This window comes from Sphingobacterium kyonggiense (assembly GCF_039536825.1).
Taxonomy (GTDB): domain Bacteria; phylum Bacteroidota; class Bacteroidia; order Sphingobacteriales; family Sphingobacteriaceae; genus Sphingobacterium; species Sphingobacterium kyonggiense.
Genome location: NZ_BAAAZI010000016.1, coordinates 1 through 57,671, shown reverse-complemented (window position 1 = coordinate 57,671; position 57,671 = coordinate 1). Strand labels below are relative to the sequence as shown.

The following is a 57,671-nucleotide window of genomic DNA, read 5'->3' as shown; positions in this document are numbered from 1 at the left end:
GGAGAATCTCCGGATACATACGCTGTTAAATCTTAGAAAGTCTGTATTTAGTAATGTAATGAACTTGCATTTGGGTTACTTCACTAATCAAAGAAAAGGTGATATTATTTCAAAAATTGCATCTGATGTACAGGTTGTTCAATTTTCTGTAACTGGTACCTTGCAGGTTGTTTTTAAGGAGCCACTGCAATTAATTGCCTATTTGGTGATGTTATTTATGATTTCTGTAAAGTTGACTTTGTTTTCTTTATTAGTTATTCCGGTATCAGCATTTTTCATTTCTAAGATTGTTAAAACCCTAAAACATCAAGCCCAAGAAGGTCAGCGAACTTATGCCAATATGATTACCTATTTGGAGGAAGCTTTATCTGGAATCAAAATTATAAAGTCTTTTAATGCAGCAGATTTCATAAAAAGGAAGTTTAATAATGAAAATGACTCCTATGCAACGATAAATCGCCGTATGGTTCGACGTCAGCAAATGGGATCTCCGGTTTCGGAATTACTAGGTGTAATCATGGTAGCCATCATTCTTTTATATGGTGGGCATTTAGTTTTGTCTGGAGAAGGAGATTTGCCAGCATCTGAATTTATTACTTATATCGCCATATTCTCCCAAATTATGCGTCCTGCAAAAGCTTTAACTGATGCTTTTAGCAATATCCATAATGGAATTGCAGCAGGAGAGCGTGTGTTGCAACTTGTGGATGAGCAAAATAAGGTTGCTGATAAGCCTAACGCAAAAGTCATTACCACTTTTAATGATCGAATCCGTTTTGATCAGGTGAAATTTGCTTATGAAGACCATGAGGTATTGAAAGATATTAATTTGGATATTGAAAAGGGTCAAACCCTTGCCTTAGTTGGACCATCTGGGGGTGGGAAGTCTACTTTAGTAGATTTAATTCCACGCTTTATGGACGTCACTGCCGGACAATTGAGTGTTGATGGAGTAGATGTTCGGGATCTTAATCAGGAGTCGCTGAGGGCTTTAATAGGCGTGGTAAATCAAGAGTCAATTTTGTTCAATGATACCATCTTCAATAATATAGCCTTTGCGAATGAGTCTGCAAGTGAAGAGGAAGTTATTCAAGCGGCCAAAATAGCTAATGCTCATGATTTTATTATGAATACAGAACAAGGTTATCAAACCAATATTGGTGATCGTGGTTCTAAATTATCAGGTGGACAAAGACAACGTATCTGTATTGCAAGAGCCGTATTAAAAAATCCACCAATTATGTTGTTGGATGAAGCGACTTCAGCGCTAGATACCGAATCAGAAAGACTTGTTCAAGATTCCTTATATAAGTTAATGCAAAATAGAACGACAGTGGTTATTGCGCACCGCTTGAGTACTATACAAAGTGCGGATAAAATCGTTGTTTTAGAGTCAGGTAGGATAGTAGAAGTGGGGTCTCATATGGAGCTAATCACGAAAAATGGTCTTTATAAGCGTCTGATCGATATGCAGCAATTTGCTGAGGGTTAAGAGCTTAAAAGAATAGCTTTTTAGCGTATGTTTTCCTAAATTTGTATTGTAAGGAGTGAGAAATGGAATCAACACAAAAACTAGCGTTTTTAATCAACGATAAGAACTTATCACACGAGCTAAAAGCGATTGCCCTAAAGGTTCAACAGGAAGAACGAATCAGTTTTGATGAAGGGGTATATCTATATGAACATGCTGAATTAGGATACTTAGGTGTTTTAGCGAATTACATCCGCGAGAAGAAGCATGGTGATATCACTTATTTCAATAGAAATTTTCACATAGAGCCTACTAATGTCTGTGTATACGACTGTAAGTTTTGTTCTTATTCAAGAATGATTAAGAATAAAGACGAAGGTTGGGAGATGGATGTTGATGGTATGATGGATATCGTGAAAAAATACGATGGAGAACCCGTAACGGAAGTTCATATTACAGGTGGTGTTGTTCCTAAGCAAAACTTAGAGTTCTATGCTGAATTCTTTAAGCGTTGTAAAGAACATAGACCTGAACTACACATCAAAGGACTAACCCCAGTAGAATACTATTATATCTTTAAGAAAGCGAAATTAAGCCATTACGATGGTATGAAATATCTGCAATCCTGTGGTTTGGATTCTATGCCTGGAGGAGGAGCAGAGATCTTCCATCCTGAGGTCCGTGAGAAGATTGCCAATGATAAATGTAATGCTGAGCAATGGTTAGACATTCATGAACAAGCGCATAAGCTTGGGATGCATACCAATGCAACTATGCTATATGGGCATATTGAAGAATTCTGGCATCGTGTAGATCACATGGAAAGACTTCGTCAATTGCAAGATAAAACTGGAGGTTTCCAGACTTTTATCCCACTGAAGTTTAGGAATAAGGATAACCAGATGCATAATGTTCCTGAAGTATCCGTAGTCGAAGATTTAAGGAATTATGCCATTGCACGTATTTACATGGATAACTTCCCACATATCAAAGCTTATTGGGCTATGATATCACGTAATACTGCTCAAATGTCTTTAAGCTTTGGCGTAGATGATATTGATGGTACTTTGGATGATACAACCAAAATCTATAGCATGGCAGGAGCGGAGGAACAAAATCCAGCAATGACTACTCGAGAATTGGTTGAATTGATTAAAAATGTCGGAAGACACCCAATTGAACGCGACACACTATACCATGTGGTAACAGATTTTAAAGATGTTGTTTTTGAAGATGCAAATCCTAAAAAACAATACTACGCTTTACCTGTGGTTAATTCATAAGACTAATAAATTGAAGAAAACATTTTATTTTATCCGTCATGGACAGACTGATCTGAACCTTAAAGGAATTGTTCAAGGTAGAGGAGTCAATAGTCCATTGAATGATAATGGAATGAAACAAGCACAGGCATTTTACGATGCCTATAAGGATGTGCCTTTTGATAAGGTTTATGCATCCACCTTATTGCGCACGCATCAAACTGTAGCCCCTTTTACCGAAAAGGGAATTCCAATGGAAATTTTGGAAGGACTGGATGAGATTTCTTGGGGCATTTATGAAGGGCAAGAACAAACACCTGATATCTTATCTGGTTTTGAAAAAGTAGTCAATTCTTGGCGAAATAATGAACTCGATTTGGCTATTGATAATGGTGAATCGCCCAATACTTTAGTCGCTAGACAGAAAGAAGCAGTAGCTCATATGCTTGCTCAACCGAATGAAGAACAAATATTGGTTTGCATGCATGGCAGGGCAATGCGCATTATGCTGTGCCACTTAACGGAAGTGCCTGTATGCAAAATGGATGATTTCCCGCATACCAATACAGCACTTTACAAATTAGAATATCAAAATAACATCTTTACGATTGTAGATTACTACAATACGGAGCATTTAGCAAATCTATAAAATGGAGAAAATTAAAGTTTCTGCAGTTTCATACACCAATACCTTACCCTTTTTGCAAGGTATTAGAAACTCAGAGGTCTTAAACGACATTGAATTAATGCTGGATTATCCGAGCGAATGTGCCCGAAAAGTCCTAGAACATGAAGCTGACTTAGGGATAATCCCTACAGCAGCTTTAAGTAAAATGGAAGAATATTACCTGTTAACAGATTATTGCATTGGTACCAAAGACTATGTTGATTCTGTTTTTATCTTTTCCAGTAAACCTATTGAGGAAATCAATTCCTTATTATTGGATAAGCAATCGCGAACGAGTAATGGATTAGCTAGAATTTTAATCAAGCACTATTGGAAACGTGAGGTGGAAGTTAAAACGGAAGGGGAGGCTGATGCATTTGTCCTTATTGGTGATCGTACTTTTGGAAAGAAAAACAGTATGCCTTATGTTTATGATATGGGGCATTATTGGAAAGAATTGACAGGACTACCCTTTGCTTTTGCTGTATGGGTATCTAATCGACAACTTCCAGAAGATTTTATCCATAAATTCAATGAAGCTTTAAAGGATGGAGTATCTAGACCTGATGATGTTATTCCGGGTCTTCCAGAGTATCCTGACTTTGATTATCATAAGTATCTCAATGAGAGCTTGGATTATCATCTAACTGCAGATAAACGAAAAGCTATTGACCTTTATCTAAAATGGTATAAGGAATTGTAGTGAGGATAATAAAAAAAGGAGCGATATAAAATAACTATATCGCTCCTTTTTTATAGTGATTTTAAATCAACCAATTCCTTATAAGAAAGTAACGAGGATGATAAGCCACCCTATAATCATGAATACTCCTCCAAGTGGGGTAATAGGGCCTAAAAAACATAGATTTACTTTCCACAAATCTTTAAAGCTTAAAAGATAAATACTTCCTGAGAAAAGGATACAACCATATAAAATTCCATAGACGGCCCAACGTTCATAGGAGTCAACAAATTGGAAGTTATATCCAATCAATAGTAAGGTCAAAGCGGCATACATCTGATAGCGTACTCCAACCTCAAAGGAACTAAGTCTGTCCTCAGACAATACTTTTTTTAATGCATGGGCACCAAATGCTCCAAAAACAATGGATAATATGCCTAAGATGGAACCTGATATTAATGCGAGTTGTTTCATAAAATGATTGTAGTCGAGGATTATTTAGCTACTTTGTTAACTTGAGCCATAATTTTCTCTTCAGAAATTACCCCAGTATGCTTCCATACTTCTTTTCCGTTTTTAAATAATCCAATTCGAGGGATTCCGGTAATTTTTAAAGCTTTCATTAATTCTGGATTTGCATCTGCATCTAATCGAACAACCTTAACTTTTTTGGCTTGTTCTTTTTGGATTTTCAAAATAGTAGGTTTTAATGTTTGACATGGACCACACCAAACAGCAGAATAATTCACTAAAACAACATCAGCAGAATTGACCAATTTATTAAATTGATCCATATTCAATCCAGAAGTCTTCTCATTTTCTGAAGAATTTGCTTTTACTTCTTTCACTACAGGTCTATCTGCATTGCGCCAATCCATCATTCCACCACTGTAATCAAAAACTTTAAATCCTTTTTCAGTAAGCAGGGCAGCAGCTTGTTTACTACGACCACCACCTAAGCAATAAACATAGACCGGCTTGTTTTTATCCAACTTAGTGATTGCTGATTCAAATAATGCTTTGTCATTCCAATTGATGTTCTTTGCATTTTTTATATGCCCTTCTTGAAATTCTTTTTCAGTTCGAACATCTAATATTTGATTTTCAGTTTGATCTTTTGCTTTATCTAATTCTTCTGCGGTGATTTTCACCTGGGCTTGCATTTGCAAAGCCATAAAAACAGAACCTAAAAATAAAAATGCTTTTTTCATAATCTTCATTTTTAAACTTATTTACAAATAAGTTTTATCCCTTTCTTAAATACTTCGTTAATATAACGATCGTTTGTCCTTCAATCTTGCCCTCTATTTGTTCGGTATTGTCAGGTACAAGTCGAATATTTTTTACTACAGTACCTAATTTGGCTGATATAGAAGAACCTTTAACATCTAAGGTTTTCACTAAAACCACGGTATCTCCTTCAAATAATCGTGTTCCATTGGAATCTTGATGAAATTCTACGGTTGCTTCACTTTCATGATCTCCCGTTTTTTTAGCCCAGGCAAGCGCATCATCATCTAAGTAGAGAATATCTAAGTTATCAGAAGCCCAGGCTTCATTTCTCAAACGACTTAACATCCGCCAAGCAACGATTTGAACAGGTAAATATGGTGACCACATAGTATCACTAAGTACTTTCCAATGATCAGGATTTATCTGATCTGTTTTTTCAATTTGTCCTTTGCAAACAGAACAGCATAAAATACTGTTATCATAATTGGCATTACTTGTTGGAGGTACTTCATAAACAGATAGGTTTTCGGAGGAACCGCAAAGCTCGCAGATATTACCAGATCTGTCAATTAATTCATCAATTAACATAAATAATTAGGATATATTAAATTTAACCAAATATAGGCATTTTAAATGAGGGCACAGAATGTTACATTCGTTGTAGAATTGCTTATGGCAAAGAATTTGTATAGAGAAAAATCAGTTAACTTAAAACAAGAAAAAGAAATATGAAATGGCAAGGCGGCCGCCGAAGCGGTAATATTGAAGACAGGAGAGGTATGTCTGGTGGACAGAAACTTACCCTAGGTGGAATCGGAGGAGTTATAGTGTTGTTGATCAGTTATTTTATGGGCGGAGACCCTGGAGCTATTCTTGATCAAATGCAAACTCAAGGACCAGGAACTGCAACTGAACAAGGACCAGTCGAGTCTACACCTGAAGAAGATCGTTTGATGGAATTTTCAAGTGTGATTTTAGGCAGTACAGAAGATGTATGGGCTAAAATATTTGAAAATAATGGCAAGAGTTATCCTGCTGCTAAAATGGCTATTTACCGTGAGGGAACTGAAACTGGTGGATGTGGATATGGTCAGAAGGCATTTGGACCATTCTATTGTCCTGGTGACCAAACAGTATACCTGGACTTAAGTTTTAATAAAGAATTGTCTCAACGCTTTGGTGCTAAAGGTGAATTTGCATTGGCATACGTAATAGCACATGAAATTGGACACCACATTCAAAATGTGTTTGGTGTGTTGAATAAAACCAATGCCATGCGTTCAAAAATGAGCGAAAGGGAGTACAATAAAATTTCTGTGATGACAGAGTTACAAGCTGACTTTTATGCTGGTGTTTGGGCGCATTATGCTACTGAAAATTCAGATGTGAAGTTAACCTATGACGATATCATGGAAGGTATGCGAGCAGCAGCAGCAGTGGGAGATGACCATATCCAAGAACAAGCTACTGGTCAGTCTCATCCGGAATCTTTTACCCACGGGACTTCAGAACAACGTGCTTATTGGTTTAAAAAGGGTTATGAAACTGGTGATGTAAATGCCGGAAATACCTTTAACGATCCAAGTTTACAATAAAAAATTACTGGATTAAGAGATTACATCCTCGGATATCGGAATTATCAAATCGTCCGAGGATCTCAAAAGATCCATCATCATGATACTTACCCAAATCCTGGGTAGCTATAAAAGAACAGGAGTGATAATTGGCTAAATCGATGACATTTATTGCTCCTGTTTTTTTATGGTCTATTAAAGTCAAGGGGTCATTGGTATCTCGAATTAACACTTTCATCCAGTTAGGTGTAAAGAAACGACCATCGCCTTTAGAATATCCTTGAGATAAAAGTTCCGTCATTCCGTATTCTGAATGGATTTTAGACACACCAAAACCTCCACCTAATATATCGTGCAATTCCTCACGAATCATTTCTTTTCTTTTACCTTTCATTCCTCCAGTTTCCATGACGATTAATTCTGGAAAAGATAATTTGAATTGTTCGACGAAATCTAAAAGGGCATAAGTGACTCCAAACAATACCGTTTTTATTTCTTGTTCCTTCAATTCCATAAGTCTATCGTAAAGCTCATCATGGTTATATAAGAAATAACCACTTTCTGCTTGTTCAGATCGATTGATTAAATCATCGACCATATAGATTAAGGATGAACCCGATCGTTCCAAATAAGAGGGGAGAAGCGCTAAAATAGCTATGTCTTTTACATCGCCATAGAATTGTTCGAATGCCAATTGAAAACTACGCTCGTACCATTTCAAATCAGCAACTAAGTGCTGACTACTGATCATACCAGTGGTTCCTGAACTGCTAAAAGTAATTTTAGCTTCTAAACCAGAAGTTATGATTTCCTGTGTTTTAAAAAACTGAATTGGCATAAAAGGAATTTGCCTATAATGTTGAACATGATTAATATTTACCTTTAGAATATCTAAATACTGCTTGTATACAGCTACATTTTTTGCTTGATATTGGAAAACTTGTAGTGCTGCTTGATTAAAATCTTCCTCAGATTGGATATTGAATATTTGTTCAGCTAATTCCATGAAGCAAATATACATAATTTGCCTGCAGCTCACTTAGTAGAAATTAACGCGATAATAACTCTAGAATTGATGTTGAATAATACAATGTGAGTGCTAATACTAATTGTGAAAAATCTGAGATTTTCTGAATTAAGTGATCATAACCTTTTCTAGGAAAAGCTACTTAGAATATAAGTATTTCTATAAACCAAAAAGCGGAGATAATTTCAAAAAATTATCTCCGCTTTTTATTCTTTTTATAGTAAATCTTACAACATACCACCACAAACAGGAATTACCTGTCCGGTGATGTATGCAGATAAATCTGAAGCTAAGAATAAACAAGTATTTGCTACATCCTCAGGTTCACCAGCACGTTTTAATGGAATAGCTGCTTCCCATCCTTCAACCACTTTAGGATCTAGGACATCTGTCATCTCCGTACGGATAAAGCCTGGAGCTACTACGTTTGTTCTGATATTTCTTGAACCAAGTTCCTTAGCCAAAGATTTAGAGAAACCAATGATACCTGCTTTAGAAGCTGCGTAGTTCGCTTGGCCTGCATTTCCTTGAACACCTACTACAGAGCTCATATTGATGATGCTTCCTTTACGGTTTTTCATCATTACTTTAGATGCTGCCTTACTAACATTGAAAACTGATTTTAAGTTGATGTTAATAACATCGTCCCAATTCTCTTCGGTCATACGCATTAATAAACCATCTTTAGTAATACCAGCATTATTCACCACGATATCCAAAGTGCCAAAATCTGCAACGATATCATTTATTAATTTATCTGCCTCATCAAATTTGGAAGCGTCAGAACGATAGCCTTTAACTTTTGTTCCAAATTCTTGAAGTTCATTTTCTAAAGCTTGTCCTTTTTCTACCGAAGAAAGATAAGTGAAAGCTACATTTGCGCCTTGCTGTGCAAATACTTCTGCGATTTTTCTACCTATTCCCTTCGATGCCCCAGTTATTAAGGCTGTTTTTCCGGCTAACAATTTCATACGATTAAATTTATGTACCTCTATTTTTAGAATCCACAAAAGTGGAAAATAAACTGCATAATACAAAAAATGTCAGGTAATAGAAAATGTAAAAACTAAATATTTTTGGCTTAATCGAATAGGAAAGCAATAAATTGTGGTGATTATTGATAAAATCTCAATTATTTGAAACGATTTTGACAAATTTATTCGCTTCTCTATTATCTGAATATTAATTTTGTACCACATTTAAAAACCATGGGTAAGAAGACTAAAAAAACGGAAGTAGATGTTGTTTTAATTGGTGGTGGGATCATGAGTGCAACATTAGGAACGTTGATTAATGAATTAAGTCCTGACATAAACATTGAGATCATTGAACGTCTTGATGTAGTAGCTGCAGAAAGCTCCGATGCTTGGAATAATGCTGGAACTGGACACTCTGCACTTTGTGAACTAAACTATACTCCAGAGCAACCTGATGGCTCTGTCAAAATTGATAAAGCAATTAATATTGCTGAACAATATGAAGTCTCTAAGCAATTTTGGTCTTACCTAGTAGAGAAAAACATCATTAAAAATCCAAGTCACTTTATCCGCCGTGTTCCTCACATGTCGGCAGTATTTGGCGAAAGAGATGTACAATTCCTTAAAACGCGTTTTGAGACCCTTACAAAGAACAATTTATTTAAAGGGATGGATTATACAGAAGATAAATCCTTATTAAATGAATGGGTACCATTAATGATGGATGGTCGTGATGCTGCAGAACCTATGGCTGCTACCAAAATGGAAATTGGTACAGATGTGAATTTCGGTGCATTAACAAGAGATTTGATTACTTACTTGGATGGAAAAGATAATATTAAATTATCGCTGAACCAAGAAGTTAAAGATATTGATCGTGAAGATGACGGTCGTTGGGAAGTAGAAGTAAAAGACTTGAAAACAGGAGAGAAAAGAGAAATTTTAGCTCGTTTTGTTTTTATTGGTGCTGGTGGTCACTCTCTATTATTATTAGAAAAATCTGGTATCCCTGAGGCTAAAGGATATGGTGGTTTCCCGGTAGGTGGACAGTGGTTGCGTTGTGTGAATGATGATATTATTAAACAACACCATGCTAAAGTGTATGGTAAAGCATCAGTAGGTGCTCCTCCAATGTCAGTTCCGCATTTGGATACTCGTTATATTGACGGAAAACAAGCTTTATTATTTGGTCCATATGCTGGCTTCTCAACCAAATTCTTGAAAAAGGGATCTTATTTTGACTTACCTGCATCTATAAAATTATCCAACATCAGACCGATGTTGTCTGCAGGATTAGATAATCTTCCATTAACGAAGTACTTGATTACAGAGGTAATGAAAAAGCCTCAAGATAAATTAGATGCGCTGAAGCAATTTATGCCAACTGCTAAGATGGAAGATTGGCAAATTGAAAAAGCAGGTCAACGTGTTCAGGTAATTAAGAAAGATCCTAAGCATGGTGGTATTCTAGAGTTCGGTACTGAGGTTGTATCTTCAGCTGATGGGTCTATTGCTGCGCTTTTAGGTGCATCTCCAGGTGCTTCAACTTCAGTGGCTATTATGATTAATCTATTGAAACGTTGTTTCCCTGAGCGTGCTAAATCGGAGGATTACCGCCGTCGACTTCGTGAAATGATTCCTTCATGGGGACAACGCCTAAATGATAATGAAGAACTGTGTAAGTCAACTCGCGAACGTACTTCGAGAATCTTACAGTTAGATAAATAATCAATAAAAATATTTTGGGGTGCTTATGTGTCCCGCGTATAGCGGGACAAAATAAGGCTGAGATTATACCCTTTTCTGTAGGATGTACAGAATGAACCTGACCCAGGTAATGCTGGCGGAGGAAAACTAAAACATCCATGATCTTGGCATTCCCTTAGCCTATATATTAGAAAATCATGGATGATATCTTTCAGAATATCCTTAATGCTTTAATACAAACTTCTTGGTTAGAACGTTTCTCTGTTGTTTGTGGTATTATTCAAGTTCTGTTATCCAAAAACAATAAGGTGTCCAATTATTTCTTTGGGATATTGGGTATACTGTCTGGAATGTATGTGCTTTTTGGGGCAAAACTATATGCTGAAATTGCTCTTCAGGGATATTATCTTTTGATGAGTATTTATGGCTGGTGGTATTGGTTGCACAATAAGGAAGCTAAAGAACAACCTATTAGTACTTGTAATAAAAGAGACTGGATAATTGTACTTAGTATCGTAATTGGAGGATTTCTTGTTTTCTCGTTTTTATTAAAACAGATAACCGATTCTGATGTACCACTTTGGGATGCATGGGTTACTGCTACGGCATGGGCAGGTATGTGGTTACTTGCCAAACGGAAAATTGAAAATTGGATATTACTCAATATCAGTAACCTATTTGCTATTCCGCTTTTAGCACATAAAAATCTATACCTATTTTCAGCATTGACTGTATTTCTATTTATTGTTGCCATATTTGGTTTTTTCAAATGGAAGAAATTAATGCTAGAAGCAAAAACAACCTAACATGTTTTTATCTGAAAAAAATATTCAAACTATAAAGGACCTGCAAGCTGAAGGAATTAAGCAGAAACAACTCTCAAAAGAACATTTGGAGCTTATTTATACCGAAAACTGGTTCAACCTTTGGGTTCCTAAAAATCTTAATGGTTTGGAAGTAGATTTCCTAGATGGTTTATACTTTATAAAGGATCTTGCTTATGAGGACGGTGGATTAGCTTGGACGGTTACCTTATGTGCAGGAGCAAATATGTTTGCGGGATTTTTAGATCAAGAATTAGCTACTCAAATTTGGCAAAACCCTAAGATCTGCCTTGGTGGTAGTGGTGCTGCATCTGGAAAAGCTAAATGGGATGGCGAAAACTACGAAATCTCAGGTTTTTGGAAATATGCAACAGGTGCTCCACACCTAAATTATTTTACATTAAATGCTGAAATTTGGGAAGGAGAAAAAGCCAAGTTAGATGATAACGGAGAGAAAATCATCCGTTCTTTTCTAGTTCCAAAGGATCAGGTTCTTGTGCATTACGATTGGGATACTTTTGGTTTAGAGTGTACTGCCTCGCATTCCTTTTCTGTAGATCGAATCAAGGTGCCACAAAATTTCTCATTTGAATTAAAGCCTGAGACTAAAACAGTTTCTAGCCCTTTATTTGAAATACCTTTTATGTGTTTTGCAGAACTCACATTAGCTATGAATTATATTGGGATGTTTGATAGATTTTGTGATTTAATCCATCGGAAGCTATTTCAAAAAGCTGGAAATCCAAATACTGAGGAGAAGAGGATTGGAGATACTTTTATGTTTTTGGATCAATTGATTTCAGAACATAAGGAAAGAACCAATTTATTGATTGAATTTGCCTCTGATATATGGGAGCAAGTAAAATCCAACCAAGTTAAAATAGAGGATAGTCTTCTGTCTAAAGTGGCTGAGAAAGCTAGAGACCATGTTAAATGGATACGAATGAAAACAGCAGAACTTCTTCCAATTGGTGGTATATCAGCTGCCCAAAAGGAAGAACAATTAAACATAGTCCTTCGGAATTTACTTACAGCTAGTCAACACAGTTTGTTGAATAGATAATAAAAGAATGGGAGATCAAATATTGAGGTCTCCCATTTTTAATTTGATATTATTGGTCGTATGATAGGTATATCGGCCTTAAATGTATCCAGGTAAGCGCATCTCTTGCATCGACTAGAACCATTTCATTATTTCTTTGCAAAACATAAAAACCTTTCTCATTATAAAACATTGGTCTTAGGAATTCCTTCGATTTCTTAATCTGTATATCTGGACCATAATAGGAGTCCATTTGATATACCGTGAAAGTCAATAAACCTTCGTCGGTAAATTCCACTAAAGGGAATTCGATACCCGGTGAAATACCACCATTTAACAATACAAAGCCAAAAAGACCATGAATTACAGGTGGGTTGTCCTCATTTATGAATACAGGGAATATGGAAACCATCAAATATTCTCGAATTTTATAAACATCACCAATTCCAGTTTGCTTCCTAGTTGAAAAACCATCTCTAGAACCCCAACCAGAGCCATGAACGTAATTGTTAAATGACCGTGCAATAACTTGATCATAAACTAAAGGTTCTGCCTCATTCGTGATACGAATGTTATCCTGAAATTCTGCTGATGATGTCCCAACTGATTTCACTTTTATTTTGTCAAATACAGTTCCGTTGATCCTTACAGGATCTAAAAACACTAAACCATCTGCATCATAATAATATTGGACAAATTTAGTGATGACCTTATTGTTCTCCTCATAATAGAAGTTTATGGTCTTGAGAACTGTATCACGGCTAATTTCAAAAGACTGTGCTCCCTTATGAATCCTAAAAAAATACCTTGGCATTTCAAATATCTTATCCATTGACGCCTTAGTTTCCTTGATTTTATGCTGTTTTAAAGCATTATACTTTTCATTGGAACTAGGAATCAATTTTAAAGTGGATTTTTTTAATGTGCCCAGAAAAAATAAAGTGTCTTTGACAATTTTATTTAAGGCAAAGGTGGTGTCGATATAGACAGCATCTTGGGACATCTTTGCAAATTTGGATTCCTTAGGAAAGTTGATAATGGCAGATCTGTTAAATGCCCTCAGCTGAAAATTAGTTTTCGAAAAACTCGAATAAAGAGGCGAGAAATCTGTCATAAAATCTGCAGATGAGGCCTCATTGATATTTAAGAATCCATAATGTGCTGATTTATTGTGACCATCTTGAACTACGACTTCCCAAAATTTATTCTCTTGAAAATTGCTGACAAGAAGATCTAATTGAGCAGTCTCTGAACCCCAAACATCTTCTACTTCGAAAACCTTAAATTCTTCCCTGTTACAGCTCAAGAAAAGGAAGGATATAAGCGCTATGATATAATATATTTTTTTCATTTTGTGTCGGTTTAATTAAATCTTATCCACAATTTCGGATTTGCCACGCTGACTAAATCATAACTCCTAGCAGCTGTTTGAACCACATAATAACCACCTTCAATAAACCACAGCCTAATGAATTCTTGAACTCTATCAATGTAGTTAGGCCCAGGATTATACCCTGTCATGAGTTCGTAGGGAACAAAATTGATCTTTCCATCATCTTTGTAAAAACTGTTGAACTGTGGTCCAACATATCGTTCTCCAGCATAGTAAATGATATAACTCCCATCCAAATTGGTCAATGTAACACGTGGTACAAATAGAACTCCAACAAAACTTGGCATCTCTTTCAATTCCAAAGCATCGAATACCCCATTAATAGTTAATCCTGTATGAGAAAAATAGGATTTACGGTCCATATGCATTCTCCTTGGTGACTCCTTATCTAAATAGAGCGGTTTAGTTATACTTTCTACTTTAACATTCAATTCCTTATTGATGAGTAGGTTTCCTATGCCTTGCGTTTTTTGAAAATTTAAATTGTTCATTTCCCTTATGGCAAGACCATTTAACTCGATAGGAGTCTGTAATCTTATTCCATTGTCGGTTAACACATAACTTGAATAGTAGAATTTGAATTTCCCATCAACCATATTACTAAATGAAACTACATTAATTATGGGGTTCAAATTGAAGCTAAATACTTCGTTGTTAATGGTGATTTTCTTATAGTAATTGCTGAATTGATTGAAATTTATAATTTGATCTTCCACGGAAAAGGCCTTTTGAACAAAATCATCTCCTTGGTTGTCTTCTGCTTTTACCAATAATAATTCACTCTCATTATGATTTCCACGCAATTTTATCGTGTCGTTTTGGATTTTCAATATTGAAAATTCAAAATCTGATGCTGAGGCGTTTCCATCAGGGTCTGCTATGATGTGTAAATAAGAATAGGTGTCAAAACTCAACGTAGGAAGCTGATCCATCTCTAATCGATAAGAACTTTCAAATTCTTTTTCGCCATATTCTCTATCAACTGTAGCAAATGTTTTTACGCGGTTGTTCTCATCAAATCTGAATTTGAAGGTATAACCATTCCCACCTCTTGGGTAGAGATAACCAATCCAACCATTTTTTGCTTGGGTTAATAGATCCGTGTATTCATTCTTTAGTTGGATTAATCGTTGGTCAGGACGTGTTCCTGAGAACTCTTGTTTCTTACAAGAGTTAAAAGCTAATAATAATATAGCTAAATATAATATTAGGCTGGTTTTCATGGTCTAGAAGAGAAAAAGAGGTTTGAAAGTGCTCGTTGAATTTCACGTTGAAGTTCTTTGAAATTTATTCCAAAGGCATCTTTGAAATATTTTTCAACGATATCCTGTTTTAACTTAAATATTGGTGCTGCATCTGGATATTGATCTTTTATCCAATCATAGGTGTCTTGACCACGAACCAATAAAAAGGCAACTGTTTCAGCAAAATCTTCTTTTGCAGAGGCTTTGGCATAAGGTGTTATTAAGCCTTGTTGATTTGCACCGACTTGATCTGTATTGAACCATGTCGGAGTGTACCAGCGCGTACTAATCCGTTGCCAAGCTACCGGATATACAAATGTTTGATTGAGGATATGTGTGTATTCATGATGAATAATGGTTAACATCTCCGTAAGGGATGCTTCATTATCTAAGATAAACTCATTGACATTGTTAATGGTGACCTTGGTACCTCCCTCAGCAGTACCCAATACTATAGTTCCATCAGTTTGGTACTCAGGACTTCCAATAAGAACAAATTTGGAGATAGGATTATCCTTTAAAAAATTCTTTCCACCTAATTTTTCAAATGGCACCATCCAAGCCTCATATAAGGCTCTTAATACAGGAACTACTTGGCTTTCCGATGGAGGAACTAATGTCCGGTTAAAATTGGTTTCATACGGATTCCATTTGTATTTTACTTCGATATTATAGGGTTTGGTAAAGTTTTCGAAAATAAGTTTATCTAAATTCGTTCTTGTCCAGTTTTCGCCTCCTAAATTTACAATAGGCGCATTTGGTAATACATCTTCTTTTTTACATTGGCAAAATAAAATAGCCGATAAGATTAGGGGTATAATTTTGAATGGTTTCATTTTTCTTGGTTTTTAATGAGTTATATTATCTTGGATTTGGCTGTATTCCTGAAGAAATAACTTCTGGAGGAAGTTGAAACATCCTTTTTAGACTATTGGATTCTAAATAATAAGTTTCTTTTTCATCAAATGAAACGTGCTCCACTACAATATTCTTTCGTACAATATCGAACCAGCGTAAGCCTTCAAAAATGAATTCAACACGTTTGAAATCTAAAACTGTTTTAATGATGTTTTCTCTTAAATCCTGACTTCCGTAATAAACATTTATTTTTGAAGGATGAAGATTGTGCAGCTCAGGGACATAGACCGTGGTGTAATTGTCAAATACAACCTTATGGCTAATGAAGTCGTTTAATAAACCAATAGCCTTATCATATTGTCCCAATTCTGCTAATGCTTCCGCCCAGTTTAACAGTAATTCATCTACCGTAAGAATGGGCAACATATTATATGGAACACCATAGGTTGAGTTTACTGATGAGGTTACGAAATGTTCTTTGAACTTCGGAGTATGTAATACCAGATCTGATCCTCCAAAAAAACTGTAATTATAGATTCCGGAGGTAATATTACCTTTTAGAAATAAATCATTGTAAATTTTAAAGGTCATTCCATAACGGTTACCAGGATAGGTTCTTCCCCAAATTGTAGGAACTTCAACCACTAATAAATTGGATGGATTGTCAGGTCCAGTATACCATTGTTGTTTAGTGAAGTACTCCATTTGAATTAGCGCAGGACTATTTATTGGACGGATATAAATCTTTAAATCATTTCCTAGACTTGCCTCGGCATGTTCAGCAGACTTCTTAAAGTCTTGTTTGAATAAATAGAACCTAGCGGCAAAGGCATGAGCAGCAGATTTTGTAAAATGAAATTTAGGAACCATAAATCGGCTGTCGTCTAGCAAGGGCATGCCTTCAACTATATCTTTCTCAATCATTTCATATACATATTGTACTGTCTTTCTTTCGTATTTTTTCAATACTTCATGTTCGGGAACTGTAACATATGGTATTCCTGGGTCTGTATCTGCACTGCTGGGGTTATAACTCTTAGAAAAGAGGATGATTAACATATGATGGGCATATGCTCTTGCTATTAAGGCTTCGCCTTTTAATGGTCGTGTTTGGGCATTTAAACCTAATCTTTCAATTGCCTGGAGTGCATGGTTAGCTGCAGCAATAGCTTTATAGGCTTGATACCAATAAAAAGTAGGAGAGTCCAAATCTCTAGAATCGATGTCCATGTATTTCCAAGGGTTCATATTCAGCGGATCATTAGATGATCGTCCAGCTCCTTTGTCACCAGCATTATCTGATGCCGCCTCCATAAAAGGAATATAATTTGCCTGCGGATAGGCACTCGTAATTAATTCAGCAATTTTTTCCGGGGTGTCCAATTCTGCTCTTTGGTCTGGAGAAGTCTCCAGAAATTTGGAACAACTACTCAGAAAAAGGGTGAGAATTATAATGATATATAGTTTTCTTTTCATGATTTTTTCTTTTATAAACCAAGTTTTAAGGAGACCGTAAATTGTTTAGGAATCGGTAATGCTACACCACCAGAACCATAGAATTCCGGGTCTTGACCATTTAATTTGGGGTCAGCATACAATAAGAATAAGTTATTTCCAACCAGGTTAAGCGACGCATCTCTGATCTTCCAATTGGCCAATAATTGCTTTGGAAGGTTATAGGCTAGTGTTATTTGTTTTAATCGAACAAAGGCACCGTTAGCTACTCGAGTATTAGAATAGTTGTAGGCATTATAAACTTGGTTGCCAGCAATTCTCGAATCTGTACGTACGGTTGCAATGGATGGTGATAAGTTTTCATAGGGCAATAAGAATCGCTCTAAAAAATCATAGGACATGGCATCAAGCTCCGTATAGAGATTCTTGTAGATTGGATTCATACGAACTCGATTTCCTGCACTATAGGTAAATAGGATAGAGGCACTCAAGTTTTTATAATTAAATTGATTGTAGAAACCGCCATTGAAGGTAGGGTCAACAGGACCTTCATATTGTAAATAATTGGTTTGGACACTTTGAAGGAAAATATTATCCGAAATTTTTCCTTCTTCATTTACATAAATTGGAGTTCCGTTTAATTCATTTAATTTCTGAAAATCAATGGAAAACAAACCTCTGTGCGGATAACCTACCTTTGCGGCACCTACATTGCTTACTAAATTCCAAATATTCGGCTCATTCCTAATAGAAGTAATAATGGTGTTATTGTAAGCATTGGTTAATTGCGTTCTCCAAGACCAATCTTTCCTTTGAAAGACATTCGCTTTTAAGAGAACCTCAATGCCTTTGGAATCCATATTGGCATAATTGGCATATTTGATTGATTCGCCACCAATTCCCGAAATCCGCATTGGACCAATAAGGTCAAATCCTTGTCGGTTGTATAAGTCGACAATAATTTGGAATCGGCGATTATGAAATTGCATATCCAATCCGATATTTGTCTCATATTGTTTTTCCCAAGTTAAATCACGGTTTTCTAGAAATTCAATATTGATAACAGGTTCCTGATCAATTAGGAAAGGTCTGTTTACATTTCCTGATCGTAGAACTAAACTTGCATTACTTGCAGGACCCATACTCGCTGTAAGGCCATATGTACCACGAAGCGTAAGCGTGTTAAAGAAAGATTGTTTTTGGAAAAAAGGCTCCTGATCAATATTCCATGATCCAGATAAGTTCCAAGTTGGTAACCATCTTGCCACTCGACTTCGACCCAATTGGTTCGAACCATCATATCGTAGTGTTCCCGTCATTTGATATTTACCAGCATAGGAGTAGGTGCTATTTCCAGCAAATGCAATATATCGGTCTCTGAAAACCTGCATGTTGTAGTAAGGGAAGCTTCCTTCAACATTCATCTTAATGATGTTAGGGTCAATAAATGGTACTCCACCCTTGTTAAACTGAAAACCATATCCAGTAGATTGTTTAGACATTCGGTCTAAAAACCGTAACTCTTGAATGGCAAAACCAGTAATATAGTGCTTGTTGAATGTCTTATCCCAAGTCAAACTATTACGCTGATAATAACTTTTCAAGTTGTTTTCGTTGGTGATATACATTCCTCCATGTGGCAAAACGGTGATAGGTGGTACATCTGGATTATCAGGATTACGATATAAAAAACGATTTGATTCCGCTATGATATTATTATCATAGCCTGTCACACCATATTTTGTACCTGCGCGATAGGCATTAGCCAAATTTGAACTTTCATAGATCTTATGCTCATTGCCTGTATTCGCATAACGATATGCCCCAATTGCATTAAATTTAAACCCTAATGGAAGTTTATAATTTACCTCACCTTGAACCTTTAGATCCAACATCTTCAGGTCCATATAATTTTTATTTAGTTCATCATGAATGTTAAACGGAGCAAAATTCATGGTCACATATTCCAAGTTTCCTTTTTCGTCGTATGGTGCAATAACTCTGGAAGTATTCATTGCGTAGGAGAATGGATTAATATCAAAATCCCTAGAGACCACACCCGTAACAGGGTTACTATCCTGTCCTAATGTACCCGGAGCTCGTTGATCTCGAATAGAACCTGTGGTTAATAGTCCTACGGAAAGTCGATCACTAAGTTTATAGTTTCCCCGGATATTGGCTGTATAGCGTTGTACAGCATTACTGCTTGCCCAACCATTGTCTTTTAAGAAGGATGTAGAATAGTAATTCTGTACACGTTCGTTACCATTGGAGAAACTTAAAGAGTGTTCCTGCATAAAGGAATTGTTGAAAAGCTCATCAAACCAGTCTGTATTTTGATAAACATATCGCTTTAGAAAAGCTTCTCGACCTTCTGGAGTATTCTCCACCAACGGTGTACCGTCTTCATTCCAAGTGGTCAATGCTCTCGATAAATTACCATAAATACCGGAGTTCTGATTGTTCTTGATTAAGGCATAATCAATTGCACCCTTACGAGCTATTTCTGCATAAATAGACATCTGGTCATAAGAGTTTATGATATCAAACTGAGAATAACTGGGTTTTAAATAAGTGGTATAGTTCCCCACATAATTGACCGCCTGAGTTCCTGCTTTACCCTTTTTAGTCGTAATAATAATCACACCATTCATGGCTCTAGCGCCATATAAAGAAGTCGCAGCTGCATCTTTCAGGATTTCGAAACTTTCTATATCATCGGGGTTAATCCCTGCTACGGAGGATCCTAATAAGGTATTAGCATCACCTGTTGAGAGCTGGTCATTCGAAATATTGACTACATCTTCCAAAGGTATCCCATCGATTACCCATAGGGGTTTATTATCACCAGTAATGGAAGTGGCACCCCGTACACGAATCTTTGGCGCAGCGCCAAATGTACCAGAGACATTCTGTACAGAAACCCCAGAAACTTGTCCCTCTAACATCCTAGAAACATCGGGTACACCAAAACGCTGTGCATCCTCTGCTTTTATCTTTGTACTGGCACCAGTAAATTTCCGACGATCAATCTCTTGGTAACCGGTTACTACCACATCAACAGCCTCAATTTCCTTGGTATCCCGGTCCAAGGTAATGGAGATGGTTTTTCTTCCAGCAATTTTAATTTCCTGGCTTTTGTATCCTAGAAATTTGATCTGTAAGGTGGCATTTGCATTGGCCATAATCGTAAACTTACCATCTTTGTCACTCAGAGTGCTGCGGTTTGTACCTAGTACATGAATAGAAGCCCCTTGTAAAGCAGTTCCACTGGCATCCTTGATAGTTCCTTGAATTTGTATTTCTTGTTTTGTAGATGCGGTAATACTTACTACATCAGCCAAAATGCGGTATTCCAGGTTATTTCCAGGAAGCAGTTTGCCTAAGGTTTCGGTTAATGTGGCATCTTTTACATGAATTTCAGAAACCCGAAACTTCTCAATGACTTGATCTTTATAGAAAAACTGAACAGCTGTTTGCTTACTAATTTCGTTTAATACCTCAAGCAATGCCGCATTTTGCATGTTCAGATTTATCTTTTGAGCCTTGCTATTTGCAAAACATGCTGATAAACCAATAATCATAATCAAGGTTGTTAACTTCATGATTTTTAAGAATTGGATGAAGCGTATTAGCCAATACAGCTTCAACTCTTTACTGAAAAAAAGATTATTCATATATTTGTTTTAATTGGTTAATTTATAAACGGTTAACTTATTTGTTTATATCGAAGAGGTGGGCAAACACCTCTTCGATTATTATTTTTATCCTTAATAGGAAAAACTATTTTCTCCTGATAGTTAGATCCTGATTTTCCAAATTGAATTCTAGATCACTGGTATATGTAATCAAGGAAAGAAATTCCTGTAAAGAGACTTTTCTTGATATTTCACCACTATAGGTATCCTGGTCTTCCAGGATATCCCAACCATGTACCTCGATGCCATACCAATTCTCTAATTCTTCGAGAATATGCTTAAGCTTATCATTTTGAAAATAAAATAGCTGATTCTTCCAGGCAAGATCTTTCTTGAAGTTTGCAGATTGGATTTGAAAGCCATTTTTACCCATTAAACCTTGTTGTGAAGGCTGTAATAAATGTGTAATAGCACCAAATTCTAGTTGTATAGAACCTTCAAATAAGCTGCTGACCATTTTCTCACCATAGGTTCGCACATTGAATTTGGTGCCCAATACTCGGATATTTCCTTTTTCAGTGGCTATAATAAAGGGACGGTTTTTATCAGGACTTACCTCGAAATAAGCTTCCCCATATAGGATAACCTTGCGTTCATTATTGGCAAAGCGACTTGGGAATTTGATGTTCGAGTTGGAATTTAACCAAACTTTTGTGCCATCAGCAAATTGGAAACTATAATATTGGGCTTTGGGAACCGATATGAAATTATAATACAGCTTATCGGAGGAGGGGAGTTGAGCCAATTTATATTTACCGTCATTTATTATTTGACCTTCGCTCGATATGTCAATAGGTTTTTTCAAATTAATTTTTTGACCATTGAACATTCTTAAGATTGCTCCTTCTTGGGCAGCATAAATTTTTGGTTCTTTCTTTTGAAAATGTTCATGTATCTGCATGGCTAGAGAATGCTGATCAGTAGGGCTTCTTTCTCCAAGGAAATTTTGCAGAAAATAAAGAATAATAAGCGTGCAGGCAGCTATCGCTAACTTTACTATAAACCCTTTAATGGCTTGAGGTTTTTTCTCCCTATAATTAATTTTATCCCATTTCTTAGCTGCATCAAACTCCTTCAATAGGTTTAAATCCGATTGTAGTTTTTCAGCATTTAGCATTCTTTTTAAGATATGCTCATGATTCGGATCTTCTGATAGCCAATCATGCAAAATATTCTCCTCCTTTTCTGATAAATCACCAGAAAGAATTTTTGAAATAATTTTAGCAATATAATTGGTCTTTGAGTTCATAACATACATTAGAAAACTTGTATGTTCATTTGGGTGACAGGAAATTAAAAAATTTTATAATTAAATTTATTTATCGCCTTTCGGCTTGCTATCATCTTCTAATGGTCAAAGCATGCCTATTAGACTTTGTATCATAAGAATTTAAATTGCTCATGAACTTAGGATATACTTCAGGAAATTTATGTCCACTTAAGGATAAAGAATGGAGCAAAGAATAAAGTAGAATTCAGGATTGATGTGATTTTGAATGTATTTTAATCCTCTTTTTCGATGAGTTTTCAGTGTGTTAATAGAAATATCTAGTTTCTGAATAATCTCCGCATTGGTTAGCCCTTCAAAATAGCTTAAACGCATAACCTGTTGGCAAACTTTAGGCAATTTGCTAATCAATGTTTCTACCTCCGCTAATAATTCCGTATAGAGGATGGTTTCTTCTATATTTAAAGGATCTTCCTCTTTAAATGTCGTTTTTTCCCAATACCGTTGCTTTATTTGGGTCCTTTTGTGGAGATTTAATATGTAATTTCTGACACTGCTGTATAAAAAAGATTTAATGGCTGATGGATGATTGGAGACCTGATCTTTTTGTTGAAAATAAGAAGTAAAGGCTTCTTGCGCCACATCTTCAGCTAAATTCTTATCACCTGATAGTTGATAGGCATAAAAACAAATAAATCTAAAATATTGATTGTAGAGCAATTTATCCATTCCAAACCTCGATAATTAAATTGATTTAACAATATTAATTAAAATTAATAATATATAAATAAAATTAATATTTAATTATGATTAGTATTTAATCGATTTTATCTATATCTATGGTAAAATTGCTTCTTTGGTAAAATATTAGCATAATTTTATTTAATCCTTTCTAAAAATGTAAACGGAAAATATAAGCTGTGATATTGATTGTAACTAGCAGACAGGCTTCACTACTGCAAAACAATATTGAATTTTAAAGAAGGAAATAAAAGCTGTATTACGTAAAGCTAATTGATTAGCAATCAAACACGCGTTGTGCTTCGTAGATTTTAGGGTCCGAGGAAATAAAGATTAATATTCGTTCTTCTTCATAATCTCTAGGGCTTGAGATAATAAAATCTGGAATTTGATCATTATCCAAGTCCGAAATTAAGAGGATGGAGGTCTGCGTATCATTGTAATCATTTTGAATGATCAAGGTTCGTAGTTTTATACCATTTTTATAGACGGTCAAGGTGTACCATTCGTTACTTCTTTCGTATGCCTCTGTAAATGTACGACCTGTAGCTACCAGTTCATAATTTTGATTTTTCCATTGAAATTTAAGGGGTCTATTGGGTTGGATTACTCGATCTTTTAATGCTAAGGTATCCAATTTATGAGGTGCTAAATTCTTAATATTCACTAATAATAAGCTTGATATTTTAGTATCTATGTATTCCACATCCATGCCTGAGCATGGATCTTCACCTTTTTCTTTAACAGCTAAATCTTGTTTTCCCAATTTGTATTGATCGTTTTCTAAATAGATGCTTAACCAATCTGAATTTACCATTTTGCTGGTTTTGTCATTTTGATCCATATATCTTTGGGCTCCAGGAATTATGGCTTTATTGCTGACAATAATACCCTGTTGAGATTCAGCTTCTTTTTCTAAATCTTGGATAAGTTTTGTTGAATCAGTAACACTATCATCCATTTTTTGACTTGCTTCAGTCTTGCTAATTAAACTGTCTTTTTTATAGGATACCGAATAAACTTCATTACCACGATTACTGTTGTTTTGGTGATTGCAGGAATATAAAAAGGTAAAAAAAGAAAGAATTGCAATATGGAAGCCTTGTCGAATCATAGGATGTTAGTAATGAACTATCGAATATACTTTTTACGGTGCAAAAGTAAAAGAGAATCTTGAATTTTCAAGTTTCTAATTTTTGATAAGATGTTTTTTAGATACGAATTTGTGGGAAGGAGGGAGTCAAATAAAATGGATAATGGTGGATTTTAATCCTCTTCTGAATTAAAATCATCACCATCATACATGAACTCAAAAATGTTTGAGTCAAAATCTGTCATTAATACTTCGTCTTTAATCATAATATTTAATTTTAATCAAATGTAACTGAAGTATTTAATTTGAATATTATCTGAATATTAAGTTTCTGTAAACACGTATCGACTTAACATGAAATTTATTGTACAATAACCTTGTTAGGGTTTAATGCATCTTCTATTTCTATTTGTGGGAATAACACTTTTATGGTTTCTTCGGCCCATTGATTGGAGATATGGTAAAGATCTTGATCCAAATCATGATGATACAAGAAGGGGCCATCGCTAGCTGGACCGTTAAAATATAACGGGAATAAACCGGCAAGTACCGTAGATCTTCCTTTAGAATCTAAATCAATTTTACCTGTATTGTATTCTCCATTGTAAAATTCACGAATCAGATTTCTTTTTAAAAGGCTCTTAAACAAAGGATTGCTTCCGGACCGAATGTTACCTTTATGGATTTTGCAATCAATTAAATAATTGGTTACAATTTCGTTTTCTTTGGATCTTAATAAGAATTGTTCATCCTCAACCGAAATATCTGGTGTCTCTGAAAACAGAAAATTGACATAGCCTTCCTTCATCAGGCAATAAAACTTTTCGGTGTTTTCTTGGATTGGTCCAAAGCCGATCTGATTAAAGTACCATTTCCAATAGGTATCATAGTGAAAATGAGAAGCACTGTTTAACCCTGCTTGAGCATAAAGCTTCCTTATTTGATGATATCCTTCTCTTAAGGCAGCTAAGGCTTCACTCATTATGCTATTTTTCTCACCTTCTCGAGTTATCATCAAGCAATAGATTGCTAAATCCAATGCAAATTCATTATAGGAAGCACTTTTTGACACATTTGAATAGTTCCAAGGATCTAAAAGCGCTTGCAAAGAAAATCTGGTATTCGAAGGTTGAACAGCTATAAAGGCCAAAATTTCTTCTGTAGTGGAGTCTTTAAGATGTGGTAATTGCGAATAGAATGCATATTGAATTTCTTTATTCAAAACAGGAAGGATATCTTCTTCAAAATTGAATTTCACCTTTTTTTCAAGCATTTCCTGAACCCAATCATTTGTCATAAATTGAAGTTGGTATTTATGATCTTTATGAAACTTATTTCTTGGCAAACTTGGAAGGTTCGATCTGGAAAATAAATACATTGTTGGCTCAAGTCCAGATGGGATATATTTAACTTCATCATCTTTTTTATAGAAAATGCCACCGCGGCCTTCTGTTAAAACCAATATCGTATCTACTGCTTCAAGCCCTGATTCTTTAACCGCAACTTGTGCTTTCTTTGGAATGCGATCTAAACTTTCATAAGCTCGATGGTCTGGAAAATACCTGTCTTTTATAGCATCTGAATTCGGAATATATTTTAAGAGGTTGTTTTTGTTTTCATATCCAATTTGAATACAACAAGAACGATATTTAAATGGGAATTCACTGAATTTATCATTTAAACGAGCAAATCCATTATTAATTTCTATACCCGTTACTTCTGCTTGGATTAAAATCAACTCTACCTGATTAGGCATGTTGTCCATGATATGACAAAGTGATTCAACTAGATAATGTCCAAACAGCTCCTTACTGCAATAATCGAATGAATCCACAGTTTGATCTGCAGGTAACTTCTCTAAGAGCCAATTCTGAAAAGATTTACCATAAGACAGATTATTATTTTGTTCTTCGAAATCAAAGAGATTGAGGTCTTTAATGCAATGGTCTAAACTCAAGTATGCAGGTTGGTCTGGGGAATATATTTTACCTGTAGCAAAATTCTCATTTTTATTATACCAATGAATGGAAGTGATTTTATTGCTTTTAGAAATGGATTTTAATTTACAGAGTAAACTTAACAAGGTTTTTAATCCATATATTCCACCACCAATAACGCTGACATAATCTTTGTTTTCAGCTATCTCTAAATCAACTACTCGTTTGATACGGGATTTTACGGAAACAAAGGTTCCATTAGGATCTTTTGGTAATTGTAAGGAAGTCCAAATCATATGTTGTAGATGTACGGATATTTTCTTTTCAGTGCGATTAACCTATGGTCGTCTTTCTAACGCCATGTTTATAATGGTCGAAAATAGATATTTATTGCCACTTATATTAATAATAAGATGGGTTTGTAGCTTAAGTTTTCTTGTTAGATTAATTAAATTAAATTGTAATTCAATTTGTAATGTAGGGTATATATTTTGCCGTAATCGCTTAATGGACGAAATAAATATGACATGTAGCAGATATTTTACAGGTGGCTATCCAAGCGCTGAAAGTATTTTTTATAGACATTTTTTTAAATTAATGAATTGTTAAAGGAAAATTTCCATAGGATTTAATTTCTGATGGCCAGTTCTGTTCTCCTGCGTCTTTAACGCCAGTAGGTAGGTCTAAAATCTGGTGTCTTGCGTCTGTTGTCTAAAGTATAGTTTAAAGTTCCTTTATCTCCGATAAAGGATGTCGGCAAGGCTGGGGAGGATACAAAGACTCTTCGCGTTGCTCTGAGTTGTAAGTAGCAGAAAGAATTACCGTAAAGCTATCGAAATTTGAATCCACTTCACATATATTAATCTACACTTAATGGTTTATTTCGCCGTAGGTCTAACTACTAACTACTCCATACTAAATACTGTCAAAAAGGGGTTTTATTAGATACTCCTACGGATCTCCTTCGGAACTTGTTCGGATCTCCTTCGGATCTCGTTCGGTTCCGACCGAACGAGATCCGAAGGAGATCCTTATCAGATCCAAAGAAATTCCGCTGCATTCTCGAAGCAAACCTAAGCTTGACCTAAGTTAGACTGGATCTGTTCTAAACCTTATAATACAGGTTTAAAAAGTTCAGTTTTATAATGAATTAAATAGTAGGATCCTTATGATTATTCCGTATTTATCAATTGAAAGGCATTATCGATGATATCGAATGCTTTTATTCTTTTTTGATTATCAAAAATGTAATTGGTATGCATGATTTCATTGGCATTGACTTGAATTATGAACTCCTTGAGTTGATTGGCCAGGCTTTCCTGATTTCCGATAAAGGTGCAATTGACCATGGATTCTACCGCTCGTTCAATCTCTGGAATGCCTTTGTAAATTGGTTTTTCCGTAGGTGCGGATAGCGGTCTTCGGTGATTGGTGACAATACCTGCAAAAAGATTGAATAGAGAGCTTGATAGAAATTGTGCTTCTTCATTGGTATCGGCAGCAATAATATTGACACAGACCATAAAATACGGCTCTTGGAGTTGAGCAGAGGGTTTGAAATTTTGACGGTATATATCGGAGGCTTGCATTAACATGGCTGGTGCAAAATGAGCAGCAAAAGCATAAGGCAAGCCTAATTCTGCAGCTAAGTATGCTGAATCTGTGCTTGACCCTAAAATCCATAAAGGTACATCAGTCCCTTCACCTGGAAAAGCCCTGACTTTTGCAGTGGCATTTTCAGGATTGAATAATTTCTGCAATTCTAAAACATCATCCTTAAAATAGAAAGCCGTATTGAGGTTATTACGCCTTAAAGCCATAGCCGTTAATTGATCTGTGCCTGGCGCCCTTCCTAGGCCTAAATCTATTCTCCCAGGATATATACTTGCCAAGGTGCCAAATTGTTCAGCAATCACTAATGGAGCATGGTTTGGCAACATAATACCGCCCGAACCCACTCGAATTCGTTGTGTAGCCTGTGCTATGTGCCCGATCAAAACCGCTGTAGCTGAGCTGGCAATATGTTCCATATTGTGATGCTCCGCCAACCATATTCGGGAATAATTCTTCTTATCGATATATTCTGCACCTTCTTTCGCTCGTGCGATGGCTTCACCTGCAGTGCTATTTTTGGAAACAGTAGCTAATTCCAATAAGGAGTGACGTATGTTTTTCATAAGCATAAAGATAGAAAGGATAAGATTGCCAACTTAAATATCAAAGTAATAATTTGAGAATTGGCAATTTAGTGACAGAAGGTTGTTGAATTAACTTTTTCGTTCGCCAGCAACAACAATCAATTGGTTGTTGATGTCAGTCGTGAAGAATAAATAAATCGAGCCACCATCTTTTATTTTGAACTTTTTACGGATGACATCTACTTTATCCGGGAAATTACGTGTAGCAATATTAGCTTGAGGCCAAGGGTTATTCTTTTTTAATTGCGAATAGGGGATGACAGCGCTTATTTTAAAGGTTCTGCCTGGAAAATCAGGATTCCATTCATTTGAAGTATATAAATGGGCATGTTGATGTATCTTTCCCAAGCCAAAGCGTTTGCCAACTGTTTTGAAGGCACCAGCTTTGGTGATTGCCACGTCCGGATCATATAGGTATGCCTGTGGTAATAAGAACCTGCTAATGATGGATCGTTCTTCATCATAGGTGAAAATCAAATCCTGCAGTTTATCTTGGAATAACCGAATTGCTCGAATTTTACATTCGCCTTCATATCCTCGTTCTTGAATGAATAGGAGTTCTTTACAATCGTTATCTAAACTGATGACATAGACAAATCGAACATGCTTCAAACTGTTCAAGGCCGTAGTTATATCCAGTAATGGCGCTAATTTGCTAATGACATAACGGCTTTTTTGAAATAATAAGTCTTGATGAGTAACAATATTTGGCTCGCAATCTTCCAATAGAAACACTTTTCCTTGATTTACTCTTCTAGACGGGTCGACATAGATGTAATCAAAAGCTTGATCTTCGGAATCTTTCAAGAGTTCAATTCCATCTGTGACAATGCAATTGAGATTTGCTACTCGGAGTATTTTCGCGTTATATGCGACGATTTCTGAGAGTTTGGCGTTAAGTTCACAGTGAATCACTTCGGATGCTTCCTGTGCGAGATAACAGCTATCTACGCTGAAGCCACCGGTCAAATCGATAACGCGTGATCCTTTGGTAATAAGTGTTTGTTTAACCAGTGCGGTATGCTCCGAAGAGCATTGCTCTAGATTAATCTTATCAGGATAATAAATACCTTCTGAAAAAGCCCAAGTGGGCAATTTTCGGACACTACGTTGCCATCCGTCAATCTGAGCGGCTAATTCCGGAGCGCTGACATTAGGGAAAGGACTTTTCTTTAAAGCTATTTCTGTGGGAGATTTCTCCCGGTTAGCTTTAAGGAAATCTTGAACGTCTTTCGCTAATATATTTCTATTCATCGTTCTTTTTAACCAACATTTGGCAGGTATAACTATCCTTAAGTTCGCGAATAATTTCCTTATTTACCAAAACTCGGTCAATTGTTTCTTGATTATAGTATCGTATGGTTATTAATTCCAGTCCTTTTTCCATAGAAACTTTATAGCGTTTTTCTAATTCCGTTAAAAGTTTCATGACATTTTCACCAGTATCATCCACACTAACGGAGAAACTGATAGCCGAATTGTGCATCATATTGATTTTGATTCTGTTCTTGTGGAATAAATCAAAGATATGGCTCAAATTATCCTCTACAATGAAGGAAAAGTCTCTTGGCTGAATATTGATAAAAACCTGATTGACCTTAAAAATAAAAGAGGGTACAGGTAATGTTTGATTTGTTGTTTTGATTTGAGTGCCCGGTTCTTCAGGATTTAAGAAAGAACGTACATTCAAGGTTATTTTTTTGTTTTGAAGTGGTTTAATGGTTTTTGGGTGAATCACCGTTGCACCATAATAGGTCAATTCGATAGCATCTGTATACGATAATTCAGGGATAAGCTCTGTACGTTCGAACCATTTTGGATCTGCATTTAGCACGCCTGGGACATCCTTCCAAATGGTGATGTTTTCAGCATTTAAACTCGCCGCAAAAATGGCTGCAGAATAATCAGACCCTTCACGACCTAGTGTTGTGGTAAAGTTTTCGGATGTAGAACCGATATATCCTTGAGTTACAATAACTTTGTCGTCTAAAATAAATGGTAAATCTTTACGGATTTTTTCTTCTGTCTTTTCCCAATCTACACGCGCTTCTTGGTAATTATTGTCTGTAAGGATGTAATCTCTAGCATCAACCCATTGAATTGGAACATTCTTATAGTTACCATATGCGGCAACTATTTTTGTCGATAGAAGCTCACCCACAGATACAATCTGATCAAATAAATAATCAAATTCATCTTGAGGATCTTCCTCGAGAATCCATTCTACCTCTACAAAAGTGTTGGCGATATCGTCGAAAATAGGGTTGTTATGATCTTCAAAAAGCTCATTTAAGATTTGGAAATGCTCGTTTTTCAAATCTTCCAACAGGCCAAAATAATCTCCTTCTTGCTTGAAGTAATTTGTGGTAATCTTTGCTAATTTATCAGTCGTTTTACCAATTGCGGAGACGACTACAAGCAATTCAGATTCTTTATATTTTTCGATGATGGAAACGACGTTTCTAATATTCTCTGCGCTTTTCACAGAAGCACCACCAAATTTAAATACCTGCATTTATATGATTAAATAGATTGAAAATATTCTTGTAAATTTCTCACGTATAATTTTCCGGTTTCCGTCATTAAATCTTTTACCTCACTGAAAGGTACAACAATGGTTGTGGTTCCTGCAGCATATGGTTTTATCTCATATGGATTATAATGAAACATGATACCATTTTTTGTAATTCCATAGTTAGCGGATAAGGCAAACTTGCCTTCTTCAAAGAAGTAATCACGTTCTAAACTGCTAGTATCACTGAGATTCTCAGCTTTACGGAAAATATTTTCTGCAATTTTAGTAAATTCTTTCATCTTATTATCAGAAATAAAGCTGTTAAGCGCTAATTTTCTGAAATTTTCAAGGTCAAATACGGAAATATTTTCAAAGGAATTGCCATGCGCTCCACCGGAGAACTCATATGTGGCATTTTTAATACAGATTAACTCTGGTGAATATAGACTAATATTTACTTTCGTGCTTTTCGTCCAAGCAATAGGGTAGTTGAGGTCATTTTCCTCAATGAAATTGCCATAGCCTTCTATAAAGTTGTAAGCATAGGTTTGAATGTTCGGCTCTCCGTCAATTAAAATCGTGCTTTGAACCAGATTATTCAGATTACTGTCCTGAAATACTGGGTAGATTACCTCAGCATAGGTGGTGTCCAATTGATCATCATGCTCAGCTATATATGGACTTATTTCCTTTATAGTTCGCATTTCATAGGTCATGGTGTCCTTAGCTACACTATTGGCTCCATTTACTTGATGTGCTTTATCCGTTTTATTCGACTGACAACCCACCATGAAAATCGGGAAAGCCCAAAAAGCTATTTTAACTATTTTATGCTTAAAAATTGATATTAACATTAATCCACCCTTCATCAAACTTACTGTTGTATTTTTTATAAAAATTTATCGCTGGTTTATTCCAATCCAGTACCTGCCACATCATTCCACTGAAGCCAGCCTCCCTAGCATGGTTAATGGTATGGTCCATCAATAATTTTCCTAAACCTTTACCACGCATGGATTCAGTGACGATGATATCTTCCAAATATAGCCTTCTACCTTTCCATGTGGAATAGCGAATATAGTACAGAGACATCCCGACGATTAAGCCTTCATGCTCGACAACAAATGCCCACCATACAGGTTGTTCACCAAAACCAGCAATTTCAAATTCTGCCAAACTTACTGTGACTTCCTCAGGCGCTTTCTCATAAGTCGCTAATTCTTGTATTAACTCCAATAGCCTAGGGCAATCTTCTTTTTTTGCTGTCCTAATTTGAAAATCCATTATTTTGCCTTGAAATGTTTTATTACTCGTTTTCCAAATATGGTACTGCCTAATCTAACCATGTTGCTTCCCTGCTCAATGGCGAGTTTATAATCAGACGACATACCCATAGAAAGTATATCAAAAGATGCTTGCTTACGGAAATAGGTTACTTTGATACCATCAAAGAGCATTTTAAGTTCGTAAAACTCTTCTTTGACAATTCGCTCATTTTCTGTGTTGGTCGCTATTCCCATTAACCCTCGGATACGGATGTTTTCAAGTTCTGTAAACTCAGGGCTGCGTAAGAGCTCAATAAGCTCAGCATGATCTAAACCAAATTTAGTGTCTTCGTCAGCAATGAAAACCTGCAATAAGCAGTCGATAACACGGTTGTGTTTCTTAGCTTGTTTATTGATTTCCATCAAGACTTTAAGTGAATCGACAGAATGTATTAGACTGATAAACTCAGCAATGTATTTGACCTTGTTGGTTTGTAAATGACCTACCAGATGCCATTCGATGTCTTTTGGGAGAGCTTCATATTTTGCAACCAATTCCTGAACTTGGTTTTCACCAAAAATTCTTTGTCCTGCATGGTAAGCTTCTAAGACGTCTTCATTGGGTTTTGTCTTTGAAATGGCCACTAATTGAACAGCAATCGGCTGCAGTTCTTTTTGTAACTCGGTAATATTGTTTTCTATACTCATATTAATTTGGATCAACTCGGATGAAAATACCCCAGCTAATTCGTAGCTTTTACGTATTTTTGTTCAAATTTACAAAATGCAGCGATTAATACTGATTATATCCCTTTTGTTTTTTCTGTTTAGCTCATGCAAAAAGAATAAACCAGAGGGAATTCTTTCGGAAAAGGACTTTGAAGAATTGATGACGGAGGTGCACATTCTGGATGGTTATATAGGAACTATCCCGATTGATAGTGCCCGAAAAGTTATTGATCCACTTTACAATCAATTACTTGAGAAGTATAAATTGGATACATTGAGTTTTGATAAAAATGTAGATTACTACATGGGTAACCCTAATTTAACAGCAGAAACCTATGGCAATATAGTTAAGAATTTAGAGGTTCAAGAAAAAGAATTCTATAAAAAAGATAGTATTCGCAATGCAATCTTTCAAGATTCGGTTTCCCGTGTGATGATGATGACCAGGAAAATGGATCTCGCCAATCAAATGATTCTTAATGCTAAATCAGATTCCATAAAAATGACACCTGCTGAGAATACAAGAAGGTTATATAATCTGACAGGAATTTCTTGGCTATGGGATAAGAATATGCTACTAGAGCCTTTGAAACAAGAAACGCCGGTAGCACAGCCTATCGAGCCTATGCCTGAAGTGGAAGTTCCACCCGCATCAGAAATGCCAAAAGTAGAAGAGGTAGTTCCTAGAGCCATAGATACAGCTCGTGGAAGGTTGGATTTAAAACCAGTACGAAGGAAAAGTCAATCCATTATTCAAAACTCAAAGACTATTAAAGAGCAGCTAATTCATTAATAATAACCATGATTTATCCAAAGAACGCGGTAGAAAAGTTAGGATTTACGGAGATCAAGGAGCTGATTAAAGCAAAATGTATCAGTGAAGCTGGAAAAGAGCTAGTTGATAAAATTCAACCTCAAGTGAAACTTGATCTAATAGATCGATTCTTGAGACAGACTAATGAGTTTAAAAATCTCATAGAGCATGATGCTCCGCTACCTGTTGACCATTTTTACCCCTTAAAACATATTGCCGAGAAAGTTAAAGTAGAAGGAGCCTTCTTATTTGAAGACGAATTCTATCGGGTATTGCTATCTCTGCGTACAGTATATGCCATCATTCGTTATTTTAACGATAGGGCACAACAGTACCCCAACCTGGAATTGTTATTTGAACATTTACCTATTGAGAAGTCAATACTTCGTAACATCGAACAAGTTATTGATGATCGAGGGAAAATGAAAGATAACGCTTCTAGGCTTTTATTGGATCTTACCCAACAGATCAGCAAGTCAGAGCAAGAGGCTAGAAAGCGATTAGATGTTGTTTATAAGCAGGCGCAAGCTAACGGCTGGACGGCTGACGGTAATTTGACGATCCGTGATGGAAGGTTGTGTATTCCGATTTTAGCTGAAAATAAACGTAAGTTGAAGGGTTTGATTCATGATGAGTCTGCAACTGGTCAAACTGCTTATATAGAGCCAGAAGAAGTATTTCACTTAAATAATAAAGTAAGGGATTTGGAGTTTGAACGTAGGAGGGAAGTTATTCGAATTTTGACGAGCTTAACGACCGAATTACGTCCTCATGTTCCATTACTAATGGCCTATCATGGTTTATTGACAAAACTGGATTTTGTCCGGGCAAAGGCCTTGTTTGCCTTAGATGTGGATGCGCAAATGCCTGAACTATCAAAAGCTGCAGATATATCCTTGGTCAATGCGAGGCATCCCTTATTGCTATTGGCATCAAGACAAGAAGGACATCCTTCGGTAGTTCCATTGAATTTGAAAATCGATGAAACTGATCGGGTTTTGTTAGTTTCAGGTCCCAATGCTGGAGGTAAATCAGTCTGTATGAAAACAGTCGGTTTATTACAGCTTATGTTTCAGTCAGGTCTGTTAATTCCTTGTGATCCAACTTCCAAAGTCGGAGTTTTCAAACAGTTCTTCGCCGATATTGGCGATGATCAGTCTATAGATAGCGATTTAAGTACCTATAGTGCCCATTTGTCTAAAATGAAGCACTTTGCACAGTTCGCCGATGCTAGAACCTTGGTGTTGATCGATGAGTTCGGTACAGGGACAGATCCCCAATTTGGTGGACCTATCGCTGAGGCTGTATTGGAGGTTTTAAATAAAAAGATGATCCGTGGTGTAATAACTACCCACTATTCAAATTTAAAACTCTTTGCGAGTCATACGGCAGGAATCGAAAATGCATCCATGCTTTTTGATAATGAGGCTATGAAGCCACTTTATATTCTTCAAGTAGGTAAGCCGGGTAGTTCTTATGCTTTTGAGATTGCTCAGAATATTGGTTTGCCAAAAGAGGTTTTGCACTTAGCCAAACAGAAAATTGGTGTTCAGCAAAAGAAAGTCGATACTTTACTTGTTGATTTAGAGCGGGAAAAGAAGGAATTGTTTGATACCAAACGTGCTATCAATCTTCGTGAAAAGGAAGTTTTGACGCAACAGTCTGAATTGAATGAACTGAAAAGTTATTTAGAAGATAATAAGCGTCAATTGCTTAAGGATGCTAAAGAAGAAGCTAGACAAATCATCAAAGATGCAAATAAGTTAGTAGAGAACACGATTTCGGAGATTAAGACCAGCCAAGCTGACAAGGAGAAGACCAAAGAACTTCGTTCTGGACTTCAACAAGCTTCGGAATCTTTGAAGGAGAAGCCTCATAAAGAACCTAAAAAACAACCTGTTGTCAATGAGACAGAAGAAGCTCTGCTAGTAGGAGATTGGGTTCGTATTTTAGATACAGGCAATGAGGGGCAGGTGATGGAAATAGCTAAGAACAATTTAATTCTTGCTTTAGGTGAGCTTCGTACCGTTGTGAAAAAGAATAAAGTGGAGAAGCTTCGCGGTAAAGAGAAAGCCAAAGTAGCGAAGCGGTTTAAATCTGTTTCCAGTGATTCAGTTGCAGACTTTAGTCCGGAGGTTGATGTTCGTGGAATGCGGACAGAAGATGCTCTACAGAAGATTGAGTTGGTGCTAGATCGTGCAGTAATGATTGGCTATCCATCCTTGAAAATTATTCATGGTAAAGGAGATGGGATTCTTAGAAAGTTTATTCGCGATTATTTGCGGAAATATAATCATGTAAGTCGATTTGAAGATGAACATGCAGATCGAGGTGGCGATGGGATTACCTACGCTTATATCGACTAAGAACTAATGGAGGATTTTTATCCTCCTTTTTTTTGGTATCATATTGACAAGTGATAGGATTTCAACTTCTTACTAAAAGCAAGTTAATTTATGCCTGAGGCTAGATTTATCTTGGATTGAAATTATGCGAACATAATATTCTAACTGGGGTGAAAATAGGTTTACCTGTTACTAATTTGTTAAGAAAACCAGCTGAATTCATAGAAATAGGAAAAAACTTTTCCACATTTTGATAAATGTTAAAATTTGTTAAACTGTTAATATTAGACGGGTTTCGTTGTTAAAATTCCAATTAAACTAAATAGTTGCTGTGAAAACTATTTAAATTTTCAATTCTTACTTATCCGAATGGGACATTTAGCTACAAAAAGTTGGGTGTGAGTATATTAAGTTTATGTTAACCCTTGTGTTAAGTCAAATTGACTTTATAATTTTGCTGTACTTATTAATAAAAAACAAGTATGGAAAAAACTTCTACTAAACTAATTGCCATTTTCATAATGGTGTTACTTTGTAACATTGCCTGGGCGCAAACCACGTTACGAGGTAAAGTTACGGATGGAACTTCACCAATTCCTGGTGCTACAGTTTTGATCCAGGGGACTACAGTAGGTACCTCTACTGATGTAAATGGGGATTTTTCTATTAATGCTCCTGCTAATTCAGGGAAATTAATAGTTAAAATTATGGGTTACCACACGGCAGAAATTGCTTTTACTTCTGGAAAAACAGATTTAGGCACCATCACCTTACAACAAGCAGGATCGCAAGATATCGGTGAGATTGTAGTTGTTGGTAAAGGGATTATTGATATCGCTGACCGTAAAACTCCTATCGCAGTTTCTACTATTACACCACTAGAAATTCAAGAAAAAAGTGGTGCAAACGTAGAATTCCCTGAGTTAATGAAAAATACACCATCTATTTACGTTGCTGACCAAGCAAGTGGTTTTGGTGATTCAAAAATGTTCGTTCGTGGTTTTGATCAATCAAATACTGCGTTTTTATTAAACGGACAACCAATTAACGGAATGGAAGATGGTAACATGTACTGGTCAAATTGGTCAGCTATGTCAGATGTTGCGAGCTTGATTCAAATCCAAAGAGGTCTTGGATCTTCTAAATTGGCTATTTCTTCAGTTGGGGGTACAATCAATATCGTTACAAAAGCTACTGAATTGCAAAAAGGTGGATCAGTGCGTATGGAAACTGGTAATGATGGACTAGCTAAAGCTACACTTGTTTACAATACTGGTATGGTAGGCAAATGGGGTTTTTCGATGATGGTAAATGGTTGGAGAGCTGATAAAAAATATGCATTAGGTACAGCAGGTGCTGGACAGAACTATTTCTTCTCTGTTGGTTATCAACCAAGTGAAAAGCACAACTTAAACTTCATGATTTTCGGTGCTCCTCAATGGCATGACCAAAACTTCTCAAAACCTTTAGAGTCGCAATATAGATCAAATAATACTATCCTTCAAACTCCAGGTTATGAAATCACTGGTGAAAAAGGAAACTCTAACTATGGTTGGTACAAAGGTGAAGGCTTATCACAAAGAACTAACTTCTACCACAAACCAGTAAGTAACATCAACTGGGATTGGACAATCAATGAAAAATCGTCTTTATCTACAGTATTATATGCTTCTTTAGGTAAAGGTGGTGGTACAGGTATCCTAGGTAATGGTCCTGGTTACACTTTAAATGGATTTGATCCTAATAATGGTACTACAAATTGGGATGTACTTGCAGAGTTGAACTCTAAACTAAAAGATGGTATTTCAGCTGGTAATTCAGGTTCTACTTTAAGAGCTTCTGTAAATAACCACTTCTGGTATGGTTTAGTGTCAAACTATAACTTTGATACACAAAACAACTGGTCTTTCAACGTAGGTATGGATTTAAGATTCTACGAAGGAAATCACTTCCAACAATTAGTTAACCTATTGGGAGCAAAAGGACGTGTTGCAGAATCAAACACAAAACCTGAAGTAAATCCTCATAAGAAAAATATCGTTACAGAGACATTTTCAACAAACCCTTGGGAACATTTGTTTAGAAAAAGCCCTAGCTTAGATCAACGTGTAGCCTATGATAATGGAGAGAAAATCAACTATCAAGGTGTGTTCGGTCAAGTAGAATATGTGGATGATGCATTTTCAGCTTTCGTACAAGGATCTTTATCTAATCAAGCTTACCAAAAAATCGATCGTTGGAACTACGCTGCAGGCGAAACTAAATCTGAATTCAAAAATAAGATTGGATATAACTTAAAAGGAGGTTTAGCTTATACTTTTGAAGATCAACATACGATCTTTGCTAATATTGGTCAATATTCCCGTCAACCTTTCTTAGACAATGTGTTTGTTTCAAATACCGTTGATTTTGTTGACCCTTCAGTAGATAACGAAAAGATCTTTGGTGTTGAAGCAGGATATAAGTTCACTAGTCCTTTATTTGATGCAAACTTAAATGGTTATTATACTACTTGGGACAATCGTTTTGCTTCTTACAGTGCTAGAGATTATGAAATAAATAATCAAGTTTATCCTAATGTAACTTATTTGTTGACAGGTGTTGGTCAAGCGCATAAAGGTCTTGAGTTAGATTTTACTGCTCGCCTATTGTCTAACCTTACTTTAAAAGGTTTTGGATCAATTGGAGACTGGAAGTATAACGGTAAATCACCTTTCCGTGTAAGAGATAATGATTCATTTAGTATTATTGATGAGGATAAAGTAGGTCAGGATTTAACAGGTGTAAAAATTGGTAATGCTGCACAAACTACTTTCGGATTAGGTGTGAAATATTATATTCTTCCTCAATTTTCTATTGATGTTGATTATAATCACTTCGCTAATTTATATGGAAATGTGGATATTAAAGATGTAATTGCTTCTTCTTTGAAAAATGAGGTTTATCAATCAGAGAAACTTGATAACTTTAACTTAGTTGATGCTGGATTAAGCTATACCTTTAAAATGAAAAATGAACAAAGATTAAAATTCAGAGGAAATGTTAAGAACCTTTTGAATGAAAACTATTTTTCACGTAAAGATGCTTTTGGTTATTTCTACGGTTTAGGAACTACTTGGAATGCTGGATTAACTTATAGCTTCTAGTTTTTAGATCATATCATATAAAATAGCGGACATCCTAATAAGATGTCCGCTATTGTTTTTTACAAATGATTAAAATGGATGATTTTTTAATATTGAATATTTGATTGAATCGAGTTAATTCAAGTCTCATTAAAAAATTAAGCTCCCGTCAATTTACTGACGGGAGCTTTTTTATGTTAGAAACATCTAATGATTGCTGTTTCCTAAATCTTCAATGTAAATGGTATCCTTCTAATTCTAGAAGTTTGGTTTCAATAGATACTTGTCGTAGAACTTGAAGATGTGGCCTACGGCTTCATCTGCTGTATCAACCATACGATAAAGGTTAAGGTCTTCTTCACTGATGTATTTATTGCCAAGCATCGTTCCTTTGATCCATTCAAATAAACCACTCCAATATTCAGTACCTACTAAGACAATTGGGAACCTTGCGATCTTACCCGTTTGAATCAACGTAATAGCTTCAAATAGTTCGTCCATTGTTCCAAATCCACCAGGCATTACAATATAACCTTGAGAGTATTTCATGAACATGACCTTACGGACAAAGAAGTAGTTAAATTCAAGTAGTTTATCGCGGTCAATATATTTGTTATGGAATTGTTCGTGCGGTAATTCAATGTTTAATCCAACTGATTTACCTCCTGCATTGTATGCTCCTTTGTTGGCTGCTTCCATAATACCTGGGCCACCGCCAGAGATAACACCGTATCCTCTTTCTGCTAATAAACGTGCTATTTCTACCGTCATTTGGTAGTACTTATGCTCATCTGGTGTTCTTGCTGATCCGAATATGGAAACACAAGGACCAATCTTTGCTAATTTTTCGAATCCATCTACAAACTCTGACATAATCTTAAAGATTTGCCAAGAGTCCTTTACTTTTATTTCCTGCCATGTTTTGTTGGCAAAGGAGTTTAATATTTCATCATTCTGCGTCATACGTCAATATTTTTATTTTCTGGCAAGCAGAATTATCCGCCTTACCGTTACTTGTAAGATAATATTAAATATTTAATTTATGTTTAGTCCAGGCAACTTTTTGCTGAAAATTCTTCAAATTTATTCCTTATCTGTCTTGGTTTTATTTTTGTAATTTTGGCAAATGAATTTTTCGTCTAAACTTCTAGAACAAGCAGTAGAAGAGTTTTCCAAACTACCCGGTGTAGGAAAGAAAACTGCTTTGCGTTTGGTGTTACATCTATTGAAACAATCGGATGCTGATGTCTCGAAGTTTACTCAATCTTTAGACCGTTTAAAATCCGAAATACGCTATTGCCGGACTTGCTTTAATATCTCCGATCAGGAGGTTTGCGAGATCTGTGCTTCTCTAAAGCGTGATCATAGCCTTGTTTGTGTTGTAGAAGATACCCGTGATGTAATGGCAATTGAAAACACGAATCAATACCATGGGGTTTACCATGTATTGGGCGGATTGATTTCACCAATGGAAGGAGTAGGGCCAGCAGACCTTAAAATCGAAAGTCTAATAGAACGAATTCGAAATTCAGAACTAAAAGAAGTTATCCTTGCACTTAGTGCTACCATGGAAGGGGATACCACTATATTTTACCTGTATAGAAAGCTTCGCGAATTTAATATCCAAATCAGTACCATTGCCAGAGGAATCTCCTTTGGGGGTGAGTTGGAATATGTGGATGAAATTACATTGGGAAGATCAATAGCAACTCGTGTTCCTTACGAGCGCAATGTAGGTTAGACTTCCTTATTCATCTTGCTAATGATCCAATAGAATCCTATAGCACAAATCATCAATACAGTACCATTTCCAATCCAAAGCGTATTATAACCATAATGCTCGGCTATATAAGTTCCTAAATAGGCACTAAAAACATTAGCCATAGCGAACGCTAAAGAATTAAATCCCATATAGGCTCCTTGGTTTGATTTACTGGCTCTAGAGATGCTAACAGTGGCCATAAAAGGCAAGGAAAGCATTTCTCCAGTTGATAGCATGAACATCGCTAAAAAGAGCCATGTCATTCCTAAATCTAAAGGAAGCATCAAATAAGATACACCTGCTATGGCAGTACCCCAAAGCATGATTTGACGAACAGAGAATCGATGCTCGACCACATGTACAAGGATCATCTCAAACAACACAATCACAAACCCACTAAAACCTAATAATAATCCAATTTGATCAGGCAATAACTGATGCGCCTCTTTATAATACAAAGGGAGAGTACTCAATAATTGAAAGAATGCCATAGAAAAGAAACAGCATAGAATATTGAATACGATAAATAATCCGTCTTTATAGGCATTTCTAACAGGACCTTCTTCCACAAACTGCTCTTTTTTATACTCTTTAGGTTCTGTTCTTGCTTTTCTATTTCTGAAGAAATAAATAAAAACTACAGCCGCTACACCAGCAGCAATTGCATTTCCATAGAATATCCAATCGTAAGAAATGGTTGCCAAGAATCCACCTAGGGCAGGACCAATAGAGAAGCCTAAATTGACAGCCATCCTGTTCAATGAGTAGGCACGAGTTATGTTTTCGGGTTTAGCATATCGAGCAACCGAAACCGAGTTAGCAGGACGGAAAGTGTCGGCAACTAAGGTCAATAAGAAAATCATAAGCGCCAAACCTTCAAAGGTTCGGAAATTAGGCAATACTAAGAATAGAGGAATCACTAGAATCTGACTCCAAACCTGAACCTTAAAGTTTCCGAATTTATCGGTTAACCAGCCACCTAACCAAGATCCACATACAGATCCTAAACCAAAACAACCTAAAACCATACCGATTTGAGGTTTGCTAAAGTTAAGTTCTGAGGACATGTAGATCCCTAAAAAAGGAATTACCATGGAGCCCGTACGGTTAATTAGCATGACTAATGCAAGTAACCAGGCTGCTGGAGATAATCCTTTATAGGAGTTTATATAGAGTTTAATTAGTGCTTTCAATATGGTAAATAGATTAACAGTACCCTTTGCAGGGTACAAATAAAAGATTGTATGTCTGCAAGATTAGGCTTTGATAAGATCTAGAGAAGCATCAATAGCATAGGTGTTTGCCAATGTACGTTTGCTACCGGTCTGCTTATCTAGGATAATATCAATTCTTCCAAGATTAACACCCGAACGTCCGGTTTGGTTTACCAGTGTGATTTTACCGTCCAGATTGCGAACTTCCGTAGGTTTATCCAAAAACGTATGGGTATGTCCGCCGATGATTAAATCAATGTCCTTGGAATTCTTTGCTAAGACTAAATCTGAAACTTGATCAGTGTCGTAGGAATAACCGATATGTGAAAGACAGATAATCACATCACATTTTAGGTCCTGTTTCAGTTTTTTAGTCATTCTGGCAGCAACTTCTATAGGATCTGATATCTTGACACCTTTATAGCTATTCGGATCAACTAAACCATCTAAATTAACTCCAACGGCAAAGACTCCTATTTTGACTCCATCTCTTTTGAAGATCTCGTACTCTTTGGTTTTACCTTCCATGATGGTCCCACTGAAATCATAATTGGAAGAAATAAAAGGGAAGTTAGCTTTGTCAAAGTGTTTTAATAATCCAGGTAGTCCATTATCAAACTCATGATTTCCGAAAGTTCCGGCATCATATTTTAATTTAGACATCAGTTCTAATTCCAATTTCCCGTCAAAAACATTGAAATATGGAGTTCCTTGGAAGATATCACCAGCATCAAACAACAAGACATTTGGTTCTTCTGATCGGATTTTATTGATCAAGGTACTGCGTCTAGCCACTCCGCCTAGGCCTTGGAATCTACTTCCATCCATAGGGAAGGGGTCAACGCGACTATGAACATCGTTGGTATGTAGAATGGTAATTTTGACTTCTTTCCCTTTAGCAAAGCCAGCTAATGGAAGTCCAGAAAGACTAACTGCAGCTCCTGCAGCTAAGATTCCCTTTAAGAAATCCCTTCTATTCAATGATTTTAACTCTTCCATCTAATTTTGATTCTACTTGTTTACCAGCTTTTGTCAAGCCTTGAATATATTCGATCAGCCCCTCACGAACGAGCTGTTTTGTAGTGACACTTTTTACAGGTTTATCTAAACCACGCACATGATCGCCACCATTAGCAACGAAATCATAGGTGATTAGTTTGTATGTCTTATTGGGGTCAATGGTATTCCCAGCGATTTTGAAATCCATTAATTTCTTACCCTTGATAACAATTTGGGCATTACTAATAGGTTGTCCGTTCGATTCAGCAATAAACTCAGCTAATCTTAACACATCGGATCCTTTTAATTCTAGAATGACCAATAAATTTTCAAAAGGCATGAATTCAAAAATAGTACCTACAGTAATATCACCGGCCTTAATACTTGAGCGGATTCCATCCTTGGTAGCCATGGAAAAATCTACTTGTGGATCAATATTACGACCGATATTTACCATTGCATCGGTGAAAAAATTGCCTAATAAAGTTTCCGGAAGATTACGATTTTGAATCATGTTTTCTTTGGAAGTGCCAATAACCTCATTCATTTTGGCTTCCAATTGTTGCCGATAGGGGGTAATATAATTACTAATCGCTGTATCCTCAGCAATTTTACTATCGATGCTAAGCATCTGTTTATTACTTACCGTAGCTTGGTAATAGGTCGTTTTACAGGAACTTAAGCTAAGTAGACCAACAAGAAGAAACAGCAAATTATGCTTTGAAAACCATGTCTTCATATCAATAATTTTATGCAAAGGTATTAAGATTGCCAAGAAAACGAAACCTCTGATGCATTATTTTGATAACAGTGGATAAAAATAATATGCTGTTTATATTATCTTAATTTTATCCCAAATTCTCTTCAAAGTATCTTTTTACAAAATAACGTACTAAGCCCATGCTGTTGGAACGATCACCTAAATTGGAAGCTACAAGCTCACAGTTATTAGCAATCATTTTCATGGTATAGGTATGGAATTGTTGTTGAATGGAGGAAGATAAAAGGGGAGAAGCCTTTGCAAATTCACCAGATATTACTACAATCTCTGGATTGAATAATTGAAGGATCATTGCTAAAGCTTTACCTAATTTATTTCCTAGCGTGGTCATTAATTGAATAGCGTATTGATCGCCATTTAAAGCAGCTTGTATCAAATGCTTTGGTTGGATTTCTTCTTCTAAATTGACCATATTTAAAACGGTCGGTATACCAGCTTCGATATCTTGCTTGGCTTTTTCTACTAGGGAAGCCCCTGAAATTAAAGTTTCCAGACAACCGCGTTTACCGCAATAGCATAGCTCGCCTTCTTCTTTGAATGATATATGTCCAATTTCCCCTGCGAATCCGTTCTTACCCCAATGTAAAGAATGGTTGCTGATAAAGGTTAGTGCAATTCCCCAATCTAAATGGACCATAACCCCATCTTTTTTCCCTTTTAATGCACCGTAATATTGTTCGGCAATACCAGATGTTTTTGCGTCATTGATAATAATAGTGGGTTTATAGAATTCATTCTCCAGTTGCTTTTCCAATTGAAAATCATCTTCATAGAAATAACTGTAGTTAATGCCTTTGCTTTTTTCAATTAAGCCAGGCATAGAAATGGCGATACCCGATATTTCATCCCAGTGAATGGGAGCTTCAATGACATAGTTTCGAACCGTATTAATTAATGCTTTAAGCTGACTTTTATCCTTAGAGAGCTGATATGAATAAGTTTTAGAAGGAACTAGTTCAACACAATTATTGTCTAAGATCTGAATCTTTAAAGACTGCTTCCTGACCTCAACGGTTACAATTTTAAACAGATTATCATTTAACTGGTAAAGATTAGGTTTTCTACCGCCTATTGACTCCCCTCGTTCATGTTGTATGATTAAACCTTGAACAACCAAATCAACCAAGAAAGCATTTAATGTTGGAAAACTAATGTTAAGTTTTTTCATTAAATCATTAATTGAGATTTTCCCTTTTTGAAAGATGGCGTTTAGAATAGCGATTTTCTTTTTGTTGGTCTTTTTTTCTTTGTTGCTGCTGTTTGTAGTTAATACTTTTTCTACGCTGTTCATATGGTTATTATACGGTTTCCGACAGTTATATATGCCTAATAATCAACTATGTTTTGCTTGAATGTGAATAATATTGATTATTTGAGCCTCTTTACAAATATATAATTAATAATTTATCTAATTTGAATAAAACCGTAAAACAATATTAATATTACATCATTTTTTCTCCTCCTATATTGTAAATATTAATTGATTATTAATTATTTTAATAAAGTATGTTTGAATGATTAAAATTTTAATGATGTTTAGTTTAATGAAGCCTTTACCTTGTATAAAGCTAGGGGTAAAATAACAATAGGCTAAATGATATGCTCATTTAGCCTATTGTGTATTCTACTAAGAATTTAATATTAACGATCTTGTTTAATACAAGATTGCTGTTGTTCTAATCTTAACTTTATTTTTTATCAATTTTATATACCTTTCCAGCATCCGTGAAGGCGTAAAGTGCTCCATCATTACCCTGAATAACATCTCTGAATCGTTCACCTTCTTTTGCTAATAATCGTTCCTCACCGACAACTTTATTGTCCTTGATAACTAATCTTGCAATGTGTGTGCTACTTAAGCCTCCGATAAATAGATTGTTTTCCCATTCAGGAACGCGATTGCCTTTATAAAATGTCATACCACTAGGCGACAAAACGGGATCCCAATAGTAAACAGGTTGCTCTAAACCATCTTTTTGTTGAATAATTGGAGTGCCGATTGGTTTTCCAGAATATTCTAATCCATAGGTGATAGTTGGCCATCCATAGTTTAATCCAGGTTTTACTAAGTTAAGTTCATCACCACCTCGAGGACCAAATTCTGTTTCCCAAAGGTCACCTGTTGTTGGGTGAAATGCTAAACCCTGAACATTTCTATGTCCATAAGAGTACACCTCTGGCCGAGCATTTTTATCTGATTCAAATGGATTTCCTGCCGCAGGCTTACCATCCTTGGTAATTCTAATGATTTTACCCAATGCAGATTTTAAATCTTGCGATTGAGGTCGTGTCTCTAGATCAGAGCGTTCTCCAGTGGTCACTAATAGATTTCCGGATTTGTCAAATAATATTCGACCTCCATAGTGTAATTTACCTTTGTAAGTTGGCAATGCTTGATAAATTACTGTAGCTCCTTCAATGCTCTTTTCGTCTGCTGCTAATTTACCTTTACCAACTGATGTATGGTTACCATCAGCTACTGGCTCCGAGAATACCCAATAAACCATTCTGTTTGTTGCGAAATCAGGGTCTAGTGTAATCCCTAATAAACCGCCTTGACCATCGGAATCTACTTTTGGTAAACCGGTAATAGGAGCACTCACTTGTCCAGAGTTAGGATCTACGATAACCATATTTCCTGCCTTCTGTTGGGTAACCAGTATTCTTCCATCTGGTAAGTTTGCTGCTCCCCATGGTGTTTTTAAGCCTTGAGCTATCACCTTTCCTTCAAAGGCTGTAGCAGTTTTTACCCCGGCTATTCGTGTTTGCCCTTCAAATGCTGGCTTGTAATCCGTATTTGCTTTTTGTGTTTCTACGGGTGGATATTTTGTCGTATCGACCGAAGTGCCTGTGCTGTCTTTTGCCCCTGCCTCGGTACCGTTGGTGCCTGAGCAAGAAACTAAAGCTGTTGCAGCTACATAAATTAAAGCACTTGTTAATTGTTTTTTCATGTTGTGGTTGATTATTTGTTTATTTCTAATTTGTTGTTTCTTTAATTAAACTCAGGACGCTTCGGAAAGTTTGCGACATGTGCATATTTTGGTCCCATGCTTATAATAGTTTCCTTCCATAAGTCTTCGCCATCATTGATAAACGTAAGGTCAATATGAAATGAATTATGTACAGCCCAGGAATTCTGTTTTATCTCTTCATCTAACTGGCCTGGACTCCATCCTGAATAGCCTAAGAACAATTTTACCTCATCACTACTCAGTAGGTTGTCATTCAGCAAATCCCGAAGGTGATCAAAGTCGCCACCCCAATAAAGATCATCCACAATGTGGTTTCCACTCTTTAGTTTGTCATAGGCACGGTGGATAAAAAACAAAGCATTTCCTTCCACAGGACCCCCAAAATATAGCGGTACATCCATATTATCTATGCCTTCTAGAACATCTGAAAGATTTAACATGGAACGATGGTTTAATACTAACCCTATTGTGCCGTCATTGTTGTTGTGCTCACAGAGTAAGATGACTGACCTTTCAAAGTTCTGATCTAGCATAAAAGGCTCTGAAATGAGCAAGCTTCCTTTCTTGGGTGTGAATTCGTTGAACATAAAGAATAGTTGTAAGGGTGTGAAAATAATTCTTACTGTTTTTAATTCTACCGTAAAATACTAATAATTTTCATATCCTTTTCATTAAAAAATGGATAATTGGTTAAGTTTGTAACAAATACATATCTGCCATGTCCATTGTACATAAAGAAATAGCTGCAATTCGTGAAGACTATGCCAAAAGCAGTCTTAATGAAAATGATGTGCTTAGTAATCCCATCGATCAGTTTTCCAAGTGGTTTCATGAGGCTGTTGCTTCTGAAGTCACGGAACCAACTGCTATGGTGGTTTCTTCTGCCGACCTAAATGGTCGTCCTTCTTCGCGAGTGGTGTTATTAAAGGATATCAAATCCAATGGAATATCTTTTTTTACCAATTACAACAGCCGAAAAGGGCAAGAAATGATTTCAAATCCTTTTGTAAGTGTTTTATTTTTCTGGCCAGAACTTCAACGTCAAGTCCGTTTCGAAGCAGAAGTAGAAAAATTACCTGAAGAGGATTCCAATGAATACTATGCTTCAAGACCACGTGGTAGCCAATTAGGAGCTATTGCTAGTCCGCAGAGCGAGGTTATTGCAAATAGAAAAGTATTAGAAGATCGGGTTGAAGCTGTTGAGAAGGAATTCGAAGAGACAACACATATTCCTAGACCAACTTTCTGGGGAGGCTTTTTATTAAAACCATATCGAATGGAATTTTGGCAGGGTAGAAGTAGTCGATTACATGACCGTATCGTATATGAAAAACAAGCTGATGATTGGAAAATCATTCGTATAGCGCCATAAATAAGATGTTAACAGCAATTAAAGAGATATTACAAAAGAAAGTTGATCAAGCAGCTGTTTTAGAAGAACAACACCTTGGTTTGCAATCTGCCCTTTATATAAACCCAATTCATTTGGTTGCAGTTTGCCAAGTATTGCAGGAAACAGAAGGTCTTTATTTTGATTTTCTTTCCAATATTACAGCAGTAGATTATCATCCGGAAAATTATTTTGAGATTGTCTACCACTTGAGCTCTATTCCTTATCAAAAGGAACTGGTATTAAAGGTGAAGTTGGAGAATGATCGACAGCAGGAAAATTTACCTGAGCTTCCTTCAGTTTCTTCCGTTTGGCGTACTGCCGATTGGCATGAACGTGAAGCCTTTGATTTAATGGGGATATTCTTTACAGGGCATCCCGATTTAAGAAGAATATTACTGCCAGATGATTGGCAGGGATTTCCGCTTCGAAAAGATTATGTCGATCCTGAAACTTACCACAATATCCCTATCAAATAAGGCTGATGGACGAAAAATACCTTAAAGGACTCCGAGATTACGAAAGTCGTATAACGGATGTTTCATCCCAAGAGATGGTGATCAATATGGGGCCTCAGCACCCCTCAACACATGGTGTATTACGACTGGAATTGATTACCGATGGGGAAATTGTCAAAGATATTATTCCGCATTTAGGTTATCTGCACCGCTGCTTTGATAAGCATGCAGAGTCTATGAATTATACCAAAACTATTCCTTTTACCGATCGCTTGGATTATTTGGCTTCTATGAACAACAGTCATGCTTTTGTGATGGGGGTTGAACGTATGTTAGGAATTCAGGATAAGATCCCAAAGCGTATAGAATATATTCGGGTTTTAGTTTGCGAACTTAATCGGATTGCTTCCCATTTAATTGCCATCGGTACATATGGTATTGATATCGGAGCTTTTACGCCATTTATGTGGTGTTTTAGAGATCGTGAGCATATCATGAATATGCTGGAATGGGCTTCAGGATCAAGAATGCTGTATAACTATATCTGGATTGGAGGTTTGTTTTACGATATCCCGGTTAATTTCGAAGAACGTTGTCAAGAATTTATAGATTATTTCAAACCAAAATTGGTTGAATTAGATGATCTTTTGTCCAATAACCAGATCTTCATCCAGCGTACGGCCAATATTGGTGTATTACCTGCTGATGTAGCTATTAATTATGGTTGTTCAGGGCCTATGCTTCGGGCATCAGGTATTAAATGGGATTTACGTCGTGTAGATGCTTATTCCGTATATCCTGAAATAGATTTTGATATTCCAGTAGGTAAAGGAGAAATGGGAAAAATTGGCGATTGTTGGGATCGTTATAAGGTTCGAGTGGATGAGGTTAAAGAGTCTGTAAAGATCATCGAACAATGCTTAACACGTCTAACCAAAGATTTTAAACGAACTCCTGATTTCGATCCTCGTGCTCTAGTGCCTAAAAAAGTCAATTTGAAAGCACAAGATTACTATGTTCGGGCGGAAAATCCAAAAGGAGAATTAGGGTTCTATTTTGTGACGGCTGAAAGAACGGATATCCCAAGAAGAATAAAAGCAAGAGGTCCAAGTTTCAATAATTTATCCGTATTGCCCGAATTAGGTAAAGGAGTCTTAATTGCTGACTTAATTGCCATATTAGGGTCAATAGATATTGTGCTTGGTGAAGTCGATAGGTAACTGAATAATGCAAAAAACTGCAAAAACATTTAGGAGATATGAATTTTATGTATATATTTGCTATCTCATAATTTAAGTTTATAATTGGTTAATAGTTAGGGGAGCAATTGCCAGATTGCTTCCCTTTCTTTTTTCTAATAATTTGCTAGAATTATTAATCATGCACAAATGCGCACTCCTAGTTTCGAGCATTATTGATCCTTTTATTTTTTCTATTCAATTAATTTTCGAAGTGCTCCCAAATTAACTTTGCAATTCTTCTAGTTAGATTTTCAGCTTCATTATTATCGGTCCAACTTTGATCTTTGTTGTTTTTGGTCAAAATAGAAAAAACTAGATCACCATGAGGGGCATTGACCAATACCACTTCTCCTCGTGCATCATTTACTGAACCTGTTTTACTAATAGTGCTGTAAATTGCAGGGATTTGTGATAATGAACGTTCGTTGTAAAATTGATTCTTTAAAAATCGGTACATTTTATCAGAAACTTCAGGAGCAATCACCTTTCCTTCTCGGATCAATTCAAAAAGGTGAGCAATCTCATAAGGTGTAGTTTGTCCCCATCCAAATTTTTTCCAATCTGCTTCTCGTCCTGCGGTTCTAGAATTCACTTTGGTATTCAGTAGGCCTAGCTTTTCCATTTGAGGATTAATAACTGCGCCACCACCTGCTAATTCTTGTATCCAAATAGAGGTAACATTATCTGAATAGGTCAGCATTAAGGATATCATGGTTGCCAAATCAGTTTTCGTGCTATCCTTGTAAAATTGCATTAAGCCTGAACCACCATAAGTACGTTTATCGCTATAAACAAACTCTTGTTTCAAGTTCAATTCTTTATCCTGTATTTTTTGAAAAATACCGACTAGCAAAGGGACTTTAACAATGCTGGCAGTAGGGAAGATGCTGTCTGCAGAAATACGGACTTCCTTTTTCGTCTTTAGGTTTTTTACATATATGCCTACATCACCTTGGAAGCCTTTGATTTCTTGCTCAATTTTTTTGCTGAGTTTTTTATCGATTTTCTGTGCGTGAAGATTTAGGCCAAATAGAATAAAAAGGCAAGCGATAAAGATTTGTTTTTTCATGGTTTAGATATTTTGTTTAATTTGTTTTTCGAAGTTAAGGAATCATAAACAAATATGCAGGCAATGAACTTATTTATGCTCGTGATAGGCGGAAAACCCTCTGGAAGGTTTACAGAACAACATGATGTGTTTTTTGGAATAGCTGTAGAACTCAAAGATTTAGTGCCAAGTCTCCATAAGTTTTGGCCAGAGCTAGAAGGAAAAATGCATATCGACTCCTGGAGGAAGGTAAGTCAAGTAGATGGCTTTCAAATAAACGTTGTACCTAGAGATTCCAACCCTTTAAAAGGTGAAATTAAGCTGTTCTTTGTCAATTTGGGTGGCTATAAACCTAATGATATGGAGGAATACCATTACAAACAGGTGGTTGTTGCTACAGATTTAGCTGAAGCAACTCGAATTGCCAAACAATCTGTGTTTTGGAAACATCATGATTCCTCCCATATTGATGATAAATATGGAATTGATGTAGATGATGTTTATGAGGTAGAAGATTTATTGCCTTCTGATTTTAAATCTAGGTTTCAATTGCAGTGTGTAGAAGGAGAGGGTCAGAAAGATGAATTACACGTAGGTTATTTGAAGATTAGTAAATTGATTGCTCAATAATAACAGAAACCATAATGATGATTCCTTCATCAATATGGTTTCTGTCAATAGCCCATTTTGGAGAGGACTAACCTTTATTATTCTAATAACCGGCCGTAAATCTTCTCTTAATAAATTTCTTGTTTTCTAGTTCATCAACAATAGCCACGGCAGCATCTTGAACAGAGATCCTTGAGTGCCCTTCGGTATCAAATATCGGGTAATCGGTTCCTGTGCGATAACTTCCTGTTCTGCTTCCTCCTGATTTCGGATTCATCTCTAAGGCTGGGCTGAAAAATGTCCAATCCAAATCTCCTTCCCTCGATATCAATTCATAGAAGTCCGCTGCGGCTAATGCACCAGGTTTTATCTCTTTTGGAAAGTCTTTGCCATCAACAATTCTAGTATCCTCTGCAGTCAACAGACTGCCTGCACCACCTACAACAATTACTCGATTGACACCTGATTCTTTTATTTCTTTTAAAATATGCCGAGAACCTTTCATATAATCCTCATAAATGTTGGGGTTTGTCCAGCCGGCATTATAGGCCGAGATAATAGCTTCATTTCCGTTTAATGCAGAGCCCAAAGCAGTGCTTTCCTGCACATCCATCTGTACCGCTAAAACATGGGGTTTATTTTTTAAGCTGCTAACATCTCTTGCTATAGCGGTAACCTCATAACCACGCTGCAGCAACTCGTCCAATATATGTGATCCGACAAATCCTGTAGCTCCTATCAAGGCTACTTTTTTATATTCTACGTTATCCATAATAATTCCTTTGATTTCCTTACGATTAAGTTAAATGAAAAAAAGGATATGTCTTCCAACCCTGAGGTTTTTATGACATATCCTTTATATAACAATATTGAATTCTGAAATGTTTCCGAAAAATGGAAACTCAGGTTTATTTCTTTAACTTTTTGAATTCAGCATAAGAAACTAGGATGTATGCAGTCAAATCTTCTTTTACTGCTGCTTTGGCAAATTCAAAGCTTGGCTTATATTTATCCTTAAACAGTGGAAGGTCGGCATCGCTGATTGGCACCAAAGATTGAATTAATTCGTCCGTAAATGCACGATCGACAAAACGTTGTTCTTGTTCCAATTCCAAAATTTTAATAGCATTTCTAGCTATTTTAGCGTCTTTGCCAAATAAGCGCGATGGAGATACACGAAGGCCTCCTTTTGTTTGGCTGGTCTCCACAGCCTTGCTGTTGTTCTTAGCACGCTCAATCTCCCTTGCAATTCGGCTATCCGTTATCTTCGTTACAACTACTTCATCAATCTGAATGGTGGTCTTATCTGGAATTAGGTAAATGCGGTTTATTTCTCCTAATTCTTGGTAAATAAATGCGGTGTCACGATCAAATCCTCGGACCATTAAGCTTAAATAATCATACCGATTCCCAGGGATACTGAAGTTTCCTTGTGCATCGGATTTTGTCTGTTGATTGGTTCTTAAATTTTTAATCTCTACTTCACTAATACGCTTGTCATTTTTTAAGTCTATGACAATCCCTTTGATATCTTGCGCAAATGAAAATGTCATGCTGCCTAATAGCAGCATGACAGTAAGGTATATTTCTTTTAAATTTCTCATGCTTAGTTGCTGTTCCAAACATTGTTCTCCGGGTTAGAGTCCGGATAAACTTGGTCTGGATCTATTCGTACGTTCGTTAACTTCTCTGTAGTATTTAACACAAATTTCCACGAACTGTTTCGCTCCCAAACTTCTACCGGAAGTTTATGACGAATTTTCTTTCCTGATACCGTTGTCGCTTCAACAACCACAGGCATCGGCATCTTTTGTAAATTGCTGATGGTGATAATAGCACCTTTTGTTGGGTCCAACTCAACATAGTTGACATCTGTGATTGCTTGATCCAATGACCAGTTATTTAAGATCCAACTTCTCCAGAACCAATTTAAATTTTCTCCAGTTTCATTTTCCATTACACGGAAGAAATCTTCTGGGGTTGGGTGCTTATAAGCCCAATATTCTACATATTTTCGGAAAGCCGCATCAAAACGCTCAGCTCCTAAAACCTCATCCCTTAAAATACGCATGGCATATCCTGGCTTGTAATAGGCCAACATACCAATATTACGTTCTTTCATACCCTGAGGGGTCGTCATGATTGGTTCTAGGCTTGGATTCATGATCATTCGTGTCATTGCATTACGAGAGCCCCTTGTGCGGTTGTATTCACCATTATTGAACGCCTCTGTTGACAGGTCATTGATGAAAGTATTAAACCCTTCATCCATCCAAGCATATAGACGCTCATTGGAACCTACGATCATAGGGAACCAAATGTGGCCAAACTCATGGTCTGTAACGCCCCATAAACTTCCTGCTTTAGCTCGGCTACCACAGAAAACAATACCAGGATATTCCATACCACCCACATTGGATGCCACATTTACAGCAATCGGGTAGGGGTATTCCATCCATTTATTGGAATAATGTTCAATGGATGCTTTCGTGTATTCCGTTGATCTTTCCCAAGCATTTCCACCATTACTCTCTTTTGGATATGCTGAAAGTGCTAATGACTTCTTGCCACTTGGCAAATTGATTTTTGCAGCATCAATGATAAAAGACTTAGAAGATGCCCAAGCTACATCACGAGCATTATTCAAGCGATATTTCCAGGTCAAGGTGCTTTTCTTAGGTCGTGAATTAGGATTTGGCACCTCATCTTGAGAACGGATAATAACTGTCTTATCACTATTCTTCGCTTTGTTGAAACGATCCAATTGCTCTTTTGTCCAAACCTCTTCTGGATTGAGCAATTCCCCTCCTAAAACGACGATATGATTGGCAGGAGCAGTAATCTCCACATTGAAATCACCATATTCTAAGTAAAACTCACCTGGCCCAGTATATGGAAGGTTATTCCATCCATGTACATCATCGTAAACCGCCATTTTTGGATACCATTGTGCAATAGCATAGATGTTTCCTTCTGAGGTTGGTAGAATACCTGTACGGTCAGCTCCATACTCAGGAACGATGTAGGAGAAATCCATACTGAATTCAATTTTCCCTCCATTTGCTTCCAATGTTTTTGGAAGTTCTATCCGCATGCGGGTATCGTATATTTTATATTTTACTTCTTTTCCAGACTGATCTTTAACCTGGCTTATAGTATAACCGCCGTCAAATTCGCTCGAAGAATCACCATAACGGCTGTTGGTCAAGGGAACAACAGCTTGTCCTATAGATTTTTGATTAAATAAATTCTGTTCCAGCTGTAACCAGATAAAGTCCATCTTGTCAGGACTATTATTGGTATAGGAAATCTTAACTGTTCCTTTGACTTCATGCGTTTGATCATTCAAACTAACCTTAATGTCGTAATTAGCGGCATTCTGCCAGTACTGATGACCTGGCTTGCCAGATGCTGAACGGTAAACAGATCCAGAATTGTTATAAAAGACCGGATTAAACGCAGCTTTATAGTCATACACACTCTCTGTGGTTCGCGTAGGTTGTGCTTGACCAAATACAGCCTGTGAAAATAACAGGACGGCTGCCAGTGGTAATAATTTAGTTTTATTCATCGGTTGTTTATTTGTTTCTTGTTGTTTGCTTTTTATAAGGCTTTATATCAGATTAAATAAAAAGTATATCTAGAACAAGAATTGCTTGTTGTTATGATTTTATTCCTTTCCTAACGCAGAACTTACGGTACTAAAGCTAAATTCTTTCCAAAACTCGTAGTCCAAATTGATGAGAGCAATATTATTTAAGAATTATATAGCTTTAAGCCTTTAACTTTTCCGAGTAGGCCGATTCATCAAAACCCAATAATATTCCTTTGGGAGTTTCAATGACAGGTCTTTTTATCATTGAATTATTCGCTAAAAGGGCTTTATTTGCTGATTTGGCATCCACTACGGCAGCCTGTTCCTCAGCGCTTAATTTACGCCAAGTCGTACCTTTTTTATTGACAAGTGATTGCCAATCTAATTCCTTTTCCCAAGACAAAAGCTTTTCTTCGGTTGCTGGTTCTTTTTTGAAATCATGAAATTCATAAGGAAGATTATGCTCATTCAACCAGTCCAAAGCTTTTTTTACTGTATTGCAATTTTTTATTCCGTAAACCTGTAACATGTTTTTATGCTGTTTCAATGCTATATGATTAGCTAAAGATATTAATAAATCTCGAATAGCTGGATTGTAGTGGATATATTACACAAAAATTCAATAGTGTATTTTTTACACTATATTTCTTCTAATCTAAAAAAAACTATATCTTTATTTTCATTAATGACTATTTAGAAAGAAATAAACTATGAGCCTAAAAGATTTCAAAGGTGTTCTATCAGGAGATCAAGTACAAGAGTTATTTGAAATAGCAAAAAAGAACAATTTTGCTTTACCTGCCGTAAACGTAATTGGTACCGATTCCATTAATGCAGTTATGGAGACTGCAAAAGCAGTTAATTCCCCAGTAATCATTCAGTTATCCAATGGTGGTGCGCAGTTCTATGCGGGTAAATCCTTGAATAATGATGGTTTAAAAGCCTGTATTTTAGGTTCTGTTTCTGCTGCACAACACGTTCATTTATTAGCAGAACATTATGGTGTTGCGGTGATGTTGCATACGGACCATGCTGCTAAAAAATTACTTCCTTGGATTGATGGATTGTTAGATGCTGGTGAGAAATTTTACGCACAACATGGCAAACCATTGTTCTCTTCTCATATGTTAGATCTTTCTGAAGAGCCTATTGAAGAAAACATCGAAATTTCTAAGAAATACTTAGAGCGTATGAAACCGCTAGGAATGACCATCGAAATCGAATTAGGTGTTACTGGTGGAGAAGAAGATGGTGTTGACAACTCGGATGTAGATAGCTCTAAATTATATACTCAACCTGAAGAGGTAGCATACGCATATAAAGAACTTTCAGAAGTTTCTGATAAATTCACTGTTGCTGCAGCTTTTGGTAATGTACATGGTGTTTACAAACCTGGGAACGTAAAATTGCAACCGGTAATCCTACACAATTCACAAGAATATATCCGCGAGAAATTTAACTTACAAGCTGAAAAACCTGTAAACTTTGTGTTCCATGGTGGTTCAGGTTCTTCTCCTGAAGAAATTAAAGAGGCAATCTCCTACGGTGCTATTAAGATGAACATCGATACAGATATGCAATGGGCATTCTGGGATGGTGTTCGTGAATACGAAGCGAAAAACCACGATTACTTGCAAGGACAAATCGGTAACCCAGAAGGAGCAGATTCACCAAACAAAAAATACTACGACCCTCGTGTATGGTTGCGTAAAGGTGAAGAAACTTTCGTTACGCGTTTGAAACAAGCTTTTGAAGAATTAAACGCTGTAGACGCAAATAGTAAATTATAATTTACCTTTTGCTTTAAAGCATAAAATATCCTAATAAAAGACTGTTCCTTATTAAGCAGAGGAGCAGTCTTTTTTTATATATGATTTTCTCTAAATCGTATTCCCAAGAAAAATTACTTGTAATAGCTGTATGAATCCACCTAGTAATGTCCATATATTATTCCTTGGTATAAGCATATAATTTCTTCCATTATGATTCGTGACTCTAAAGGAATTTCTAGGGATCTGATAGGGGTCTCCTTCGGATCTCGTTCGCTTCTAACCGAACGAGATCCGAAGGAGATCCGAACAAGTTCCGAAGGAGATCCGATGGAGTGTCGAAGAAAACCCTTTTGAGAGATATGAGATGTGAGACCGCTTCGCTATTGGATATGAGACATGAGACCGCTTCGCTGTTAGATATGAGATATGAGACCGCTTCGCTGTTAGATATGAGATATGAGACCGCTTCGCTGTTAGATATGAGATATGAGACCGCTGCGCTATTAGATATGAGACATGAGACCGCTTCGCTATTAGATATGAGACAAAAGACGTAAGACAACAGATTATATACTTATTTGCGGTCGAAGTATGCTTCGACCCTACGGTTAAGGTAGTTATAGTTTATATTTCCACGAATATTTGTAGGCCTTATGTTGGTATTAAGGACGTGCTATTACAAAGAGATAGCATAAGATTATTTGTTTATATTTTTATATAACCATA

49 protein-coding genes (1 of these 49 running past the window's edge) are annotated in these 57,671 nt (G+C 36.3%); 17 read left to right on the top strand and 32 right to left on the bottom strand.

Annotation, left to right across the window (positions count from 1 at the left end; all coding sequences use genetic code 11):
* The 4 genes from ABD676_RS18080 to ABD676_RS18065 all read left to right on the top strand — a co-directional run.
* Positions 1-1,492: the 3' portion of an ABC transporter ATP-binding protein gene (locus ABD676_RS18080; protein WP_344676083.1), read on the top strand. The gene continues 332 nt to the left of window position 1, outside the view; only the last 1,492 of its 1,824 coding nucleotides appear in the window; the start codon falls outside the window, past its left edge; it ends in the stop codon at positions 1,490-1,492.
* Between the two features lie 62 nt (positions 1,493-1,554).
* Positions 1,555-2,754: an aminofutalosine synthase MqnE gene (mqnE, locus tag ABD676_RS18075; protein WP_344676082.1), complete on the top strand. Its 1,200-nt coding sequence runs from the start codon at positions 1,555-1,557 to the stop codon at positions 2,752-2,754.
* Positions 2,705-3,382: a histidine phosphatase family protein gene (locus ABD676_RS18070; RefSeq protein ID WP_344676081.1), complete on the top strand. Its 678-nt coding sequence runs from the start codon at positions 2,705-2,707 to the stop codon at positions 3,380-3,382. The genes mqnE and ABD676_RS18070 overlap by 50 nt, the downstream gene beginning before the upstream one ends.
* Before the next feature lies 1 nt (position 3,383).
* On the top strand, positions 3,384-4,103 hold the full coding sequence (locus tag ABD676_RS18065) for a menaquinone biosynthetic enzyme MqnA/MqnD family protein (RefSeq protein WP_344676080.1): 720 nt from the start codon (positions 3,384-3,386) through the stop codon (positions 4,101-4,103).
* A gap of 78 nt (positions 4,104-4,181) precedes the next feature.
* On the opposite strand, the gene ABD676_RS18060 is transcribed toward ABD676_RS18065, so the two are convergent.
* Genes ABD676_RS18060 through ABD676_RS18050 form a run of 3 tightly spaced genes read right to left on the bottom strand, consistent with a single transcriptional unit; the run spans position 4,182 to position 5,903 of the window.
* Positions 4,182-4,556 (bottom strand): DUF423 domain-containing protein, encoded by a 375-nt coding sequence (locus ABD676_RS18060; protein WP_344676079.1) that lies wholly within the window; start codon positions 4,554-4,556, stop codon positions 4,182-4,184.
* A gap of 20 nt (positions 4,557-4,576) precedes the next feature.
* Positions 4,577-5,293, bottom strand: a complete 717-nt coding sequence (locus ABD676_RS18055) for a rhodanese-like domain-containing protein (protein WP_344676078.1) — start codon at positions 5,291-5,293, stop codon at positions 4,577-4,579.
* 34 nt (positions 5,294-5,327) lie between these two features.
* Positions 5,328-5,903 carry a PhnA domain-containing protein gene (locus tag ABD676_RS18050; protein ID WP_344676077.1) on the bottom strand — a complete coding sequence of 192 codons (576 nt, stop codon included), beginning with the start codon at positions 5,901-5,903 and terminating at the stop codon, positions 5,328-5,330.
* A 140-nt stretch (positions 5,904-6,043) separates the two neighbouring features.
* Here ABD676_RS18050 and ypfJ point away from each other — a divergent pair, with 140 nt between their 5' ends.
* Positions 6,044-6,910, top strand: coding sequence for a KPN_02809 family neutral zinc metallopeptidase (gene ypfJ, locus ABD676_RS18045; protein WP_344676076.1), 867 nt, complete (start codon positions 6,044-6,046; stop codon positions 6,908-6,910).
* A gap of 4 nt (positions 6,911-6,914) precedes the next feature.
* Here the strand turns inward: ypfJ and ABD676_RS18040 are convergent, their stop codons facing one another.
* Entirely contained in the window at positions 6,915-7,895 is a 981-nt protein-coding gene (locus ABD676_RS18040; protein WP_344676075.1) for an acyl transferase, read from the bottom strand.
* Between the two features lie 248 nt (positions 7,896-8,143).
* Entirely contained in the window at positions 8,144-8,887 is a 744-nt protein-coding gene (gene fabG / locus ABD676_RS18035; protein WP_344676074.1) for a 3-oxoacyl-[acyl-carrier-protein] reductase, read from the bottom strand.
* A gap of 237 nt (positions 8,888-9,124) precedes the next feature.
* Between fabG and ABD676_RS18030 the strand changes: the two genes are divergently transcribed.
* From ABD676_RS18030 to ABD676_RS18020, 3 genes are all read left to right on the top strand, one after another.
* Positions 9,125-10,621, top strand: coding sequence for a malate:quinone oxidoreductase (locus tag ABD676_RS18030; RefSeq protein ID WP_344676073.1), 1,497 nt, complete (start codon positions 9,125-9,127; stop codon positions 10,619-10,621).
* 176 nt (positions 10,622-10,797) lie between these two features.
* Positions 10,798-11,406: a nicotinamide riboside transporter PnuC gene (gene pnuC / locus ABD676_RS18025; RefSeq protein WP_344676072.1), complete on the top strand. Its 609-nt coding sequence runs from the start codon at positions 10,798-10,800 to the stop codon at positions 11,404-11,406.
* A gap of 1 nt (position 11,407) precedes the next feature.
* Positions 11,408-12,487 carry an acyl-CoA dehydrogenase family protein gene (locus ABD676_RS18020; protein WP_344676071.1) on the top strand — a complete coding sequence of 360 codons (1,080 nt, stop codon included), beginning with the start codon at positions 11,408-11,410 and terminating at the stop codon, positions 12,485-12,487.
* 49 nt (positions 12,488-12,536) lie between these two features.
* On the opposite strand, the gene ABD676_RS18015 is transcribed toward ABD676_RS18020, so the two are convergent.
* The 15 genes from ABD676_RS18015 to ABD676_RS17945 form a co-directional block, all read right to left on the bottom strand.
* Complete coding sequence (locus ABD676_RS18015; protein WP_344676070.1) at positions 12,537-13,817, bottom strand: DUF4302 domain-containing protein; 1,281 nt, start codon at positions 13,815-13,817, stop codon at positions 12,537-12,539.
* 11 nt (positions 13,818-13,828) lie between these two features.
* Positions 13,829-15,082, bottom strand: a complete 1,254-nt coding sequence (locus ABD676_RS18010; protein ID WP_344676069.1) for a DUF4302 domain-containing protein — start codon at positions 15,080-15,082, stop codon at positions 13,829-13,831.
* Positions 15,079-15,939, bottom strand: a complete 861-nt coding sequence (locus ABD676_RS18005; protein WP_344676068.1) for a substrate import-associated zinc metallohydrolase lipoprotein — start codon at positions 15,937-15,939, stop codon at positions 15,079-15,081. Before ABD676_RS18005 ends, ABD676_RS18010 begins: the two co-directional genes overlap by 4 nt.
* A gap of 25 nt (positions 15,940-15,964) precedes the next feature.
* Positions 15,965-17,437: a RagB/SusD family nutrient uptake outer membrane protein gene (locus ABD676_RS18000; RefSeq protein WP_344676067.1), complete on the bottom strand. Its 1,473-nt coding sequence runs from the start codon at positions 17,435-17,437 to the stop codon at positions 15,965-15,967.
* Positions 17,438-17,448: 11 nt separating this feature from the next.
* Positions 17,449-21,093, bottom strand: coding sequence for a SusC/RagA family TonB-linked outer membrane protein (locus tag ABD676_RS17995; RefSeq protein WP_344676066.1), 3,645 nt, complete (start codon positions 21,091-21,093; stop codon positions 17,449-17,451).
* 106 nt (positions 21,094-21,199) lie between these two features.
* The gene (locus tag ABD676_RS17990) at positions 21,200-22,363 is read right to left on the bottom strand and encodes a FecR family protein (protein WP_344676065.1); all 1,164 of its coding nucleotides are present in this window, start codon (positions 22,361-22,363) and stop codon (positions 21,200-21,202) included.
* 189 nt (positions 22,364-22,552) lie between these two features.
* Positions 22,553-23,071, bottom strand: coding sequence for an RNA polymerase sigma factor (locus ABD676_RS17985; protein WP_344676064.1), 519 nt, complete (start codon positions 23,069-23,071; stop codon positions 22,553-22,555).
* A gap of 289 nt (positions 23,072-23,360) precedes the next feature.
* Positions 23,361-24,197 carry a hypothetical protein gene (locus ABD676_RS17980; protein WP_344676063.1) on the bottom strand — a complete coding sequence of 279 codons (837 nt, stop codon included), beginning with the start codon at positions 24,195-24,197 and terminating at the stop codon, positions 23,361-23,363.
* Between the two features lie 340 nt (positions 24,198-24,537).
* Positions 24,538-26,409: an FAD/NAD(P)-binding protein gene (locus ABD676_RS17975; protein ID WP_344676062.1), complete on the bottom strand. Its 1,872-nt coding sequence runs from the start codon at positions 26,407-26,409 to the stop codon at positions 24,538-24,540.
* A gap of 876 nt (positions 26,410-27,285) precedes the next feature.
* Positions 27,286-28,290 carry an LLM class flavin-dependent oxidoreductase gene (locus ABD676_RS17970; protein WP_344676061.1) on the bottom strand — a complete coding sequence of 335 codons (1,005 nt, stop codon included), beginning with the start codon at positions 28,288-28,290 and terminating at the stop codon, positions 27,286-27,288.
* Positions 28,291-28,380: 90 nt separating this feature from the next.
* Positions 28,381-29,565: a class I SAM-dependent methyltransferase gene (locus ABD676_RS17965; RefSeq protein ID WP_344676060.1), complete on the bottom strand. Its 1,185-nt coding sequence runs from the start codon at positions 29,563-29,565 to the stop codon at positions 28,381-28,383.
* Positions 29,558-30,826, bottom strand: coding sequence for an aspartate kinase (locus ABD676_RS17960; RefSeq protein WP_344676059.1), 1,269 nt, complete (start codon positions 30,824-30,826; stop codon positions 29,558-29,560). The genes ABD676_RS17965 and ABD676_RS17960 overlap by 8 nt, the downstream gene beginning before the upstream one ends.
* Positions 30,827-30,834: 8 nt before the next feature.
* Positions 30,835-31,680: an RsiV family protein gene (locus ABD676_RS17955; RefSeq protein ID WP_344676058.1), complete on the bottom strand. Its 846-nt coding sequence runs from the start codon at positions 31,678-31,680 to the stop codon at positions 30,835-30,837.
* Entirely contained in the window at positions 31,661-32,110 is a 450-nt protein-coding gene (locus tag ABD676_RS17950; RefSeq protein ID WP_344676057.1) for a GNAT family N-acetyltransferase, read from the bottom strand. Before ABD676_RS17950 ends, ABD676_RS17955 begins: the two co-directional genes overlap by 20 nt.
* Complete coding sequence (locus tag ABD676_RS17945) at positions 32,110-32,799, bottom strand: YggS family pyridoxal phosphate-dependent enzyme (protein WP_344676056.1); 690 nt, start codon at positions 32,797-32,799, stop codon at positions 32,110-32,112. Before ABD676_RS17945 ends, ABD676_RS17950 begins: the two co-directional genes overlap by 1 nt.
* Positions 32,800-32,875: 76 nt before the next feature.
* Between ABD676_RS17945 and ABD676_RS17940 the strand changes: the two genes are divergently transcribed.
* The 3 genes from ABD676_RS17940 (at position 32,876) to ABD676_RS17930 (ending at position 39,125) form a co-directional block, all read left to right on the top strand.
* Positions 32,876-33,613 carry a DUF4296 domain-containing protein gene (locus ABD676_RS17940; protein ID WP_344676055.1) on the top strand — a complete coding sequence of 246 codons (738 nt, stop codon included), beginning with the start codon at positions 32,876-32,878 and terminating at the stop codon, positions 33,611-33,613.
* Between the two features lie 8 nt (positions 33,614-33,621).
* Positions 33,622-36,000 (top strand): endonuclease MutS2, encoded by a 2,379-nt coding sequence (locus ABD676_RS17935; protein ID WP_344676054.1) that lies wholly within the window; start codon positions 33,622-33,624, stop codon positions 35,998-36,000.
* A gap of 461 nt (positions 36,001-36,461) precedes the next feature.
* Positions 36,462-39,125, top strand: coding sequence for a TonB-dependent receptor (locus ABD676_RS17930; RefSeq protein WP_344676053.1), 2,664 nt, complete (start codon positions 36,462-36,464; stop codon positions 39,123-39,125).
* Between the two features lie 237 nt (positions 39,126-39,362).
* Here the strand turns inward: ABD676_RS17930 and ABD676_RS17925 are convergent, their stop codons facing one another.
* On the bottom strand, positions 39,363-40,067 hold the full coding sequence (locus ABD676_RS17925; RefSeq protein ID WP_344676052.1) for an LOG family protein: 705 nt from the start codon (positions 40,065-40,067) through the stop codon (positions 39,363-39,365).
* A gap of 163 nt (positions 40,068-40,230) precedes the next feature.
* Here ABD676_RS17925 and recR point away from each other — a divergent pair, with 163 nt between their 5' ends.
* Positions 40,231-40,845: a recombination mediator RecR gene (recR, locus tag ABD676_RS17920; RefSeq protein WP_344676051.1), complete on the top strand. Its 615-nt coding sequence runs from the start codon at positions 40,231-40,233 to the stop codon at positions 40,843-40,845.
* Here recR and ABD676_RS17915 read toward each other — a convergent pair.
* The 6 genes from ABD676_RS17915 to ABD676_RS17890 all read right to left on the bottom strand — a co-directional run bounded on the left by ABD676_RS17915 (position 40,842) and on the right by ABD676_RS17890 (position 47,419).
* A complete protein-coding gene (locus ABD676_RS17915) occupies positions 40,842-42,059 on the bottom strand; it encodes an MFS transporter (RefSeq protein WP_344676050.1) in 1,218 nt (405 codons plus the stop codon). The two genes, recR and ABD676_RS17915, sit on opposite strands and share 4 nt — an antisense overlap.
* A 63-nt stretch (positions 42,060-42,122) precedes the next feature.
* A complete protein-coding gene (locus ABD676_RS17910; protein WP_344676049.1) occupies positions 42,123-43,079 on the bottom strand; it encodes a metallophosphoesterase in 957 nt (318 codons plus the stop codon).
* Positions 43,054-43,818 (bottom strand): 5'-nucleotidase C-terminal domain-containing protein, encoded by a 765-nt coding sequence (locus ABD676_RS17905; RefSeq protein WP_344676048.1) that lies wholly within the window; start codon positions 43,816-43,818, stop codon positions 43,054-43,056. Before ABD676_RS17905 ends, ABD676_RS17910 begins: the two co-directional genes overlap by 26 nt.
* A 109-nt stretch (positions 43,819-43,927) precedes the next feature.
* A complete protein-coding gene (locus tag ABD676_RS17900) occupies positions 43,928-45,151 on the bottom strand; it encodes an ROK family transcriptional regulator (protein ID WP_344676047.1) in 1,224 nt (407 codons plus the stop codon).
* A gap of 397 nt (positions 45,152-45,548) precedes the next feature.
* A complete protein-coding gene (locus ABD676_RS17895; RefSeq protein ID WP_344676046.1) occupies positions 45,549-46,811 on the bottom strand; it encodes a PQQ-dependent sugar dehydrogenase in 1,263 nt (420 codons plus the stop codon).
* Between the two features lie 41 nt (positions 46,812-46,852).
* Positions 46,853-47,419, bottom strand: a complete 567-nt coding sequence (locus ABD676_RS17890) for a YqgE/AlgH family protein (RefSeq protein ID WP_344676045.1) — start codon at positions 47,417-47,419, stop codon at positions 46,853-46,855.
* A gap of 131 nt (positions 47,420-47,550) precedes the next feature.
* On the opposite strand from ABD676_RS17890, the gene pdxH reads away from it, so the two are divergent.
* The 3 genes from pdxH to ABD676_RS17875 are packed head-to-tail and all read left to right on the top strand — an operon-like array spanning position 47,551 to position 49,900.
* Positions 47,551-48,204, top strand: a complete 654-nt coding sequence (gene pdxH, locus ABD676_RS17885) for a pyridoxamine 5'-phosphate oxidase (RefSeq protein ID WP_344676044.1) — start codon at positions 47,551-47,553, stop codon at positions 48,202-48,204.
* A 5-nt stretch (positions 48,205-48,209) separates the two neighbouring features.
* The gene (locus ABD676_RS17880) at positions 48,210-48,701 is read left to right on the top strand and encodes an NADH-quinone oxidoreductase subunit C (RefSeq protein ID WP_344676043.1); all 492 of its coding nucleotides are present in this window, start codon (positions 48,210-48,212) and stop codon (positions 48,699-48,701) included.
* A gap of 5 nt (positions 48,702-48,706) precedes the next feature.
* Positions 48,707-49,900 (top strand): NADH-quinone oxidoreductase subunit D, encoded by a 1,194-nt coding sequence (locus tag ABD676_RS17875; protein WP_344676042.1) that lies wholly within the window; start codon positions 48,707-48,709, stop codon positions 49,898-49,900.
* A 220-nt stretch (positions 49,901-50,120) separates the two neighbouring features.
* On the opposite strand, the gene ABD676_RS17870 is transcribed toward ABD676_RS17875, so the two are convergent.
* A complete protein-coding gene (locus ABD676_RS17870; protein ID WP_344676041.1) occupies positions 50,121-50,990 on the bottom strand; it encodes a serine hydrolase in 870 nt (289 codons plus the stop codon).
* A gap of 54 nt (positions 50,991-51,044) precedes the next feature.
* Here ABD676_RS17870 and ABD676_RS17865 point away from each other — a divergent pair, with 54 nt between their 5' ends.
* Positions 51,045-51,599, top strand: coding sequence for a DUF1543 domain-containing protein (locus ABD676_RS17865; protein WP_344676040.1), 555 nt, complete (start codon positions 51,045-51,047; stop codon positions 51,597-51,599).
* 82 nt (positions 51,600-51,681) lie between these two features.
* Here ABD676_RS17865 and ABD676_RS17860 read toward each other — a convergent pair whose 3' ends face one another.
* The 4 genes from ABD676_RS17860 to ABD676_RS17845 all read right to left on the bottom strand — a co-directional run bounded on the left by ABD676_RS17860 (position 51,682) and on the right by ABD676_RS17845 (position 55,702).
* Positions 51,682-52,350, bottom strand: a complete 669-nt coding sequence (locus tag ABD676_RS17860; RefSeq protein WP_344676039.1) for an NAD(P)-dependent oxidoreductase — start codon at positions 52,348-52,350, stop codon at positions 51,682-51,684.
* Between the two features lie 136 nt (positions 52,351-52,486).
* Complete coding sequence (locus tag ABD676_RS17855) at positions 52,487-53,182, bottom strand: peptidase associated/transthyretin-like domain-containing protein (RefSeq protein WP_344676038.1); 696 nt, start codon at positions 53,180-53,182, stop codon at positions 52,487-52,489.
* A 2-nt stretch (positions 53,183-53,184) separates the two neighbouring features.
* Positions 53,185-55,149: a M1 family metallopeptidase gene (locus ABD676_RS17850; RefSeq protein ID WP_344676037.1), complete on the bottom strand. Its 1,965-nt coding sequence runs from the start codon at positions 55,147-55,149 to the stop codon at positions 53,185-53,187.
* Positions 55,150-55,351: 202 nt separating this feature from the next.
* A complete protein-coding gene (locus ABD676_RS17845) occupies positions 55,352-55,702 on the bottom strand; it encodes an arsenate reductase (RefSeq protein ID WP_344676036.1) in 351 nt (116 codons plus the stop codon).
* Between the two features lie 181 nt (positions 55,703-55,883).
* Here ABD676_RS17845 and fbaA point away from each other — a divergent pair, with 181 nt between their 5' ends.
* Positions 55,884-56,963, top strand: a complete 1,080-nt coding sequence (gene fbaA / locus ABD676_RS17840; protein WP_344676035.1) for a class II fructose-bisphosphate aldolase — start codon at positions 55,884-55,886, stop codon at positions 56,961-56,963.
* The last annotated feature ends 708 nt before the right edge of the window (positions 56,964-57,671 follow it).

Bases quoted from the DNA above. Each gene is read 5' to 3' on its own strand.
- mqnE (WP_344676082.1), top strand. From the start codon at position 1,555: ATGGAATCAACACAAAAACTAGCGTTTTTAATCAACGATAAGAACTTA.
- ABD676_RS18070 (WP_344676081.1), top strand. From the start codon at position 2,705: ATGCAAATCCTAAAAAACAATACTACGCTTTACCTGTGGTTAATTCAT.
- ABD676_RS18065 (WP_344676080.1), top strand. From the start codon at position 3,384: ATGGAGAAAATTAAAGTTTCTGCAGTTTCATACACCAATACCTTACCC.
- ABD676_RS18060 (WP_344676079.1), bottom strand. From the start codon at position 4,556: ATGAAACAACTCGCATTAATATCAGGTTCCATCTTAGGCATATTATCC.
- ABD676_RS18055 (WP_344676078.1), bottom strand. From the start codon at position 5,293: ATGAAAAAAGCATTTTTATTTTTAGGTTCTGTTTTTATGGCTTTGCAA.
- ABD676_RS18050 (WP_344676077.1), bottom strand. From the start codon at position 5,903: ATGTTAATTGATGAATTAATTGACAGATCTGGTAATATCTGCGAGCTT.
- ypfJ (WP_344676076.1), top strand. From the start codon at position 6,044: ATGAAATGGCAAGGCGGCCGCCGAAGCGGTAATATTGAAGACAGGAGA.
- ABD676_RS18040 (WP_344676075.1), bottom strand. From the start codon at position 7,895: ATGGAATTAGCTGAACAAATATTCAATATCCAATCTGAGGAAGATTTT.
- fabG (WP_344676074.1), bottom strand. From the start codon at position 8,887: ATGAAATTGTTAGCCGGAAAAACAGCCTTAATAACTGGGGCATCGAAG.
- ABD676_RS18030 (WP_344676073.1), top strand. From the start codon at position 9,125: ATGGGTAAGAAGACTAAAAAAACGGAAGTAGATGTTGTTTTAATTGGT.
- pnuC (WP_344676072.1), top strand. From the start codon at position 10,798: ATGGATGATATCTTTCAGAATATCCTTAATGCTTTAATACAAACTTCT.
- ABD676_RS18020 (WP_344676071.1), top strand. From the start codon at position 11,408: ATGTTTTTATCTGAAAAAAATATTCAAACTATAAAGGACCTGCAAGCT.
- ABD676_RS18015 (WP_344676070.1), bottom strand. From the start codon at position 13,817: ATGAAAAAAATATATTATATCATAGCGCTTATATCCTTCCTTTTCTTG.
- ABD676_RS18010 (WP_344676069.1), bottom strand. From the start codon at position 15,082: ATGAAAACCAGCCTAATATTATATTTAGCTATATTATTATTAGCTTTT.
- ABD676_RS18005 (WP_344676068.1), bottom strand. From the start codon at position 15,939: ATGAAACCATTCAAAATTATACCCCTAATCTTATCGGCTATTTTATTT.
- ABD676_RS18000 (WP_344676067.1), bottom strand. From the start codon at position 17,437: ATGAAAAGAAAACTATATATCATTATAATTCTCACCCTTTTTCTGAGT.
- ABD676_RS17995 (WP_344676066.1), bottom strand. From the start codon at position 21,093: ATGAATAATCTTTTTTTCAGTAAAGAGTTGAAGCTGTATTGGCTAATA.
- ABD676_RS17990 (WP_344676065.1), bottom strand. From the start codon at position 22,363: ATGAACTCAAAGACCAATTATATTGCTAAAATTATTTCAAAAATTCTT.
- ABD676_RS17985 (WP_344676064.1), bottom strand. From the start codon at position 23,071: ATGGATAAATTGCTCTACAATCAATATTTTAGATTTATTTGTTTTTAT.
- ABD676_RS17980 (WP_344676063.1), bottom strand. From the start codon at position 24,197: ATGATTCGACAAGGCTTCCATATTGCAATTCTTTCTTTTTTTACCTTT.
- ABD676_RS17975 (WP_344676062.1), bottom strand. From the start codon at position 26,409: ATGATTTGGACTTCCTTACAATTACCAAAAGATCCTAATGGAACCTTT.
- ABD676_RS17970 (WP_344676061.1), bottom strand. From the start codon at position 28,290: ATGAAAAACATACGTCACTCCTTATTGGAATTAGCTACTGTTTCCAAA.
- ABD676_RS17965 (WP_344676060.1), bottom strand. From the start codon at position 29,565: ATGAATAGAAATATATTAGCGAAAGACGTTCAAGATTTCCTTAAAGCT.
- ABD676_RS17960 (WP_344676059.1), bottom strand. From the start codon at position 30,826: ATGCAGGTATTTAAATTTGGTGGTGCTTCTGTGAAAAGCGCAGAGAAT.
- ABD676_RS17955 (WP_344676058.1), bottom strand. From the start codon at position 31,680: ATGTTAATATCAATTTTTAAGCATAAAATAGTTAAAATAGCTTTTTGG.
- ABD676_RS17950 (WP_344676057.1), bottom strand. From the start codon at position 32,110: ATGGATTTTCAAATTAGGACAGCAAAAAAAGAAGATTGCCCTAGGCTA.
- ABD676_RS17945 (WP_344676056.1), bottom strand. From the start codon at position 32,799: ATGAGTATAGAAAACAATATTACCGAGTTACAAAAAGAACTGCAGCCG.
- ABD676_RS17940 (WP_344676055.1), top strand. From the start codon at position 32,876: ATGCAGCGATTAATACTGATTATATCCCTTTTGTTTTTTCTGTTTAGC.
- ABD676_RS17935 (WP_344676054.1), top strand. From the start codon at position 33,622: ATGATTTATCCAAAGAACGCGGTAGAAAAGTTAGGATTTACGGAGATC.
- ABD676_RS17930 (WP_344676053.1), top strand. From the start codon at position 36,462: ATGGAAAAAACTTCTACTAAACTAATTGCCATTTTCATAATGGTGTTA.
- ABD676_RS17925 (WP_344676052.1), bottom strand. From the start codon at position 40,067: ATGACGCAGAATGATGAAATATTAAACTCCTTTGCCAACAAAACATGG.
- recR (WP_344676051.1), top strand. From the start codon at position 40,231: ATGAATTTTTCGTCTAAACTTCTAGAACAAGCAGTAGAAGAGTTTTCC.
- ABD676_RS17910 (WP_344676049.1), bottom strand. From the start codon at position 43,079: ATGGAAGAGTTAAAATCATTGAATAGAAGGGATTTCTTAAAGGGAATC.
- ABD676_RS17905 (WP_344676048.1), bottom strand. From the start codon at position 43,818: ATGAAGACATGGTTTTCAAAGCATAATTTGCTGTTTCTTCTTGTTGGT.
- ABD676_RS17900 (WP_344676047.1), bottom strand. From the start codon at position 45,151: ATGAACAGCGTAGAAAAAGTATTAACTACAAACAGCAGCAACAAAGAA.
- ABD676_RS17895 (WP_344676046.1), bottom strand. From the start codon at position 46,811: ATGAAAAAACAATTAACAAGTGCTTTAATTTATGTAGCTGCAACAGCT.
- ABD676_RS17890 (WP_344676045.1), bottom strand. From the start codon at position 47,419: ATGTTCAACGAATTCACACCCAAGAAAGGAAGCTTGCTCATTTCAGAG.
- pdxH (WP_344676044.1), top strand. From the start codon at position 47,551: ATGTCCATTGTACATAAAGAAATAGCTGCAATTCGTGAAGACTATGCC.
- ABD676_RS17880 (WP_344676043.1), top strand. From the start codon at position 48,210: ATGTTAACAGCAATTAAAGAGATATTACAAAAGAAAGTTGATCAAGCA.
- ABD676_RS17875 (WP_344676042.1), top strand. From the start codon at position 48,707: ATGGACGAAAAATACCTTAAAGGACTCCGAGATTACGAAAGTCGTATA.
- ABD676_RS17870 (WP_344676041.1), bottom strand. From the start codon at position 50,990: ATGAAAAAACAAATCTTTATCGCTTGCCTTTTTATTCTATTTGGCCTA.
- ABD676_RS17865 (WP_344676040.1), top strand. From the start codon at position 51,045: ATGCAGGCAATGAACTTATTTATGCTCGTGATAGGCGGAAAACCCTCT.
- ABD676_RS17860 (WP_344676039.1), bottom strand. From the start codon at position 52,350: ATGGATAACGTAGAATATAAAAAAGTAGCCTTGATAGGAGCTACAGGA.
- ABD676_RS17855 (WP_344676038.1), bottom strand. From the start codon at position 53,182: ATGAGAAATTTAAAAGAAATATACCTTACTGTCATGCTGCTATTAGGC.
- ABD676_RS17850 (WP_344676037.1), bottom strand. From the start codon at position 55,149: ATGAATAAAACTAAATTATTACCACTGGCAGCCGTCCTGTTATTTTCA.
- ABD676_RS17845 (WP_344676036.1), bottom strand. From the start codon at position 55,702: ATGTTACAGGTTTACGGAATAAAAAATTGCAATACAGTAAAAAAAGCT.
- fbaA (WP_344676035.1), top strand. From the start codon at position 55,884: ATGAGCCTAAAAGATTTCAAAGGTGTTCTATCAGGAGATCAAGTACAA.